Below are 54,860 nucleotides of genomic sequence, written 5' to 3' on the forward strand. Positions count from 1 at the left end.
GTGGTCAACGTGACCAATCGTGCCGATGTTGCAATGCGGTTTACTACGGTCAAACTTTTCCTTTGCCATGAGGTGGCGCCCCTTCATGTTGCGGCCCGCAAATGCGCAGCCTTGTTAATCTGAGCGCGCACATATGGCCTTCTGGCAGAGAAATCAACCCGCGAATTCAGCCCTGCGGCGGTTCGGAGAACCAGCCTGCGCGCGTGTGCTGGCGCACAAGCCAGAGTTCTATCATCTTGGCGGCGTTTTTGCTGAGGTTTTCAAGCTGTTCCTCCGCCGATTGGGTCAGCCCCGAGCCGATCACCTGCGCGCCGGAGAGCTGTTCAAAAACCACAATCTGATGTGCCGTGTCGTTCAGCTTCTCACCGGCCGCATCATCCCAAACCGTGATCTTGAGCACCAACGCCGATTTGGGGCTCGCCACAAGCGGAATGCCCGGCTGCGCCAGCACATAGCCCTCAAGGCTGACACCGAAATGATAGAGCTTCTCGCCCTCATAGCGCCCAAAGCGCTCCGCGATCCGGCTTTCAACCGCCGCGATCCACTCCGCCTTTGATTTCTCGCGGCTGAGCGGTCCTTTTTCAAACTTGGGGGCAACCACGATGTTGTGGCCCAGCCGGAAATCGCCCAAAGGCGGCGCCGGTTGCCCCAGATCGTCAGGGTTCGCGCAGCCCGCCAGCAGGCCCAAAGCCGCAAGTATAAAGAATCGGCGCATCATGGCAGCTCTCCCCCAGAAACCTGCCCCGAGGTATACCAGCGCCGCCCCGCTTGCAATTGCCCCGCCCGCTCCGTGCCCCTATATCAGGCAGACCACCGGAGGAATGCCCATGCCTGCCACACCGCTGCCCGTTGCCGTTGCGCTTGCCCGCGAGCCTTGGGGCATGTTGCGCAGCCTCACCGAAGCGCGCCGCAATGTGCTCTCCATCATCCCTGACATTGCCACAAAGCAACCCATTGTTTCGGGCAAGACAGGCATCCGCTGGCACATGCTGATGGACCCTGACGCGATCCGCCGTGTGCTGCTCGAAGCGCTTGAGAGCTACCCCAAATCCGATGTCACCAAAAACCTGCTCCGCCCGGCCATCGGCGAAAGCCTCTTTATCGCTGAGGGCGCGCATTGGCGCTGGCAGCGCCGCGCCGCAGCACCCGTGTTTTCGCACCGCAACGTCACCGGCCTCGCCCCCGTGATGAGCGCCGCCGCCGAGGCGAGCCTTGCCCGCGTTGAGGCCGCCGGCAAACGCGCGACAGATATCTACGCCGAGATGGTGCGCGCCACCTTTGACATCACCGCCAAGGTCACGCTTTCGGGCGGCAACAGCTTCTCGTCCCACGAGGTCCACCGCGCGATTGACAGCTACATCGCTGCGGCGGGCAAGGTCTCGCTGTTTGATATCCTCGGCCTGCCCATGTGGGTCCCGCGCCCCTCGCGCGTCATGGCGGGCAGCTCGCTCAGGCAGATGAAAGCCATCGCCGATGATGCGGTCAATGCCCGCCGCGCCGCCGGGGCTCATGAGGTGCCCGATCTGCTCGATTTGCTGCTGGAGGGCGAAGACCCAGAAACAGGCCGCGCCATGAGCACCGCCGAGCTGCGCGACAACCTGCTCACCTTCATTGTCGCAGGCCATGAAACCACAGCGCTCACGCTCGCTTGGGCCTTCTACCTCTGCGCCTTTGACCAAAAGGTGCAGGACAAGGCCCGCACCGAGGCGCAAACGGCTCTGCAAGGCCGCACCGCCACGGCGGAAGATCTGCCCAATCTGCCCTATTGCCGGATGATCATCGACGAGGCCCTGCGCCTCTATCCGCCCGCCTCCATTGTCTCGCGCACCGCCCAGGCGCCCGACACGCTCGCAGGCCGCGAAGTGCAGAAGGGCGACACGGTGATGATCCCGATCTACGCCTTGCACCGCAACGCTTTGCTCTGGGACGAGCCTGACGCCTTCCGCCCCGAGCGCTTCGCCGAAAAGCCCGCGCGCTATGCCTACCTGCCTTTTGGCGATGGGCCGCGCATCTGCATCGGCGCGAGCTTTGCGCTGCAAGAGGCGGTTATCATCCTGGCCACCCTGCTCGCCAAGCGCAAGTTCACACCCGTGGCTGGCAAAACGCCAAATCCCGTGATGATCCTCACGCTGCGCCCCGAAGGCGGTGTCTGGCTCACGTCAGAGCCGGTTTAGCCCGCGCCGCCACGCCTTCCATGGCCACCTGCAAGTCATGCACCAGCGTCTTGGCCATGGAGCGAAAGCCCATGATCTGCCAGCTCTGAGCCTCAATGCGCGTGATCGAGCAGGCCATGTGAAAGACCTCTGTGCGCGCCGTCGCCCCCACAGGGAAGGCCACATCGCGCATATCCAAAGGCGCCAGCCGCGCCAGCACATCGCGCGCGCCCGCGCCCTCCAGCACCACGCAAGACCAGGCATCAGACTGATCGGTCAGCGCCGCATGGGCGGCCAGCTTGGCCGAGGCCGCAGCGCCCACAAGCACCGCCTGCTTGCGGCCAAACCAGATCAGCCGCGCCGCGCCGCTCGCGGAGGTTTCCCCCGCCTGAGGCCAGCCCAGCCCATGTGCGGCCTCAAGCGCCTCAGTCAGTTGGGCCTCGCGCCCCATGTAAGGCGCAATCAACGTGAGCGCGGCCATCTCGGCCTCGCGCAATGTCACGCCGCCAATATCAAGCGGCAAAAGCCCCGTGGCGGGTGAAAGTGGTTTCAGCTCAATCACGGCTGCGCTCCCCTTCTGGATCAAGGAATACCGGATGGCAGACCTCGCATGTCGTGGCCACACCGCGCACATGGTCCACCATCTGCACGGTCTCGCCATGGCGCGCACGCCCCCCGCGCAAAAAGCCAAGGCCCAGATATGTCCCCAGCGTGGGCGAGAAGCCAACCGAGGTGATATAGCCCTGATTGCTCTGGCGCACCGGCTCGGCCCCGGCATTGTAAAGATGCGCGCCCGCCATAAGCTGTTTCACCGCGCCCAGAGGCTTCAGGCCCACAAGCATCTCGCGGTCCTCCTCCAGCAAGCCCGCGCGCTGCGCCGCCGCCTTGCCGATAAAGTCTTTCTTCTTGCTCAGCATCCCCTGCATCCCGATGTCAAACGCGGTGACACGGCCGTGGATCTCGGCATGGGTGATAAAGCCCTTCTCGATGCGCAGCACATTGAGCGCTTCCATGCCATACACGCCGCCGCCCAGCGCTTCGGCGCGGGCCTTGAGCGTGGCAAAGAGGCTCTCGCCATAGCGCGCCGGCACAGCCACCTCATAGGCATGTTCGCCCGAGAAGCTGATGCGGAAGAGACGCCCGTCTACGCCGCCCAGCTTCACCGGGCCACAGGCCATGAAGGGCCAGCTCTCGCCGTCAATCGGGCTGTCGAGCACCTCGTTGAGAAGCGCGCGCGCCTTCGGCCCCGCCACGGCAAACTGCGCCCATTGCTCCGTGACAGAGGCAAAGCGCATGTCCATGTCTGGCCGCAGGCCTTGGCTCACAAACTCCATGTGCTTCATCACTTCGCCCGCCGCCGCCGTGGTGGTGGTCATCACGAAATGGTCGTCAGCGAGGCGCGCGGTCGTGCCGTCATCCATCACATGCCCGTCCTCGCGCAGCATGAGGCCATAGCGCACGCGGCCCACCTTCAGGGTGGAGAACATATTGGTATAGAGAAAGTCGAGAAACGCGCCCGCATCCTTGCCCTTGATGTCGATCTTGCCGAGCGTGGACACATCGCAAATGCCCACGGCTTGGCGCACATATCCCACCTCGCGATCACAGGACTGCCGCCACGTCGTCTCGCCCTTGGCGGGGAAATAGGAGGGGCGATACCACAGCCCCGCCTCGATCTGCGGCGCATTCGCCGCCACAGTGAGCCTGTGGGAGGTGGTAAAGCGCTCGGGCGCAAAGCCCTTGTCCGCCGCCCCCGCCGCCATCGCGGCAATCGCCACAGGCGTAAAGGGCGGGCGGTAAGTCGTCGTGCCGGTTTCAGGAATGCCGCGCCCCGTGGCATCCGCCAGCACAGCCAGCGCCTGCACGTTGGAGTTCTTGCCCTGATCGGTCGCCATGCCTTGCGTGGTGTAGCGCTTCATATGCTCCACAGAGCGGAAGTTCTCGACAGCGGCCTGTTTGACATCTTTCACAGTCACATCGTTCTGGAAATCAAGCCAGGCGCGGCCCTTGCCCGCCACAGCCCAGAGCGGCGCAATCCTGTAGGGGCGGTTCTCCGCGCTTGGCAGCTTGGGCGCTTTCGCCTCAAGCCCCAGCGCCTCGCAGGCCGCCTGCGCAGCGCCCACGCCTTCGCCAAGGCAGGCCGCCGTTGAAAACGCGCCGTTGCACGCCCCCGCAGCCATGAGCCCCGGCACCATGCCCACCTTGGGCACAAAGGCAGCAATCTCCTCGCGCCACTCGGGCCGCCCGTTCATATGGCAGGTGAGGTGCAGCGTCGGGTTCCAACCGCCAGACATGCCAAGGCAGTCCACCAGCACCTTCTCAACCCCGGAGGCGCGCGCAATGCTCACCGCTTCAAGCTGCTTGCGCCCATCCGTGCCACAAACCTGCGCACCCGCATAAAACGGCACATCCAGCGCACAGGTTGCCTCCGCGCGGCTGTCAATCAGCGCCGCGATATGCACCCCCGCTGCCAGCAGGTCAGCCGCCACATCATGGATGCTGTCGTTGTTGCCAAACAGCGCAATCTTCTGCCCCGGCGCCACATTCCAACGGTTCACATAAGCGCGCAAAGCACTCGCCATCATCACACCGGGGCGGTCGTTGTTCTGAAAGGCCACAGGCCGCTCCAGAGCGCCCGCCGCCAGCACCGTGCGCTTGGCCGCAATGCGCCAGAAACACTCCTTGGGCAGGCCTTTGGCCAGCGGGCGGTGATGCGCCACACGCTCCAGCGCACCATATGTGCCGCCGTCATAGGCCCCCGTCACCGAGGTGCGCGTCATGAGGCGCACGTTGTCCATGCCCGCGAGCTTTTCGGCCATCGCCGCCGCCCAGTCGCGCGCAGGTATGCCGTCAATCTCGCCGCTTTCGCTCAGAAGCCGCCCGCCCAGCGCGCTGTCTTCTTCGGCAAGGAGCACATCGGCCCCCGCCTCAGCCGCCGTCAAAGCGGCCATAAGCCCCGTGGGGCCAGAGCCGATCACCAGCACATCACAATGCGCAAAGGCGCGCTCGTATTTGTCCTCTATCGGCGCGCCCGAAATCGCCCCAAGCCCCGCCGCGCGGCGAATGACAGGCTCGTAGAGCTTTTCCCAAAAGGCCTTGGGCCACATAAACGTCTTGTAATAAAACCCCGCCCCCAGGAACGGCGCACCAAGGTCGTTCACGGCCATCACATCAAAATCAAGGCTGGGCCAGCGGTTCTGGCTCACGGCCTCCAGCCCCTCGTAGATTTCCTGCACCGTGGCGCGCACGTTCGGGTCCTGGCTGCTGCCCTTGCCCACGGTCACCAAAGCGTTGGGCTCCTCAGAGCCCGCCGTCAGAACCCCACGGGGCCGGTGATATTTGAACGAACGCGCCATGAGCGTCACACCATTGGCCAGCAGGGCCGAGGCGAGCGTGTCGCCCTCAAAGCCCTCATAATCCCGCCCGTCAAAGCAAAAGCGCACCCGTTTGTTGCGGTTGATCAGCCCCTTGCCTGCAAGTCTCATGGCTTGGCTCCCTTCACATCTTCCGCGAGCCGGACCGCGCCAAATTCATGCGTCACCGTGTTGCGCTCGGCCACCAGCCAGCTGGCGCAGCCCATATCGTGAAACCACAGCTCCTGCGTCAGGCCGGCGGGGTTGTCGCGGTTGTGCAAATAGTCGTCCCACGCCGCCACGCCCGCATCTTCCGCAGGGCGCTCCAGCGCAAGGGCATGACCCTTGTAGCTGAATTCGCGGCTGTCTCTCTCGCCACACAGGGGGCAGGCTATACGCATTGTCTTTCCTTATCCTTCAGTGCAGGTTGTGCTGGCTGCCACGGTGCTCTTCGTCCATCAGCCCGCGCCCGGTTTCAAACCGGTCCAACCGGTGGTGCTTGGCCACCTCATGGGGCTGGCCTGTGGCCATCAGATGGGCCATGCAATAGCCCGAAGCCGGCACCGCCTTGAAGCCGCCATAACACCAGCCCGCATTCACAAAGAACCCCTCGATATGGGTCTTGTCGATGATAAAGCTGCCATCGGGCGTCATGTCCATGATCCCGCCCCAGGAGCGCAAGACCTTGGCCTTGCCGATCTGCGGCAAAAGGCACATTGCCGCCTCCATCACATGCTCGGCTGTCGGCAGGTTGCCGCGCTGCGCATAGGAGGCGTAGAAATCCAGATCGCCGCCAAAAACAAGCCCGCCCTTGTCGGACTGGCTCATATACATATGCCCCATGCCGAAGGTCACGACATGGTCGATACAGGGCTTCAGCCCCTCGCTCACAAAGGCCTGCAAGATATGGCTCTCGATCGGCAGGCGCATCCCCGCCATCGCCGCCACCTGGCTTGAGCGCCCGGCCACAACCATACCCACTTTCTTGGCCCTGATCGCGCCGCGCGTGGTCTGCACGCCCTGCACCACACCATTTTCGATGTCGATCCCGGTGACTTCGCAGTTCTGGATCAGATCCACCCCGCGCTGGTCGGCCCCGCGCGCAAAGCCCCAGGCCACAGCATCATGGCGCGCCGTACCGCCGCGCTTGTGGTATAGCCCGCCATATATGGGAAAGCGGATGTTGTCGTGGTTGAGGTTGGGCAGAAGCGCGCGCACCGATGTTTTATCAAGTAAAATGGCGTCATCGCCCTGGCTGATCATCATATTGGCGCGCTTTGCCGCCGCATCGCGCTGCCCGTCTGAGTGAAACAGGTTGATGATCCCACGCTGGCTCATCATGGCGTTGTAGTTCAAATCCTGCTCCAGCCCCTCCCAGAGCTTGAGCGAATGGGAATAAAACTGCGAGTTGCCTTCAAGGCTGTAATTGGCCCGCACAATCGTGGTGTTGCGGCCAATATTTCCGCTGCCGATATAGCCCTTTTCAAGCACGGCAATGTTGGTCATGCCGTGGTTCTTGGCAAGGTAATAAGCGGTTGAAAGCCCGTGCCCGCCACCGCCGATGATGATCGCATCATACGCGGGCTTTGGGGCCGGGTCGCGCCAATGCGGTGTCCAGCCCTTGTTGCCCGTCAGGCCCTCTTTGAGAATTTTCAGCGCGGAAAAGCGCATGTGTCCCCCTTTGCCTTGCGGCACAACCCCCAGCGCCGCGCGCTGTTCAATTGGGGTTGAGCCTATCAAGCCACACGCAAAGGGAAAGGCCCCTTTTCGACATAGACTGTCCCACAGGCGACTGGGGTTTTGAATTTTTGGTGAATGACATTCAATCCGGCTGAAACGGCGGGTGAGCGGATCAAGCTGCCTTTGGCGCAAAGGCCAACACCAGCCCTCGGGGGGGGCGCCCCAGGGAAATGACAGAGCGCTTTTTGCTTGCCAAACACATCCTCAGAACGCACGGCGCGCATAGCCCAGCCAAATCACCTGCCACGCAAAGGATGGTCGGGACGCTTCGCGGCCATTACCCGGCCTGAGGCTGCAAACAAATGTCCCACAAACTCCGTAGGGTGCGCATTCACTGCGCACCTAAATCAACCTGCCTACGCATTCACTGCGCACCCCAACCAACCTGCGCATTCACTGCACACCAACCACGCAAACACCCCGTAGGGTGCGCATTCACTGCGCACCCCAACCTGCTCAAAAATACAGCCCTCAGAGCCCCTTCGCGCGGTAGCTTGAGGCCACTTTGGTGATCGCCACCAGATAGGCCGCCATGCGCAAATCAGGCACATCATCGCGCGCGTGCCAGACCTCGCGCATACTCTGATAGGCCGTGCGCATGGTGTCATCCAGCCCCGAGCGCACCAGCTCCAGCTCGTCTGCACCGCGCAGGTAGCGGGCCTTGAAGTCCGGCGTCATCGACCAAGCATCGCCCAGGTGGCGGCTCAGCCGCTCCAGCTCACTCACGATCAGCTCGTGGCGCGCCTCTTCCTGGCGGCGGCCCATGCGGCCAAAGCGGATGTGGCTCAGGTTTTTCACCCACTCAAAGTAAGACACCGTCACACCGCCCGCGTTTGCATACATATCGGGGATGATCACACAGCCCTTCTTGCGCAAAATCTCGTCCGCCCCCGCCGTGACAGGGCCGTTGGCGGCCTCGATGATCAGCGGCGCCTTGATCCGCTCGGCGTTGGTGAGGTTGATCACCCCTTCCAGCGCCGCCGGAATCAGGATGTCGCAATCTTCCTCCAGCACAACGGCACCCTCTGCTGCGTGGGTCGCATCCGGAAAGCCGCTCACGCCACCGTGCTTCACAATCCAGCCGCGCACCGCGTCCACATCCAGCCCCTTGGGGTTAAACAAAGCGCCGTCGCGCTCGATGATGCCGGTGATCAGCGCACCGTCCTCGTCGCCAAGGAACTTCGCCGCGTGATAGCCCACATTGCCCAGCCCCTGCACGATGATGCGCTTGCCCTCAAGCGTGCCTTCCATGCCGGCCTTTTTCACATCTTCCGGGTGGCGGAAGAACTCGCGCAGCGCATATTGCACGCCCCGCCCCGTGGCCTCCGTGCGGCCCTGAATGCCGCCCGCGTTGATAGGTTTGCCCGTCACACAGGCGGCGGCGTTGATATCGGTGGTGTTCATGCGGCGGTACTGGTCGGCAATCCAGGCCATCTCGCGCTCGCCTGTGCCCATGTCGGGCGCCGGCACGTTCTGGCTCGGGTGGATCAGGTCGCGCTTGGCCAGCTCATAGGCAAAGCGGCGGGTGATCAGCTCCAGCTCGTGCTCGTCATACTGGCGCGGATCAATGCACAGCCCGCCCTTGGAGCCGCCAAAGGGCGCTTCCACGAGTGCGCATTTATAAGTCATCAAGGCCGCCAGCGCCTCAACCTCGTCCTGGTTCACACCCAGCGCATAGCGGATACCGCCCTTCACAGGCTCCATATGTTCGCTGTGCACCGAGCGATAGCCGGTAAATGTCTGGATCTGGCCGCGCAGCCGCACCCCAAAGCGCACCGTATATGTGGCGTTGCACACGCGGATCTTCTCCTCAAGGCCCGGCGGCAGGTCCATCACAGCAACCGCACGGTTGAACATCAGATCGACGCTTTCGCGAAAGCTCGGCTCATTGGCAGTGGCGTTCATCTTCTTTCTCTCTCCCTGTCAGCTCTGAGGCCGCGGAGTGGCGACTCAGCTGTGCTGTGAATATTTGTCGCACCTATTGCCCTGCGAACCAACCGCGTTTCACTCAAACTACGCCGCAGGGGTTAACAAATCGCCAGCAAACCCGGCCTTGCGCGGCCTGGCCCCCTAAAATTTAACTCAAATTCGCGGAATTGGTGACAGCCCGGAAACGGTCCTGCCTTGCCGGGCTGATAGGTGCCAATCGCGGGTATTTTTCACAAAATTGACAGAATTTGCGCCTCAATTCCGCCACAGAGAGGCTCCAGAAGAAGCTCCGGGCCAGTGTAACGCAAGCTGGTGAAGCTGCCTCTCGCTGCAGGGGCTCATGAAAGAGACAAAATGGACCTGACAGCCGTGATAACCCGCTCTGGCCGTGGCAAACGGCCCGCCGCCCTTGCCGCTCTGGGGCGCTTTGCCCGAGATGAGTCGGGGGTGATCGTGGCCTTTTCCATCTATTTCATGCTGATGATCCTCTTCGTGGGGGCGCTGGGCGTCGATGTGATGCGCTATGAATCAGAGCGCTCGCGGCTCCAGCATGTGCTCGATCAGGCCGTGCTCGCCGCCGCCGACCTGGATCAGACAAACCCGCCCGCCCAGGTGGTGGCCGACTATTTCGTCAAGTCAAACCTGCCCAACGCCGATCTGCTGGACACCGCGGTGCAGCAAGGCCCCAATTTCCGGGTGGTCTCTGCCAGCGCCCGCGCCACTGTGCCCACCCAGCTGAGCCATATGCTGGGGGTTGAAAACATGAGCGCCCCGGCCCGCGCCACCGCAGAAGAGCGCTTTGACAGCATGGAAATTTCCCTCGTGCTTGACATCTCAGGCTCCATGGAAGGCAACCGGCTTGACAGCCTGCGCCCCGCCGCCGTCAGCTTTGTGGATGCCGTGATCGGGATCTCTGAAACCGTCTCCGTGTCGCTGGTGCCCTACTCCAACCAGGTCGCGCTCAGCCCGGAGCTGATGGGCCAGTTCAACACCTCCGATCCGCATGACTACTCCTATTGCCTCAATTTTGAGGAAGCCGATTTCAACACGACGGCCATGACACCCGCCAGCGCCGGCAGCCGGGTCTATGAACAGGTCAAACATTTTGACGCCACCCCGCTGATCGTGGAAGATCCACACCCCGAGGGCCTGCGCGACACCCATGGCGCGCGCCCGAGCTGCTCCAACAGAGCCGCCTCGCAAATCTTGCCGCTCAGCCGTGACAGAACTGCCCTTTACGGCCAGATCAACGCGCTGGAGCGCGCCAGCACAACCAGCATCGACATGGGTGTCAAATGGGGCGCGGCGCTGCTCGACCCCAGCTTGCAACCCGCCGTCACCAACCTCATCGCCAGCAACACAATCGATCCGGGCTTTGCCGGCCGCCCCGTCGCCTTTGGCACCGGCAGCAACATGAAACTCATGGTGGTGATGAGCGACGGCCAGAACACCACCCAATACCGGCTGCGCGACCCGTTCCGCAGCGGCCTGTCCGATGTGTTTTACAACGCCAGCACAGACCGCTACGCCGTGCTGCACAACGGCAGCTATTACAGCCAGACCGCCAGTGGCGACCACGCCATTCCGGCCAGCGGCGCAAGCGCCACCCTGCCCACAGGCTTCACCCGCCTGAGCTTTGAGCGCCTCTTTGCCACCGCCAGCCTCAACTGGATCAACGACTACCTCTATGCCAACCTGGGCAATTACGATTGGTCCGCAAGCCCGCGCAGCTCGGTGGGCGGCAACCGCAAAGACAGCCAGCTGGACGCGATCTGCACCGCCGCCAAAAACCAGGGTGTGATCATCTACACCATCGGCTTTCAGGCCCCGATTGCCGGCCTTGAGGCGCTGCGGGCCTGCGCCTCTACGGAGAGCCATTTCTTTGATGTGCGCGGCCTGGACATCGAGGCGGCCTTCGCCGCCATCGCCCAATCCATCACCCAACTCAAGCTCACCCAATGAAACCACGCGCCCCCCTGTGGCTGCGCTGGCAGCACGATGAAAACGGCAGCGCGACAGTCGAATTCGCGATCCTGTTCCCGTTCTTCATCTTCATGTTCTGCGCCGCCGTCGAACTGGGGATGATCACCTTCAACCACTCCATGCTGGAACGTGGCCTTGACCTTGCGGTGCGCGATGTGCGCCTGACAACCGGTGCCAATTTCCAGCATGATGACATCAAGATCATGACCTGCAACTACGCCGGCTTCCTGAGCAATTGCGACACCCAGCTGCACCTTGAAATGCAGCCCCTGGACATGCGCAATTTCACCCCCCCGCGCGACACCGCGCGCTGCACCGACATCGCCGAACTGGTCAACCCGCTGACAGAGTTTCGCAACGGCCAGCAAAACCAGCTGATGATGCTGCGGGCCTGCTATGTGTTTCAGCCCATATTTCCTTTCACGGGCCTGGGCCGCCACCTCGATTGGGATGGCAATGGCAATGCCTGGATGATCGCCACATCTGCCTTTGTGCAGGAGCCGCTCTGATGGTCGGGCGCTGGCTTCTCGCGCGCCTGCGCACCCTGTGGGAGGACACGGGCGGCTCGGTTTCTGTCGAGTTCATCATCATGGCGCCGATTGTCTTTTGGGCCTACGCCTCCATGTTCTCGTGGTTTGATGCCTACCGCCAAGTGGGCGTCCATGAAAAAGCCGCCTTCACCATTGCCGATATGATCAGCCGCGAGACCACCCCGCTGGACGCCGCCTATATTGATGCGGCTCAGGACATGGTGCAATTTCTCACCCGCACAGCCGAGCCCCCCGAGCTGCGGGTCTCGGTGCTCCACTATTCCACCCAAACCGAAACCTACAATCTGGATTGGTCCGAGAGCCGCGGCGCCCTGCCGCCCCTGCGCGCCGCCGATGTGCGCAACTGGCACAACCGGCTGCCGCTGCTGGTCAATGGCGAACGCCTCATTCTGGTGGAAACCCAAATTACCTACACGCCGCCCTTTCTCTGGGGGCTGATGGAGCGCAATGAGCTGGGCACATTCGTCTTTGCGCGGCCCCGCTTTGCGCCCCAACTCTGCTGGGAAAGTTGCTGAGCCGCCAGAGCCGCAGCACCCTAGAGCTGGTCCAACCCCAGATGGCGCTCAATCGCCTCGGCCAGCGGCTTGACCTGCGCACTGCTCGCCGCGCCGCCAAAGGCTGCGCGCCGTCCGGCCCGCCACCACAGCCCCATGCGCCAACAGGGCGTCACCTCGCGGCGCAGCTGCACCGAGAACCCGTTGGAAGGGCGCAGGCTGAAATGCCCCCGCTCGATGCTTTCAACGTCGGCAAGATCCAGAACCAGCTCGCCCGCGCTGTCTTCCAGCCGCGTGCCGATCAGGCGCAAATGCCGCCCCGTATCGCGCCACAGCTTCTGGGCGCTGCCCAGCAAGAGTGCGGCCAACCCCCAAAGGGCCGCCTGCAAGAGCCAGCCATGCGGCGGCGTGTTGAGCGCCGTGCTCACCAGAAGCGCGCCCGAAAGCGCCACCATCCCGGCCCCGAAAAAACGCCGGAACGGGCTGACCTTCACCTCCACCAGCGGTGTCTGCGCGTGCATTGCGTCTCTCCTTGGCTGTCTGCGCTGCCACCTAGCCCCAGCGGGGCAGCCCTGACAAGCCCCGCGCTGCGCACGCCGCGTTAACCTGGCTGCGCCACCTTTTGGGCTCTTGGGGCGGTGCACGCTTTGTGCACGCCCTGTGCACGCATATCACCCCCCGGTTTTGCGCAGTTTTCAGATCCTTAAGCAGGCAAACCGCAGGCTTTACCCTCTCTTAACCGTCACCTCTGCGCCGCGTTCCTCGGGCTCGTCATCCACCATCTCCGCCGGAAAACCCGGTGCTGTGACATCCAGCCCCGTGGCCTCCTCTAGGCGTTTGATAATATTGGGAGAAAGCTCTCTGGGGCCAAAACGGCTGATGCCATCCTGAAAGATGCTGATCAGCAAGGGGTTCAGCTCCAGCGGCACGCCCGCACGGTCGGCCACCTCCTGAAACAGCCCGATATCCTTGGCCACAAGGTCCATCGTGAAGGAAATATCCCGGCTGCCATTCAAAATAACCTGCCCCTCCGTCTCATGCACAAAGCTCGTCCCCGAGGAAATCGCCATCGCCTCATAGGCCACGCCAAGGTCCATGCCTGCGCCTTTGGCCACCGTCAGAGCCTCGGCCACAGAAACAAGGTTTGCGGTCGCCAGAAAATTGGTCAAGACCTTCAAAACACTGGCCGATCCCAGATCCCCCGTGTGCAACACACGCCGCCCCATAATTGTGAGCAGCGGCAAAATCCGCTCGAATGTGGCGCGCTCACAGCCTGCAAAAATTGAGATATTGCCGGTGTCCGCACGGTGGCAACCGCCCGAAACAGGGCAGTCCACAGCGGCCCCGCCCCGCGCGATCACCTCAGCACCGATCCGCTTCACCTCGGCCTCGTCGGTGGTGCTCATTTCCATCCAGATTTTGCCTGGCCCAACCTCGGGCAACATCTCTTGCAGCACCGCCGCGCTGGCCGCCGGGCTTGGCAGGCAGGTGATAACCGAATCACACTCCCGCATCATCTGGGCCGGCGAGCCTCCGGCAAGCGCCCCGGCCGCAACCTTTGCCTTAACAAAGTCTTCATTCAAATCATGCACCCTGAGCTCAACCCCGTTTCGCAGCAGGCTACCTGACAGTTTTCCACCCACATTCCCGAGGCCGATAAAACCAACTTTCATAAATCTCTCCCTGTTTTTTGCTATGCTCGCGCTGGCGGCCTGCCTATTCTGGCCCAGAAGCGACACTTGCGCCCCAAATACCCGTCAATTGTAGCCGGCCTGCATTTGGCGGTTCGCCGGCGCATGTTTCAACGGGCTGGCGCTCCGGGCGGCTTGCCCTCTTTGTGAACGATCTGTGCGAACCACTTGCGCCAACCATCTGTGCAATAATGCACATATCCCTGCGCAAAGCGCAGAATTGCCCGCATCCGCACCGCGCGATAGGCTTTGTTACAGGATCCAAAAGGAGTCGTCCCATGTCCATCCGCCCCATTCTCGAAAAACGTAAGGCCCAGCCCACGATGGAGGGCGCAGGCGTGCATCTGCACCGCGCCTTCGGCTTTCACGATCCCTCAGAGCTCGACCCGTTTCTGCTGTTTGACGACTTTCGCAACGATGTGCCGGCCCATTTTGAAAAGGGCTTCCCCTGGCACCCCCACCGCGGCATTGAGACCATCACCTATGTGCTCGAAGGCGAGGTCGATCATGCCGACAGCCTCGGCAACACCGGCAGCCTCGGCGCGGGTGATGTGCAATGGATGACAGCCGGCTCGGGCATCATGCATCAGGAAATGCCACGCGCCAACACCGCAGGCCAGATGCACGGTTTCCAGCTCTGGGCCAATCTGCCGCGCGACCTCAAGATGACCACCCCGCGCTATCAGGATGTCGAGGCCAAGGAGATCCCCGAAATCATCGAGGATGACGGCACCCGCGTGCGCGTGGTCACAGGAGAGTTCTGGGGCAAGCGAGGCCCCGTCGACGGAATCGCCGCAGACCCGCAATATCTCGATGTGTCCATCCCCGCCGGCGTCAAGAAAACACTTCCCGTTGACACCTACCGCCGCGCTTTCGCCTATGTGTTCCAGGGCTCCGGTGCCTTCGCTGATGCCAGCGCCCCCTCCGGTGTGCTGCTCGAAAAAGAGGTGATGGGCGAAGAGGTCAATATCCGGGATATGTCAGGCAACCGCACACTCATCCGCTTTGGCACCGGCGATGAAATCACCGTTCAGGCCGGGGAAGATGGCATCCGCTTCCTGCTGGTGTCAGGAGCCCCCCTGCAAGAGCCCGTCGCCTGGCATGGCCCGATCGTGATGAACACCCGCGCAGAAATCCAGCAAGCCATGTCTGATCTGCGCAACGGCACCTTCATCAAACCCGCGCACTAGTGCTCAGGCACTTTCTTATTGCGTCAAATATCCAGACGATCCCGCGCAGCAAGTGCGCTCTATCGGTCTTCGCCTGTGCCTTGCAAAGTGCTTGGGGGAGCGCGAGGGGGCAAAGCCCCCTCGCCCGCCGCGGTTTGGCGCAGCCAAAACGCAACCTCTAAAGCCCCGCCAGCCATCCCGGCAAATGCCCGATATCCGGCAAAACCACATCGGCCAGGGGCGCAAGATCCGCCTCCCCCGCCAGCCCCGTCAGAACCGCAACGCTGCGCATTCCAGCGGCCCGCGCCGCGTGCAAATCATGGGTGCTATCGCCCACCATGACACAGGCCTGCGGGGCCAGGCCCACAGCCTTGCAAAAGCCCAAAAGCTGCCCGGCCTCCGGCTTGCCCCCAAAGCCGCTGTCATAGCCCGCCACAAAATCAAACAGCTCCAGAACCCCCGCACTCTGCAAATGCGCTCGCGCCGGGGCCTCGGCATCATTGGTCGCCACACCCAGCTTCAGGCCCCGCGCCCGCAGCCCGCCAAGCAAGGGCCCAAGCGGCACAGCCTGCGCTTGCGGGGCTTTGGCAGCTTCCGCATTGAGCACCGCAACAAGCGCGGCTTTGTCCCACTCCGGCAGGCTCGGCGCGAGGGCCTGCGCAATCTCGCTGGGCATCCCGGCAATGACAATCGACTCTGGCAAAAAGCTCTGGGTCTCATAAGAAAAGCCCACGGCTGCGGCCATGGCCCGCGCATGGGCCTCATCGCGCGCCAACCGCTGCAAGAAGGCCATGGCCCAGGCTTCCCAGGTGCTGGCAAAGTCAAACAATGTGCCGTCCTTGTCAAAAACAACGGCCTGAATCGGTATCATGTCCAATGCACCAGCTCCCCGCCCGGAAGGGCTGCCCGCGCCCGCATGGGCTGATCATAAGCAAGCCCGCAGGCGTCGCAAAAGCCAACCACCCAAGCGTCATCCATCAGCAGAAAGTCCAGCACCGAGGCCAGAAAAGCCGTCGTGCCCGCCTGCGCTTTCAAATCGGCCAGCGACGCGCCGCTGGCCCCGAGAAAAACCGGCAGCAAGTCTTCGTTTGCGGCCAGCCATGTGAGCGCTTTAAGGCCGATCTCCTCGGCGCGATCAAAAGAAACTGTCATTTTTTACAGGCCTAGAAAGGTTTTCTTAACCACTTTTGCGAAATGATAAACAAAACCGCAAGCTCAAAGGGAACTGTAACCGCCCATGCCCCGTAAAGTCCTCATCATTGACGACATAGCGACCAACCGGATCGTGCTCAACGTCAAGTTGTCAGCGGCGGGTTATCAGGTGGCGCAGGTGGCCTCGCTGCGCGAGGGGCTGGCCATGGTGCGCCAGGAGCGGCCCGATATCGTGCTGGCCACCGCGCGCCCTGACAAAATGAGCGCACTGGAGTTCATGCAGCGTTACACCGCCGATCCCAAGCTCTCGCGCATTCCCGTGATCATGCTCATGGAGGCCTATGACAAGGCCACGCGGCTGGTGTTGCTCAAGGCCGGTGCCACCGATGTCATGCCCAACCCGATCGAACGCAGCGCCCTGCTCGCGCGGTTCCGCTCAATCCTGCGCCGCAACGACAGCCTCGAAGATGCACGGCTGGCCAAGCAGATGTCACAGTCTTTTGGCTTTGGCGAAAGCGCGCCGGGCTACAACGCCCCGCTGCAAACCGCCATCCAAACCGCAATTCTCACGCCCAATTCCACCCGTGCCAAGGCCTGGCTCGCCAGCTTGCCGGCCTTGCCCAACACCGTGTTCAGCGCCAGCAGCGAAGCCGAGATCCTCAAAGAACACAGCGAGAGCGCACCGGATGTCGTCGCGGTTGAGGTCTCTGCCGAGGCTCCCGAAGACGGGCTCTGCCTGCTCGCCGATCTGCGCGCGCACCCCAAAACCCGCCACGCCGGCCTGATCGCGGTGATCGCCGCGCCCAATCCGTTACTTTATTCCAATGCCCTTGACAGGGGGGCCGATGATATCCTGCCCTACGGCTATTGTCCGGAGGAACTTGCGCTGCGCATTGCCACGCTTGCCGCGCGCAAACGCAGCCAGGATCACCGTCGCGCCCATATGCACGAGGGCTTGCGCGCCGCCGTGACAGACCCTCTGACAGGGCTCCACAACCGCCGCTTTGCCCTGCCCAAACTTGAGCAGATCCTCGCCGAAGCGGCCGTGGCCGGGCAGAGCTGTGCCATCATGGCGCTTGATGTGGACCACTTCAAACGCATCAATGATGAGCTTGGCCACACCGCAGGAGATGCGGCGCTGGTGGCGCTTGCGGGTGTGTTGCAACAAAATATCCGCAGCAAAGACCTTGTGGCCCGGATCGGTGGCGAGGAGTTTCTCGTTCTGATGCCCAAAACATCCAGCGCAGCCGCCCAACGGATCGCAACGCGCCTGTGCAGCGTCATCGCCCGGCACCCGTTCCACCTTGCCAGCCACATCCCCGCCCAGCACCTCACGGTCAGCATAGGGGTGGCCACACAAGAGCCCCGCCTTGCACCGGGCAGCGCAGGTCAGGCCGAGGCGCTTGGCCAGGCCTTGCTCGAACAAGCCGACAGCGCGCTCTACCGCTCCAAGCGTCATGGCCGCAATCAGGTGACCATGAGCGCGCGCAGCGCCGCCTGACAGAGCTGCCCCCAAACACCCCCAACACCCCCTGCGCCGCGCCAAGCAGCACCCAGGGTGCTGGGGGGTTGGTGCGCACGCCATGCGCGTTTTGGGCAGCAGGCCTCAGTCGGCCGCGCGCTCCGGCTTACGCGGCAGAGACCGGCGCATCAGGGCCTCTTGCAGCCGGTCGGCAAGGGCCAGCCGCGCCGGAGCCTCCATGGCCACAAGCCGCTTTGCCAGAGCCGCATCCGCCGCCGCACGGGTGGCACTCATATGAGCCGATTTCGCAGCCAGCGCCCCCGTGAGGGCCTCTGCCTCAAAAGGCGTTGCCCGCAGGGCAGCGACAACCTCTTGCAGCGCCTCTGTTTGGGCCGCGCGGAAAGCCCGCCGCCCGCCGCCCTGCGCTTCCTTGACCGCTGTGCCAATCGCTCGGCGGTCTTGCGGGGCCAGGGCGCGCAACAGAAGGTCGGCCCGCCCATGGGCCAGATCAGGCCGCCCGCCGTGGCTCATCACAGCGCCCAGCACAAGGCCGGCCACCGCAAGGTTGAGCGCCAGCGAAACGATCAGCACCACCTTCACGCTGCGCCGCGTCCGCGGCCTTGGTGTGCTCTGAGACATCTGCATCAATTCTCTCCCAAATCTGCCAGATAGGCGTAATCCTCGCCCAGCCCGTCCAATACAGCCGCGCTGCCAAAGCCCTGTGCGGCAAGGGTTTCTCCCAGCCCCAACACGGGCGTCATCCCCAGCCACAGCCCAAAGGCCGAGGCCGTGGCAAGCCCGCCCAGCCCGGCCCAGCCTCCGATCATCTCAAACAGGCCGCCTAGCCGCACCTGGGCGCGCCGCTGGGGCCGCTCAGGCCAGGCCCTGCGCGCCTCTGGCACAGCCGCAGCGGCAAACCCCGCCTGCACCTGCGCCGCATCGCTCAGCACCCGCTGCAAAAGCGCCGCATCCGGCAAGGGGGCCGTGTCTTTCGCAGTGGCAAACAACGCCTCAAGCGCGGCCTCCTGTGTGCGGTTCTGCTCAGTCATCTTGATACCCCAATTCTTCCTTGCGCGCGCCAAGCGCGGCTTTCAATCCCCGTTTGCCCCGCGCGGTCAGGCTTTCCACCGCATCCACAGTCAGATCCATGATCTGCGCGATCTGCGGGTTTGAAAGCCCCTCGATATGGCGCAAAACCACGGCTTGGCGTTGTCGCTCCGGAAGCCCGTCAAGCGCGCCCTGAAGCGCGTCCACACGGGCGCTGTCCTGAAGCCGGTCTGCCACGCTCGGCGCCATATCCGCCGGCTCGGCAACCGCGTCCAGCGCCACCGTGCGCCGCTTGCGCAGCCTGTCCAGACAGGCGTTGGCCACCACACGGTAGAGCCACGTCGTCACTTTGGCCTCTCCGGCGCGCCACTGCGGCGCTACCTGCCAGAGCTTGAGCATTGTCTCTTGCGCCACATCCTGCGCCTCGCCGGGCTCGCCCAAAAGACGGTAGGCATGAGCCAGCACAACCGGCGTCAAACGGGCCGTCAAGAGCTGCGCCGCCTGCGCATCGCCTTTGGCAAAGCGCAACAACAGCGCCTCATCGCCCAGCTCTCTTTGCTCATCCAACGGCATACCTCTCATCCCACTGCCCTAGCCCGCCTCTGGCCATCTGGCAAGCGCGCGCCACCCACCATGGGCCGCGCGCGCCTCTGATGTCAGTCGCGGGTTTTGCCTTCACCGCGCATCTTGCCCATTTTGTGCATTTTGCGCATTTTGCGCATCTCATCCTGACTCAAGAACCCGTCCTTGTCGGCGTCCAGCTCTGCAAACATCTCGGCCTGGCGCGCAGTGTCAAGCATCTCCGCTTGGCTCAGCGCCCCGTCCTTGTCAGTGTCGCGGCGTTTGAGCATCTTCTCAAAGCGCTTTTGCGCGCGCGTGCTTGCAGCGGCAGCCGCTTCCTCGGCGGTGATCTTGCCATCGCCATTGGTGTCACCCTGCTCAAAGCGTTTCAGCGGTGCCGCCTGAAGCTCCTCAAGGCTGAGCTTGCCATCCTTGTTCAAATCCAGCTGCTCAAGGCGCATTTTGCCACGCTCGCCCCCATGGCCCTCGCCCCCCTTATGGCCACCAAAGGCATAGGCGCTGCCCCCGGCCATACTCGCCACAACAAGCCCTGCAACAATAAAAGTCCGTTTCATCTTTAATCTCCTGTTTTGCGCCGCGGTCTCTGTCCTCGGCTTACGGGGCTGATACGCAGCGCCGCGCAGCTTCCGTCGCTGCGGGTTCAAAAATTCGACACCAGGATTTGCGACATCCCGCCGCAAGGACACTATGGCCCCTTTCTTCTTGCGCGCCGGAGCCGCAGTCTGGGTCAAACCTCTCTGACGGACACCCCATGCCCCAAACCACCCAGCTCCTTGAGCCAGATCTTTCCCCATCCGACTCCCCCCAGACAGCCCAGACCACTCCGCCGGTGCGGGCCGTGAAACCGGCCCTGCGCAAAGGCTGGCGGCGCAAATGCCCCAACTGCGGCACAGGCCCCCTGCTCAAAGGCTATCTCAAGGTCCATTCCGAATGCGCGGTCTGTGGGGAGGATTTCACGCCCCACAGGGCCGACGATGGCCCCGCCTATCTCACCATTCTGGTGGTCGGCCATGTGATGATTCCCGCCCTGCATATCGCCTTTGTGCAGTATCGCCCCGAACCGCTTGTGCTGTTCACAATCTTCGCTCTTGGCTCCACCGCACTCACCCTATACCTTCTTCCCAGACTGAAAGGCGCGGTGATCGGCTTTCAATGGGCCCGCCGTATGCACGGCTTTGACAAGGCCGGTTGAACCGGGTGCAACACCACCGCGCCCCAAAGAGGGCCAGATGACACCGAAAACACCCCCCGCCACAACAGACAAAAGTGCTCTGCGCAACGCCGCCACGGTGATCGCGCTGCGCGACCGCTTCACAACCCCCAAGGTGCTCATGGGCCAGCGCGGCGCAGGGGCCGCCTTCATGCCCAACAAATTCGTCTTCCCCGGCGGTGCGCTGGATGAGGCCGATTTCGCCGTGCCCCTGGCCGGGGGCTTTGATCCGCTCTGCGCCAGCCGTCTCGCCGAGGGCTGCGCGCCCGGGCTCACAAACGCTTTGGGCGTCGCCGCCATCCGCGAGCTCTGGGAGGAAACCGGCCTTGTTCTGGGCACCGAGGGCCGCTGGCCCGGCCCTGTGCCGCAAGACTGGGCCGAGTTTGCCGCCGCCGGCTACCTGCCTTCGGCCCAGCCGCTCCAATTTGTCTTTCGCGCCGTCACCCCCCCGGGCCGCCCGCGCCGCTTTGATGCGCGCTTCTTTCTGGTCGATGCCGATGAGATCGCCTCTGATCTCGATGATTTCTCCCGCGCCGAAGACGAGCTCTCCCACCTGCAATGGATTCCCCTTCAGGAGGTGCGCGGCTTTGATCTGCCCTTCATCACCGAGGTGGTGCTGGCCGAAATCGCCCACCGCGCCCATGATCCAGAGCCGCCCCAAAACGTGCCCTTCTTTCACAACGGCGCCGAGGAAAGCCTCTTTTTGCGCCTCGGCGGCCGCGGCCCGCTCACCGGCAAAGAAATCGCCAACGACTGACGCCAAACCAATCCGCTCTTTCTTATTGCTGTAAATATCCCAGGGGGTCTGGGGGACTGGTCCCCCAGCTAAACCTGTGGTCTGGGGGACCGCTCCCCCAGTTAAACCTGTGGTCTGGGGAGCCGCTCCCCCAGTTAAACCTGTGGTCTGGGGAGCCGCTCCCCCAGCGGGTCGGATTGCGCGCAGCGCAATGCGATCCCCCTCAATACAGCCAGACCAGCGCCAGAACAGACACCGTGATCAGCCCCATGCCAATCCACTCGCGCCGCGTGATCACCTCGCCAAAAAACCACACCGAAGCGAAGATCGAGAAGATCACTTCAACCTGCCCCACCGCAAAGACATAGGCCGCATTCATCATGGCAAAGGCCGTAAACCAGCAGATCGAGCCGCCCATCCCCGCCAGCCCCATCCAGACCGAGGTGCGCCAGGAGGCCAGCACACGGCCAATCTCCCCCGCTTCGCGCCCATAAAGCCATGCGCCCAGCGCCAGCGTCTGGAAGATCGTCACACAGGGCATCGTCACCAGCGCGCGCATCAGCGCGTCATCCGCCGCGACCGCGAGCGTCGCGCCGCGATAGGCCACCGCCGAGACAGCAAAGAAAACACCCGACAACAGCCCAAGCCCCGCCGCGCGGTTCATCGCACGGCGCAAAAGCCCGCCTGTGCCCTCGGGGATGTCGCTGAGCACCAGAACGCCCAGCAGCCCCAGCCCGATCGCGCCCAGCCCGCCGGGCGAAACCCGGTCGCCCAGCACAACAAAGCCCACAAAGGCCGTCAACATCACCTCGGTTTTCTTGAAGGTGATCCCCACGGCAAAGTTGCGCGCGGCAAAGATCGCCACGACACACCATGTCGCCAAAATCTGCGCCAGCCCGCCTGCCAGCACATAGGCCCAAAAGCCGGTGCCGATCTCGGGCACAGCCTGCCCGCGCCAGAGCAGATAGCCCGCCGCCAGCAGCGTCACGAAAGGCGCTGTGAACAGAAACCGCGCCAGCGTGGCCCCGCCCGCCGAAAGCACGCCCATGCTCAGGGTCTTTTGCAACATAAAGCGCAGCGTCTGAAACGCCGCCGCCATCACGGAAAGGAAAATCCAGCTCATGCGCCTGTCTACGCGCGGCCCTCATCCTTTGGCCAGAGCGGATGTGGCACAGGGTCTTTCGCACGCCAGAGATACTTGCCGAAAATCTCGCGATACGAGCGGTAATAATAGCCGTCATTCTTGCCCAGAAACGCCGCCCGCTCCGCCCGAAACAACGCCGGCAAGCGATACCAGGGCACACCGGGGCGCTCGTGATGCACTACATGGTAATTGTTGTTGAGAAACAGAAGCGCCAGCAGCCCACGGTCTTCCACAATCACCGTGCGCCCCTGTGTGGCCTCATGGGCACGGTGCTCCAGATAGGTCCGTATCTTGAGCACCCCAAGCGCGGCATATGTGGCCAGACAGAAGGCCCAGAGCGGCATCATATCCGCCGCCAGCACCGCCCAGATCACCGGCGCCGCCGCCGGAATATGCACAAGCCAAGCCCGCAAAGCCGCCCTGTCGCCTCCGCGTATGGCGCGCCAATCCTCGCGCATGAAGAACACCTGCCCCACAAGCGGGCCAACCAGCATCCGCCCGAACAACGTGTTGTTAAAGTTAAGCACCGCCCGCCCCCAAGCCGGCATCCGCACCCAGACAGCCGGATCGCGGTAGTTGCTTTCGGGGTCATCATAGGGGTCGGTCAGGTTTTCGTCGCGGTGGTGAATGAGGTGCAAATCGCGAAACCGCCCGTAAGGGATAACCAGCGAGAGCTGCGGAAAGACCAGCGCCTCGTTGAGCCAGCGCAGGCGCGTCGGATGCCCGTGCAGCGCCTCATGGCAGAGGGAGGAATGCTGCACCGCCGCCAGCGCCACGCAGATCATGCCCAATGGCAGCCAAAGCGCCGCCGCCCAGCTCACACCCAGCGCCCAAAGCCCGTATGTGGCCACCAAAAGCGCCAGCGTGGGCCACTCCACCTTTGCAACCGTCATGGGTGAACACGCCCCCAGCTGATCCTGGCCCAGAGCCGCTCATAGCCAAAATACATGGCAAAGCCGAGACAGGTGTTCACCAGCGCAATTGCCCCGCCTGTTGCGAAAGAGCCAGTCGCCACAAAGCCAACAAGGCTCATCACGGCAAAGCCCAGAAGGTTCCATAAAACGGCTTTGGTAAAGGTGCGGCGTCGGCTGTCCACAATGGCTCCGGAGGTTCAAGAAAGGTGGCCTCAGAGCTAGCGCCAAAACGCGCCGCTGCGCAGTCCGAATATGATTAACATTTCTCTCTATATGTGATATTTATCACCACATGCAGAATAAAATAGACAAACGCCTCCGCGCGGCTCAGTTTCGCCTGCGCCTCGCCAGCGCCATGGCCGAGGCTGGCCAGAGCCAAACCGCCCTCGCCCGCCAGATCGGCGTCGACCGCTCCACCATTTCCCAGCTGCTCTCAGGCTCGGGCGCGCGCCTGCCCAATGCGCAAGTGGTGGGCGAATGCGCCGCTGCCCTTGGCGTCTCGGCCGATTGGCTGCTCTCGCTCTCTGACCGGCCCGAAACCGCCGCCACGCTTCTGGCCAATGCGCTCACCCTCACAGAAGCGCCGCGCGCCATGATTGATGAGCAAATCTTTGAGTGGCACAAGGAAGCGGCGGGTTACAAAATCCGCCATGTCCCCGCCGCCCTGCCCGATATGCTCAAAACCCGCGAGCTGCTCAACTGGGAATATGCCCCCCATCTTGGCCGCACCGCCGAGCAGGCCATCGGCGCGATGCAAGACCGCCTCGCCTTCATCCGCGAAGCCCCGTCTGACTACGAAATCGCCCTGCCGCTCTATGAAATCGCCAGTTTTGTGCATGGTGAAGGCTACTATCGTGGCCTGCCCACAGATGTGCGTCAGGCCCAGATTGCCCGCTTCAAGGAGCTGCACAGCCAGCTCTACCCGCGCCTGCGGATTTACCTCTTTGATGCCCGCCGGTTGTTCTCTGCCCCGATCACAGTCTTCGGCCCGCTCCTCGCCGCGCTCTATGTGGGCCGCGACTATCTCACCTTCCGTGATCGCGCGCGCGTCGCTGCCCTCACCCAGCATTTTGATGCCCTGGTGGTTGAGGCCCGGATCACAGCCCGCGATTTCCCCGATCACCTTGACAGCCTCGCCGCAGAGCTTCCCTAACCCCGGCCCTAACCCCGGCGTCTTCCCATTGAGACTATCCCGCCGTGTCGGATTTTCGCGCCGCGAAAATGCGATATCAAACCTTCGGGTCAGGGTTCTCCGTGTGCCCGTCCACAGCAATCACCTGCCCGCTCACAAGCCGCGCCGCATCCGAGCCCAAAAAAACCGCCATATTGGCAATGTCTTCGGCCGTGACAAAGCTGCGCATCGAGGTGCCGGCGGCGTAGCCCTGATACACCTCATCGCGCGTCATGCCCTTGGCGCGGGCCTCGCGCGCCAGCACGCCCTCCATGCGGTCGCCCTCTACCGCGCCGGGGCAGATCGCATTGGCGCGAATGCCATAGGGCCCCAGCTCCATTGCAAGGGTTTTCATCAGGCCAATCACCGCCCATTTCGCCGCCGCATAGGGCGCGCGGAAGGGGTAGCCATATTGCCCCGCCGTCGAGGACGTCAGGATGATCGCGCCATGTTCTTCCGCCTTCATCATCGGTGCCGCATACTTCGCCGCCAGAAACGCGCCTTCAAGGTTCACGCTCACGCATCTGCGCCAGTCCGCCAGCGCAATATCCTCCACAGCCGCCGTCGGCCCGGCAATGCCCGCATTGGCGCAGAGCACATCCACCCCGCCCCAGCGCGCTTTCACCTCGGCAAAAAAATCGGCCATGGCCGCCTCGTCAGAGGCGTCCACATCCGCAGCCCCCCAGCTTGCAGGCAGGCGCGCCAGCGCCTTTTTGTCCACATCACTCACCCAGACCTGCGCCCCCTTGGCCGCAAAGGCCTCCGCCATCGCCCGTCCGATGCCCGAGGCCCCTGCAGTGATCAGAACCCGCGCACTCACCGCGGGTCTCCAATCGCACGGCCCAACCCTTCAGGGGCCGCCAGCGCGGCATGAGCCGTGGCCACCTTCACCAGCGCCGCCTCCACATGCGCCGCAGGCGGGGCCGCGCGGCGCGTGGCAAGGTCCACATGCAAAAGCATATGCTCGCCCGTCGCCAAAAGCCGCTCGCCCTCGCGCATACTGTGGAAAAGATGCATCTTCTTGCCCTCCCCCAGAACAACCTGCGTGTGCACGGTGATCTTCGCGCCGGCATGGACCTCGTCAATGTGGCGGATATGGGTTTCGGCGGTAAAGTAGCTGCCGCCACTCGCAATATACGCCGCATCACAGCCGATCTGCGCCATAAAGCGGTCGGTTGAGTCGGCAAAAGCCTGCAAATAGCGGCTCTCGGTCATATGGCCGTTGTAGTCGAGCCAGTCGAGCGGCACCACACGGTGCAGCGTCAGCACAGGCTGGCTCAGGTCGGCGATCTCGTCGATATGCGCGGCAATCCCCGCGCCCGCGCGCAGGCTCTTGTCATGGGCGTTTTGCAGCGCGCCTGCGCCCCAGTCGTTCGCGCCCAGCGCACGCATCATCCCCACAAGGTTGTCATCGCGAATGCGCTCCAGCTCGCGGATGCTGTGCATTCCGCTCTGCGCATCGGACTGGTCGGCAATCGCGTCAATCAGCTCGTCGGTCAGCTCCGGCACATCCATGAGCTTGGTCCAGGGCCAGCTCAGGCAAGGGCCGAACTGCGCAATAAAATGGCGCATCCCCGCCTCGCCACCGGCCACGCGGTAGGTCTCAAACAGGCCCATCTGCGCCCAGCGAATGCCAAAGCCGTAGCGGATCGCATTGTCGATCTCTTCGGTGGTGGCAATCCCGTCTTTCACCAGCCAAAGCGCCTCGCGCCAGACAGCCTCAAGGAAGCGATCCGCAATATGCGCATCAATCTCCTTCTTCAGATGCAAGGGATACATCCCGATGCCCGAAATAACCTCCTTGGCCGTCGCGATAATGCCTGTAGCATTGGCCTCGGTCGTGACCAGCTCGACAAGCGGCAAAAGATAAACCGGGTTGAACGGATGCGTCACCACGATCTGCGCGGCAAGTGACATGCCCTCCTGCAACTCGCTCGGCTTATAACCCGATGTGGAAGAGCCGATCACGGCCTCCGCCCCCACACAACCGGCCAGTTGGCCATAGACCTTGTGTTTGATGTCAAGCCGCTCCGGCACGCTTTCCTGCACCCAAGCCGCGCCGTCGCAAGCCTCGGCCAGATCGGTGTGAAAGCTCAAGCGCCCTTCCTCGGGCAGCGCCATATTACCAAGGCCGGGCAGGCTGCGGCGCGCATTGGCGAGCACTTCGCCAATCTTGCGCTCGGCCTCCGGGTCAGGATCAAACACCCGCACATCCCAGCCATTGAGCAAAAACCGCGCGGCCCAGCCGCCACCAATCACACCACCGCCAATGATAGCCGCCCGTTTCATCATCTTTGTCGTTCCTTTTGTGTTAGTCGATACAGATCGTGGCCACAGAGCCGTTTGCCAAAACCTCGTGGCAGCCAAAAAACGGCGTGACAGGCGCGCAGCTTTGCGTCTTGGCCAGACACAGCCCCGCGCAATCGCTGTTACTGGTGCACGCCTTGCCCGCGTCCGGCTGCGGGCGCGCGCATTGCGGCCCCGCCAGCCCGAAAACAACAGTGCCGCCACCGGCCTCACAGGCCGCAGAGTCAAGCGCTGCGCCGCGCGGGCTGGTGTTTGGCGCGCCCCCTGCACCTGTCGTCTCAAGCTGGCAAGCCGCCAGCGCCAAGACAGCAAACAGGCCCAGCGCGCCGTGGCGCAAAACCGCTGTCATCCTTTCGGCGCCTGTTTGGTCAGGTTGAGCTTTTCGCGCACGGCCTCAGGGCCGATCACTTTCGCCCCCATGTTTTCAATGATGCTCACCGCGCGCTCAACAAGCTGATAGTTCTCTGCCAGAACGCCCTTGTCGAGCCAGAGGTTGTCTTCCAGCCCCACCCGCACATTGCCCCCGGCCAGCACAGCGGCGGCCACATAAGCCATCTGGTCGCGCCCCAGCGAGAAGGCCGACCAGCTCCAGCTGTCGGGCACATTGTTCACCATCGCCATGAAGGTGTTGAGATCATTCGGCGCGCCCCAAGGCACGCCCATGCAGAGCTGCACCAGCGCATCCGGCGCAAGCACGCCATCTGCAACAAGCTGCTTGGCATACCAGAGATGGCCGGTGTCAAACGCCTCGATCTCTGGCTTCACGCCCAGCTCGGTCATCATCCGCCCCATCGCGGTGAGCATCCCGGGCGTGTTGGTCATCACATAATCAGCCTCGGCAAAGTTCATCGTGCCGCAATCCAGCGTGCAGATCTCGGGCAGGCACTCGGCCACATGGGCCACGCGCTCGGTTGCGCCCACCATGTCGGTTCCGGCAACCGTCGGCAGCGGGCTTTCCACGCCACCAAACACCATGTCGCCGCCCATGCCGGCGGTGAGATTGAGCACCACATCCGTGTCCGCCTCGCGAATGCGGTCTGTCACCTCGCGGTAGAGCTTGAGGTCACGGCTCGGCGCGCCTGTTTCCGGGTCGCGCACATGGCAATGCACCACAGCTGCGCCGGCCTTGGCGGCGGCAATCGCGCTCTCGGCGATTTGTTTGGGGCTGCGCGGCACATGCGGGCTGCGGTCTTGGGTGCCGCCCGAGCCTGTGACGGCGCAGGTGATAAAGACCTCTTTGTTCATAGTCAGTGGCATAAGCGAATCCCTCCAATTGGGTGAGTTTGCGAAAACTATCTGCGCTCTTGTCGCCTGCCTTTTGATCTTTTACGAATATTTCATGTCTATATCCGAAAAAATCGCGCCAAAGCCGCTGCACACGGCCATTCTCACAGTCAGTGACAGCAACACGCTCAGCTTTGCCGCTGCGGTTGATCCGCTGCGCGCCGCCAACCGCCGGGCCGGGCGGGCGCTGTTTCACTGGCACTTTGTCACCGCCACAGAGGCCCCGGCCCGGCTCACCTCCGGCGTTGAGGTCCACGGCACGCCGCTGGCGCGGTTGGAGAGCTGTGATTTGCTCATTCTGGTGGCCGGTTTCAACCTTGAGGCCCACGCCACGCCGGCGCTTCTGGCGGCCCTGCGCCGTGTCGCGCCGCGCGCAGGCCAGATCGCGGCAATTGATGGCGCAAGCTGGCTTCTGGCCCGCGCCGGGCTGCTCAACGGCCACAGCGCCACAGCCCATTGGGAAGATCTGCCCGGCTTCGCAACGCGCTTTGAGGCTGTGGAAACCCTTGCCCACCGCTTCGTTCTGTCCGGCAAATTCGCCACAGCCGGTGCCGCCCTGCCGGGCCTTGATATGATGCTGCGGCTGATCGAGGAGCGGTTTGGCGCAAGGCTCGCCCAGGAGGTTGCCGGGGCTTTTCTGCACGATCCCTCTCTGCCCGCAGAGCTGCCGCAAAACCCCACGAGCCGCCAAAAGCTGGCGCGCCACCATCCTGCCGTGGCCCGGGCCCTCTCGCTCATGCAGGCCAATATCGAAACGCCCCTCACAATCGCGCGGCTCGCAGCCGAGCTCTCGCTCTCGCCGCGGGTTTTGGAGCTGCGGTTTCAGGCCGCGCTCGGGCAAAGCCCGAAAGCCACCTACCTCACCCTGCGGCTGTCCGAGGCCCATCGCCTCGCGCTGGACACGGCGCTGCCCGTGCAGGACATCGCGCTGGCGACGGGCTTTGCCTCGCAAGCCAGCTTCGCGCGCGCCTTTCGCGCCGCGCACGGCCGCTCAGTGAGCGCCCTGCGCAGCACCGCTCAGTAAGGCATCGGGTGCAGCTTGTGCGCCGCATCAATCGCGCGCAGCACCTCTTTGGAAAGGCTGACATCTGCCGCACCCAGCGCATGTTCCAGCTGGCCCAGCGTGGTTGCCCCAAAAATCGAGCTGCCCATAAAGGGCCGCGTCAGCACCCAGGCCAGCGCCATCTGCACAGGGTCCAGCCCGTGCGTCTCGGCAATCGCCAGGTAAGCCGCCACAGCGTCCAGCACCCGCGCGCTCTTGCGCCCGCCCATCTCCGGCACAAGGCTCATGCGCGAGGCTTCAGGCACTTGCCCGCCCTGATATTTGCCGCTCAGAAAACCCGCCGCAAGCGGCGAAAAGGCCAGCAGGCCCACATCTTCATTCACGCTCATCTCGGCCATATCGGTATCATAAAGGCGGCACAGCAGCGAATATTCGTTCTGCACAGAGGCCACCCTCGGTCCGCCCACGCGCTCCGCGGCCGCAAGCCACTGGCATGTTCCCCAAGCGCTCTCGTTTGAAAGGCCAAAGGCGCGGATCGTGCCGCGCGCCACCTCGCGCTGCAACGCGCCCAGCGTGTCTTCCATATGGGCCATGGTCTCGGCACGGTCCTGCCCGCTGGGGTCATAGGTCCAGTTCTGGCGAAACATATAAGAGCCCCGATTGGGCCAGTGAAACTGGTATAGATCAATCACATCGGTCTTGAGCCGCTTCAAGCTGCCCTCAACCGCTTCAGGGATCGTCTGAGCCGAAATCGGCGCACCATCGCGCACATTCTTATAGCCCGCGCCCGAATGTTTGGTGGCCAGAACAACCTCACCCCGGCGCCCCGTCCGTTCAAACCAGTCCCCCAGAATGCGCTCCGCATCGCCCTGGGTTTCCTTGCTCAGGGGGTTCACAGGATACATCTCTGCGCAGTCCCAGAAATTCACCCCATGCGCCAGCGCCATATCCATCTGCGCATGGGCCTCGGCGGCGCCCGTCTGCGTGCCAAAGGTCATCGTGCCAAGGCACATCTCGCTCACAAAAATACCCGTGCGGCCCAACTCGCGCTGTTTCATATCGCTGTCCTTTGCGTTGATTGAGCGCAGTCTGCCCGTCTGGCAGGGGATGTCAAATGGCCAGCCAAGGGCGCGCCCCGCAGTGTCCCCTCAGTGCGCCCCGCAGTGTCCCCTCAGTGTCCGCCGTCCAGAATACCGGTCTGCACATCATAATCCACCGCCAGCGCATAATCGGGGTCATCGTCGCTATCAACCATAAGGTGCCCCGCCTTGGTCAAAAGCCTGTGGCAGTCGCGGCTCAGGTGGCGCAGCTTGATCTGCTTGCCCGCCGCCTCGTATTTCGCCGCCACAGCCTCGATCGCCTGCAAGGCCGATTGATCCACAACCCGGCTGTCCTTGAAGTCCACGATCACAAGATCAGGGTCGCCGGCCACGTCAAACAGCTCCGCAAACCCGTCTGCCGAGCCAAAGAAGAGCGGCCCCTGAATCTCATAGACTTTCGCCCCCTCATCCGTGGTCGACTCGCGCGTCACAGCATGAATGCGCGTGGCATTGTTCCACGCATAGGCCAGCGCCGAAACGATCACCCCCACAACAACCGCAATCGCAAGGTCATAGGCCACCGTCACAATCGTCACGAGGATGGTGACAAAGGCATCCGTCAGCGGCACGCGCCGCAAAATGGTGAGCGAGTTCCACGCAAATGTGCCGATCACCACCATGAACATCACCCCCACAAGCGCGGCCAGCGGGATCTGCTCAATAAGCGGCGAGGCAAAGAGAATAAACACCAGCAGGAACAAGGCCGCCGCAATACCGGCAATCCGCGTGCGCCCACCCGATTTCACGTTGATCATGCTCTGCCCGATCATCGCACAGCCGCCCATGCCACCGAAAAAGCCGGTCACAACATTGGCCGCGCCCTGCGCCAGACATTCCTGCGAAGCCCCGCCACGCTTGCCGGTGATCTCGCCCACAAGGTTGAGCGTGAGCAGGCTCTCGATCAGGCCAATCGCCGCCAGAATAACCGCATAGGGCAGGATAATCTCGAAGGTCTCCCAGCTCAGCGGAACAGTCGGAATGTGAAAGCTCGGCAAGCCGCCCTTGATGGAGGCCAGATCGCCCACGCGCGGCACATCAAGCCCCAGCGCAATCACAAGCACCGCGACAATCCCGATGCCCGCAAGCGGCGCGGGGACAAACCGTGTCACCTTGGGCATCACCCAGATGATCGCCATGGTCAGCGCCACAAGCGAAAGCATCATCATCAGCGGCGTCCCAGAAAGCCACTCGCCCCCGCTCATGCCGTGGCCCGTGTTCACAACCGTGCCCGGCACTTTGAACTGCGTCATCTGCGCGAGGAAAATCACAATCGCCAGCCCGTTCACAAAGCCCAGCATCACTGGATGCGGCACAAGGCGGATGAACTTGCCCCAATGCATCGCCCCCGCAATGAGCTGCAAGATCCCCATGAGCACGACGGTCGCAAAGAGATATTCCACCCCGTGCTGCGCCACGAGCGCCACCATCACAACCGCCAAGGCCCCCGTCGCCCCCGAGATCATCCCGGGCCGCCCGCCGAAAACAGCGGTGATCAGCCCGACAAGAAACGCCGCATAAAGCCCGACAAGCGGGTGCACCCCAGCGACAAAGGCAAAGGCCACCGCCTCGGGCACAAGCGCAAGCGCCACCGTCAGCCCCGCCAGCAGCTCGATCCTGATCCGCCCCACGCTAAAGGGCTCGTCCGGCATCAGCCTCAGGTCGGGCATGGCAAGGCGGTTGGCAAAAGCTGCCATCAGGGCGCGTTTCATATCTTCGGTCCTACTCGGGTGGTTCCGTTTCGCATTCAGCCCTGCGCCCTAACCCGCTCCGCGCCAAATGGCCACCCCCGAAGCACGCGCAGCCCTTGCCCCGTTGCAGCGCTGCACAGGGTTTTTCTCAAAAACAGGGCCAAAAGGTTAACAAGTCGCCGATTCCCAAAAGGTGTTTCAGGCGGTGCACGCTTTGTGCACGGGTTGTGCACGCTTATCACCCCCCTGATTCTGCGGCTTCACAAGCCGGTTAACGCAGCGCGCGCCGCCTTGCCTTCGGCGCTGGCTCAGGCCACAAATGAGGCTGGAAAAGACAGGGAGAACACCATGAGCGAGACAATCATCGGCGTCATCGGCGGATCAGGCATCTACGAGATCGACGGGCTGCAAAACCCTGTCTGGCAAGAGGTTGAAACCCCTTGGGGCAAGCCCTCCGATGCGGTTCTGACAGGCAGCCTTGAGGGGGTCAAAATGGCCTTTCTCCCCCGCCACGGCCGCGGCCATGTGCACACGCCAAGCAGCGTGCCCTACCGCGCCAATATCGACGCCTTAAAGCGTCTCGGTGTGACGGATGTGATCTCCGTTTCCGCCTGCGGAAGCTTCCGTGAAGAAATGGCCCCGGGCGATTTTGTCATTGTAGATCAATTCATTGACCGCACCTTCGCGCGGGAGAAATCCTTTTTCGGCACAGGCTGCGTGGCGCATGTTTCGGTCGCGCATCCCACCTGCGCCCGCCTTGGCGCGGCCTGCCTTGAGGCCGCTCGGGACGCGGGCATCACCGTCCATCAGGGCGGCACCTACCTCGCCATGGAAGGCCCGCAATTCTCCACGCTGGCGGAGAGCCGCATGTATCGCGAAAGCTGGGGCGCCGATGTCATCGGCATGACCAATATGCCCGAAGCAAAGCTCGCCCGCGAGGCCGAGCTCTGCTATGCTTCCGTCGCCATGATCACCGATTACGACAGCTGGCATCCTGAGCACGGCGAAGTCGATGTGACTGAAATCATTAAAACTTTGATGGGCAACGCCGAGAAAGGCCGCGCTCTGGTCAGCCGCCTCCCCGCCCTACTCGGAGCCGCCCGCGCGCCCTGCCCGCACGGCTGCGACCGCGCTTTGGACTATGCCATTCTCACAGCCCCCGAGGCCCGCGATCCGGCCCTTCTCGCCAAGCTTGACGCCGTCGCCGGCCGCGTGTTGTGATCGGCGCGCGCAGCCCTGTTACCCTTTGTTAAGAAAGCCCTGTAACCATGACACCCGACACCTGGCTCGCCTTCGTCCTCGCCTCCTCGGTGCTCCTGATGATCCCCGGCCCGACGATCCTGCTGGTGATGAGCTACGCCATCTCCAAGGGCCGCTCGGTGGCGCTGGCTTCTGCCGCTGGCGTCGCTCTGGGCGATCTGCTCGCCATGACAGCCTCGCTCGCGGGCCTTGGTGCGCTGGTTCTCGCCTCGGCCACGGCGTTTTCGGTGCTCAAATGGGTCGGCGCGGCCTATTTGGTCTACCTTGGGGTAAAGCTTCTGCGCTCCGCCCGCGAAGACAGCCTCGCGCTGCCCGAAGCGGCACAAAGCGTCACGCCGGGTGGCGTTTTCGCCCATGCCGCCGCCGTCACCGCGCTCAACCCAAAGAGCATCGCGTTTTTCATCGCCTTCGTGCCGCAGTTCATCCGCCCCGAGGCCGCCATCCTACCGCAAATGGCGCTGCTCATCGCGACATTCGTGAGCCTTGCAACCCTCAACGCACTGGCCTATGCGCTCCTCGCAGACCGTCTGCGCAGCCTCATCGCAAAGCCCAAAGCCCTTGCCTGGATGACCCGCACAGGCGGCGCAACCCTTGTCGCCATGGGCCTGCTCACCGCCACACTCAAACGCGCAACCCCCTGAGGAGTCACATGAAAACCGTTAAAGACTATATCCGCACCATCGTTGACTTCCCCCACGAGGGTATCCTCTTTCGCGATGTGACAACGCTCTTTGCCGACCCGCGCGGCTTTCGCATGGCGATTGACCAGATGTTGCACCCCTATGCAGGCATGCAGATCGACAAGGTGGTCGGCCTTGAGGCGCGTGGCTTCATCCTTGGCGGCGCAATCGCGCATCAGCTCTCCGTCGGCTTCGTGCCGATCCGCAAGAAAGGCAAGCTGCCCGGCGCGGTGATTTCGGAAGACTATACGCTCGAATACGGCGAGGCGATTGTGGAAATCCACGATGACGCCATTCAGGCCGGCGAGAAGATCCTCGTGGTCGATGACCTCTTGGCCACAGGCGGCACAGCCGAAGCCGGCATCAAGCTCATTGAGCGTTTGGGGGGCGAAATCATCAGCTGCGCTTTTGTGATCGACCTGCCCGATCTCGGCGGGCGCAAGCGCCTCGAGGCCATGGGCATGGACGTGATGGCGCTCTGCGCGTTTGAGGGGCTGTAAAGCGCCTGTCAGCCTCCGGCGGCAGAGCCGCCTACGGTCAAACCACCAATCATGACTGTGGGTTGGCCCACGCCCACAGGCACCCACTGCCCGGCCTTGCCGCAGTTGCCCATGCCAGGGTCAAGCGCCATGTCATTGCCCAGCGCGCGGATATTCTTGAGCGCAGTCGCCCCGTCGCCGATCAGCGTGGCGCCCTTCACAGGCTCCATCACCTTGCCGTTTCTCACACGGTAAGCCTCGGTGCAGGAAAAGACGAACTTGCCGTTGGTAATATCCACCTGCCCGCCGCCAAAGCCCACGGCCCAGATGCCATCCTTGAGGTCGGCCACAATATCGGCAGGGTCAGCCGCGCCGCCCAGCATATAGGTGTTGGTCATCCGCGGCATCGGTATGTGCTGAAAGCTCTCGCGCCGCCCGTTGCCTGTGGGCTCCACACCCATGAGGCGCGCATTCTGGCGGTCCTGCATATAGCCAACCAGAACACCGTCCTCAATCAGCACATTCTTCCCGCTTGGCGTGCCTTCATCATCAATCGTGATCGAGCCGCGCCGCTCGGGGATCGTTCCGTCATCCAGCACCGTCACGCCCTTGGCGGCAATCTGCTGCCCCATCAGCCCCGCAAAGGCCGAGCTGCCCTTGCGGTTGAAATCGCCCTCAAGCCCGTGGCCTATGGCCTCGTGCAGCAAAATACCGGGCCAGCCCGGCCCCAGCACAATATCAAGCTGCCCCGCAGGGGCGGGCACAGCCTCAAGGTTCACCAATGCCACGCGCAGCGCCTCGCGCGCCTTGGCCTGCCAGCTTGCAGGCTCCAGAAGGCTGGTGAGCGCAATCCGCCCGCCGCCGCCCGCAGAGCCGCTTTCGCGCCGCCCGTCCTGCTCCACGATCACCCCGACATTGAGCCGCACCATCGGGCGCACATCGGCCAGCCGCTGGCCATCGACCCGCAGGATCTCGACCTCCTGATAACTCGCCGAAACCGAGGCCGTCACCTGCACCACCCTTTTGTCCAGCGCCCGCGCATAGGCGTCGATCTCTTTCAAAATATCAAGTTTGGCCGCAAACCCGGCGCTCTCGATCGGGTCAAGCGCTTCGTAAAGCCGCGTGTTCGTGCCTTTTGGCCCAGCGGCCATCGTGCCGCCGCCCTCGCCAACGGCAAGCCGCGCGGTTTCCACAGCGCGGCGCACAGCTGTCTCGCTGATCTCGGTGGAATGGGCATATCCCGCCACCTCTCCCCGCACAGCGCGCAAACCAAAACCTTGAGATGTATCAAAACTGGCTGTTTTGACGCGCCCGTCATCCAAGACCAGTGATTCCGACTTGGCGCGCTCCAGAAAAAGCTCGCCATCCTCGGCCCCGGCACAGGCTTCTTTCAGCATTTCAAGGGCTTTGCCCTCGTCCAACTCGGTCTCAAAAGGGCGGAAAGGCGCGTTGCTCATGGGTTTTCCTGTCTTTGGCGGGGCGTATTTTCTTGATCTAAATCAAAAAAGCGTCTCTTTGACGCAAGCTGCAATATTGTCTCTGAGCTCAGAATATGGTTTCTGAAGCTCCAAGACGCAATGGGCCGAGACGTGAGTCTCTGGTTCCTTTTGCTTTACGACAAAACAGACATACTCAACCGATCAGGGTGAACCATGCGAATTCTTTCTTCTCTTCTGGCTCTTATGACTGCCATTTTTGCCCTTCCAGCCATGGCGCAAGACGCTGTTGAGCGGGTTGGCAAACCTGTCGATGGCGCATTGAATTTCCAGCCCGCAGCCACAGAGCTTGCGCGCGATATTTTCTGGCTCGACACCGCCATCAACTGGATCATTTTTGCAATCTGCCTTCTGGTGATCGGCCTCGTGGCCTGGATCATCCTGCGCCACAACCGCAAGGCCAACCCTGTTCCCGCCACCTTCACCCACAACACCCCCATCGAGGTGATGTGGACGCTGGTGCCCGTTCTGATCCTTGTGTTCATCGGGGCGTTCTCGCTGCCGGTTCTGTTCAAGCAACAGATCATCCCTGAAGGCGAAGTGAACATCAAAGTGACCGGCTACCAATGGTATTGGGGCTATGAATACACCGACGAAGAGTTCGAATTCGAGAGCTTCATGGTCGCGCGCGATGAGCTGGCAGACTATGGCTATTCCGATGACGAATACCTCCTCGCCACCGACACGCGCATTGTTGTGCCGGTTGACAAGGTTGTCGTGATGACCGTCACAGGCGCCGATGTCATCCACTCCTGGACGATCCCTGCCTTCGGCGTGAAACAAGACGCCGTGCCAGGCCGCCTCGCGCAACTCTGGTTCAAGGCCGAGAAAGAAGGCCTCTACTTTGGCCAGTGCTCCGAGCTCTGCGGCAAGGACCACGCCTATATGCCCATCACCGTCGAAGTGGTGAGCCAAGAGGCCTATGACGCCTGGCTCGTGGGCGCCAAAGAAGAATATGCCGGCATCACAGCCCCCGTTGCTGTGGCCTCTGCCGATTGATCTTTTGGCCGGGGCGGTGCGCCGCCCCGAGTTTCCCCCTCACCTGATCCTTGAGAGAGACGATGAGCGACACCTCTATCAACACACACATAGACACGGGCGACGCGGGCTTTGGCGATTATTTCGCCCTGCTCAAACCGCGCGTGATGTCGCTTGTTGTGTTCACCGCGCTGGTGGGTCTGTTGGCCGCGCCCGTGCCGGTGCATCCGCTGTTGGCCTTTGCCGCGATCCTTTTTATCGCGATTGGCGGGGGGGCCTCCGGCGCGCTGAACATGTGGTATGATGCCGACATCGACCGCATCATGCGCCGCACCCAGAGCCGCCCCATTCCCGCCGGCAAAATCTCCGAGAGCGAAACCTTCGCCTTCGGTATGTTTCTCTCGGTGTTTTCTGTTGTCATGCTCGGGCTGGCCGCCAACCTCGTTGCCGCGGGCCTGCTGGCCTTCACCATCTTCTTTTACGTCGTGATCTACACCATGTGGCTCAAACGCTGGACCCCGCAGAACATTGTGATCGGCGGCGCGGCCGGCGCTTTCCCTCCGATGATCGGCTGGGCCGTGGCCACAGGCGGCATCAGCGTAGAGAGCGTGCTGATGTTCACCCTGATCTTCATGTGGACCCCACCACACTTCTGGGCGCTGGCGCTGTTTATGAAATCCGATTACCGCGATGCTGGCGTGCCGATGCTCAACGTGACCCATGGCCGCCGCGTGACCCGCGCCCACATCCTTGTCTACACCCTGCTTCTGGCCCCGATCGCTGTGGGGATCGGCTTTACCAGCATTGGTGGGCCGCTCTACCTGATCAGCGCCTTGGTGCTCAACGCCGTCTTCCTCAAAGGCGCATGGGACATCTGGCGCCGCCCCGAGGCCACCGCCGAAGCCGACAACTACAAGACGGAGCGGCGGTTTTTCACCGTTTCGCTGATTTACCTTTTTGCACATTTTGTTGCAATTCTGCTTGAAAAGGGCCTTGCGCCCTATGGCTTTGGAGGCTGGACATGAGCACGGCACCGCGCGTTGAACATGAAATCCACGGCCGCCGCAAAAGCCGCAACGTGGGCCTGGGCCTTGTGTTGGGCAGCTTTGTTATTCTCATCATGGGCATGACCTATGTGAAACTCACCGCGCAAAACGCGGCAATGGCCGAAGAACGGGCCCAAACAGACGCGGCCAACGCTGCCGCAACCGGGACAGCCACATCAACTTCTTCACAGGAGACAAGTGACTGATGGCATTGAACGGCAAAAACAAGACACTGGCGCAAACCGTGGGCGTCGTTTTGGTGATGGGTGCGCTCGCCTGGGCCTCTGTGCCCTTTTATGATTGGTTCTGCCGGGTCACCGGCTTTGGCGGCGTGACAAACACCGCCGATGCAGGCTCCGATGTCATTCTGGATCAAACCATCAAGATCCGCTTTGACGCCTCGATCGAGCGGGACTTCCCCTGGAGCTTCAAGCCCATGCAACGCGAGATGGAAATGCGGATCGGCGAAACGGGCCTGGCCTTTTATGAGGCCTATAACCCCACAGATCTGCCCGTGGCCGGCTCTGCATCTTACAATGTAACACCCTATGAAGCCGGCAGCTTCTTCACCAAGATTGATTGCTTCTGCTTTGAAGAGCAGGTGCTTCAACCGGGTGAGCGGGTGCAAATGCCTGTCACCTTCTTCGTTGACCCGGAAATCGTGACAGACCGCGAAGGCCAGTATGTCCATACGATCACACTGGGCTACACATTCTACGAAATTGACCTGCCAGAAGCGCAAGCCGCACTGGACACAGGTGATAAAACCAACCTTAACTAATCACAAACAGCCTCCGGCGAGGGACATCATGGCGCACGAAAAAAATCACGATTATCACATCCTACCCCCATCAGCATGGCCGCTTCTGGGCTCCTTGGCTTGCTTTGTCTTGCTGTTCGGCGCGGTGCTTTATTTCCACGACATCACCTCTTTCGTGATGATCGCCGGGTTCCTCTTCACCTTTTATGTCATGTATGGCTGGTGGTCCGAAGTTGTCCACGAAAGCAACACAGGCGATCATACGCCCGTTGTGCAAATCGGCCTGCGCTACGGCGTGGTGCTCTTCATCATGTCCGAAGTCATGTTTTTCGCGGCCTGGTTCTGGAGCTTCTTCAAACACGCGTTCTACCCGATGGGCCCGGAAAGCCCGATGGTTGACGGCCAGTTCCCCCCTGCCGGCATCGAAACATTCGACCCCTGGCACCTGCCGCTGATCAACACGCTGATCCTGCTCTGCTCAGGCGCGGCGGCAACTTGGGCGCACCACGCAATGGCCCATGAAAACAACCGCGAAGACATGAAATGGGGGCTGATCATCGCCGTTGTCCTCGGGGTAATCTTCACTGGCTTTCAGGCCTATGAATACAGCCACGCCGCCTTTGGCTTTGCTGGCAACATCTATGGCGCCAACTTCTTCATGGCCACCGGCTTTCACGGCTTCCATGTTGTGATCGGCACCATCTTCTTGGCCATCTGCCTGTTCCGCCTGCAAGCGGGTCACTTCACACCCGAGCGCCATGTCGGCTTTGAAGCTGCCGCCTGGTATTGGCACTTTGTGGATGTGGTCTGGCTCTTCCTCTTTGCGGCGGTCTACGTCTGGGGCCAGTAAGCCTGCCTCGTAAGTTTCCACAGCAGCGCCCCGCTCTTTTGCGGGGCGCTTTGCGTTTGCGCCCTTGCGCGCGCCCCCTCTCTCGCCCTACTGCTCGGACATGAAAAAAAACTGGCCCTTCCTCCTGCTTTCCCTGCTCGTGCTTGGCGCGCTGATCAGCCTTGGCAACTGGCAAGTTGCCCGCATGGCCGAGAAAAGCGCCTATCTCGCCGCGATTGACGCCCGCCTTGAGGCCGCACCCGTGGCTGTGCCCGCCAAGCCCGATCCGGTGGCCGACCAGTTCCTCACCGTCGCAGCACAAGGCGTGCTCACAGGCCCCGAGGTGCGCGTGCTTGTCTCCACCCGCGATCAGGGCGCCGGTTACCGGATCATTCAAGCCTTTGAAACAGAGGGTCGCCGGCTGCTTGTGGATCGCGGCTATATCCGCGTCGCCGCAAAAGACACGCCCCGCCCGGCGGGGGCAGCCACTGTGGTTGGCAATCTGCACTGGCCCGACGAGCGCGACAGCTACACACCGGACAATGACCTGGCCGCAAACATATGGTATGCCCGCGAGGTCCCGGCGCTGGCCGCAGCCCTTCAGACCGAGCCGGTGCTCATCATCACCCGCAGGGTGACACCCAACAGCCCCGCGCTCAAACCCTTGCCACTTGACACCAGCACAATCCCGAACAACCACCTCGAATACATCATCACTTGGTATGGATTGGCCGCTGTTTGGGTGCTAATGAGCGCCTACTTTCTCAAACGCCGAAACGCGAAAGCGACGCCATGAAATATATTTCCACCCGCGGCCAAGCGCCAGAACTCACCTTTGAAGAGGCCATGCTCACCGGCCTTGCGCGCGATGGCGGGCTGTATCTGCCCAAAGACATCCCGACCCTGACGCAAGCCGAGATCGCCGCCCTTGCCGGGCGGTCCTATGAAGAGGCCGCTTTCGCCATCATGCGCCCCTTTATCGGCGAGACATTTTCTGACGCGCAGTTCAAAGAGCTTATCGCCCGCGCCTATGCGGGCTTTGGCCATGCCGCCCGCGCGCCGCTGGTGCAGCTGGGCAGCGGGCATTTCCTGCTCGAGCTGTTCCACGGCCCGACGCTGGCTTTCAAAGACTTCGCCATGCAGATCATCGGTCAGATGTTTCAGGCCGCCCTCAGCCGCTCGGGCAAGCGGATCACAATCGTCGGCGCAACGTCTGGCGACACAGGCTCCGCCGCCATCGAGGCGTTTCGCGGGCTGTCCAATGTCGATGTGTTTATTCTTTATCCCCACGGCCGCGTCTCCGAGGTGCAGCGCCGCCAGATGACAACGCCGAGCGAGAGCAATGTCCACGCCCTCGCTGTGACAGGTGACTTTGATGACTGTCAGGCGCGTGTGAAAGACATGTTCAACGACTTCGCCTTCCGCGATGGTGTGTCGCTTGCGGGGGTTAACTCGATCAACTGGGGCCGTGTGCTCGCGCAGGTGGTCTATTACTTTTCCTCCGCCGTGGCGCTCGGCGCGCCGCACCGCAAGGTGAGCTTCACTGTGCCCACAGGCAACTTCGGCGATATTTTCGCAGGCTATATCGCCAAGCGCATGGGCCTGCCGATTGATCGCCTCGTTGTCGCCACCAACCAGAACGACATCCTGCACCGTTGCCTCTGCACAGCCGAATACCGCCCCGATGGGGTCACCCCCTCAATCAGCCCCTCGATGGACATTCAGGTCAGCTCCAATTTCGAGCGCGCGCTGTTTGAGGCCTATGGCCGCGACGCCGCCCCGGTGGCGCAGCTCATGGCCGAGCTGAAGCAGTCGGGCTTCTCCGTCAGCCAGGGCGCGCTGCAAGCCCTGCGCGAAAGCTATGACAGCGGCAACTGCTCCGAGAGCGAGACCAGCGAAACCATAACCCGCACTCTGGCGGCAACGGGCGAGCTCCTTTGCCCGCATTCCGCCATCGGCGTCAAAGTGGCCGAAGAGCACCTTGCGCCCGATACGCCGATGATCACCCTGGCCACGGCGCACCCGGCCAAATTCCCCGATGCGGTGGAAGCCGCCACAGGCATCCGCCCGCCGCTGCCGCCCCGGATGAGCGATCTGTTTGAGCGCGAAGAGCGCGTCACCCGCGTCGAGAATGATCTCGCCGCCCTGCAAACCCTTATCAAAGAACGGATCGCGCATTGAGCATCCAGACCCACACTCTCAAAAACGGCTTTCGCATCGTCACCGAGCATATGCCGGGGCTTCAGTCGGCCTCGGTCGGCATCTGGATCACCGCAGGTGCGCGCCACGAGAGCGCGCCGCAAAACGGGATCGCGCATTTTCTGGAGCATATGGCCTTCAAAGGCACCAAGACCCGCTCAGCTCTCGACATTGCCGAAGCCATCGAAAATGTCGGCGGCTATATCAACGCCTACACCAGCCGCGAGACAACTGCCTATTACGCCCGCGTGCTGGCAGGCGATGTGCCCCTCGCGGTGGATGTGATCGGCGATATTCTGGTGAACCCGGTGTTTGATCCGCGCGAAATCGAGGTGGAGCGCGGGGTGATCCTGCAAGAGATCGGCCAGGCACTGGATACACCGGATGATGTGATCTTTGACTGGCTGCAAGAAGAGGCCTACCCCGAGCAGGCCCTCGGGCGCACCATCCTTGGGCCGGCCGAGCGCGTGCGCGCCTTCTCGCGCGACAACCTCAAGGAATTTGTTGCGCAATATTATGGCCCCCAAAACATGATCCTCGCCGCCGCAGGCGCTGTAGATCATGATGTGCTGGTGCAACAGGCCGAGGCGCTCTTTGCCGCCCTGCCGCAGGGCACGGCGCAAAGCGAAACGCCCGCGCAGTTCGCGGGCGGAGAGCGGCGCGTTGTGAAAGACCTTGAGCAAGCCCATCTTGCAATGGGCTTTGAAGGCCCTGCTTATCGGGATGATGCCATCTTCACCGCACAGATCTACGCCTCCGCCCTTGGCGGTGGCATGTCCTCGCGCCTGTTTCAGGAAATCCGCGAGAAGCGCGGCCTCTGCTACACAATCTTTGCCTCCGCCGGGGCCCATGCCGATACAGGCATGATGACAATCTACGCCGGCACCTCCGGTGAGCAGGTCGGCGAGCTGGCGGAAATCACGCTCGCGGAAATGGCCCGCGCCGCCGAAGATATGTCCCAAGCCGAGGTCGACCGCGCCCGCGCGCAGATGAAGGCCGGTATGCTCATGGGGCTCGAAGGCCCGTCAAACCGCGCCGAGCGCCTCGCCCGCATGACCCAGATCTGGGGCCGCGTGCCCGCCTTGGAGGAGGTCGTGCAGAAGATCGACGCCGTGACAGCCCAAGGCGTGCGCGATTTTGGCGCAGAAATGGCCACCTCGGCCAAAACCGCGCTTGCGCTTTATGGCCCCGTGGCCGATGCGCCCGAGCTGGGCAGCTTGTTGCAAAAACGGGCCGCCTAACATGCTGATGCGGGCGCGCAAGAAACTCAGGATAGAGACCGAGCGTCTCACCCTGCGCGCGCCCCAGCATTCCGACTTTCACAGCTGGGCCAGCCTCCGGCGCGCCTCCGAAGCGTTCCTCACGCCCTGGGAGCCGAGCTGGAGCAGTGATCACCTCTCGCGGCGCGCCTTCACCAACCGGGTCTACTGGGCCCAACGCTCGCTGGCGGGCGACACCGCAGTGCCCCTCTTTCTGATCCGCCGTGCCGATGCCCAGCTGCTCGGCGCCATCACCCTTGACACCATCCGCCGTGGCCCTGCCCAGGCCGCCACCGTGGGCTATTGGACAGGCGAGGCCTTCGCCCGTCAGGGCTATATGCAAGAGGCCATCCGCGCGGTCGTCCATCACGGGTTCACCGCCATGGATCTCTCCCGCATAGAAGCCGCCTGCCTGCCGGAAAATGCGGCCTCGCGCGGCCTGCTGGAGCGCTCCGGCTTCAAATATGAGGGCGTCGCGCAGAGCTATCTGCAAATCAACGGGCGCTGGCGCAACCATGTGCTCTATGCGGCCCTGCGGATGGACCGCCGTGGCAAAACAGATATAGGCTAAGGCCATGCTCACGCCGCTCACGCCCGATCTTCTTGATGCTCTCGCCAGCAAGCTGCCCCAAGGCACGCTGCGCGCGGTGGCGCCGCGCTACCTTGAAGAGCCGCGCGCCAAATGGCAGGGCGTCGCCGCCGCTGTCGCCGCGCCGCAATCGGTGGCTGAGGTCAGCATCATTGTCGCCTTTGCCGCTGCGCATCGCGTCGCACTTCTGCCCTATGGCGGGGGCACAGGGCTTGTGGGTGGACAGCTCACGGCCGAGGGCGCACCGCTCCTGCTCTCGCTGGAGCGCATGAACCGGGTGCGCGAGGTGCTGCCCTCCGAGAATGCCATCGTGGTCGAGGCTGGCTGCACCCTTCAGGCGGTGCAAGACGCAGCCCTTGCCGCAGAGCGCCTGTTTCCGCTCTCCATCGGCTCCAAAGGCACAGCCCAGATCGGCGGCAACCTTGCCACCAATGCCGGTGGCATCAATGTGCTGCGCTACGGCAATGCCCGCGATCTGGCGCTTGGCCTTGAGGCTGTTCTGCCCGATGGCCGCGTCTGGAACGGCCTCACCCGCCTGCGCAAGGACAACACCGGCTATGACCTGCGCAACCTGCTCATCGGCTCCGAAGGCACGCTGGGCGTGATCACCGCTGCGGCGCTCAAGCTCTTTGCCCGCCCCGCCCAAACCGGCACTGCGCTCTTTGCCGTGCAAAGCCCCGCCGCCGCCCTGAGCCTGCTTGCCCACCTGCGCGCCATCGCCGGAGAAACCGTCAGCGCCTTTGAGCTGCTGCACCGTCAGGGGCTGGAGTTTGTGGCCGAGAAGCTGCCCGATCTGCGCCAGCCCTGGCCCCAGCCGCCCGAATGGATGGTGCTCACCGAGCTGGGCCTTGCGCGCGGCCCCACACCGCAAGCGCTCTTTGAAGAGCTGTTTGAAACCGCGCTGCAAGAGGGGCTCGCCAGCGACGGCATCATCGCCCAGAGCGAGGCGCAGTCCGCCGCGCTCTGGAGCCTGCGCGAGGCCATCCCGATTGCCAACAAAGCCGTTGGCAGCCTGTCCAGCCATGACATTTCGCTGCCGTTGGGAGACGTCGCTGGTTTTATTCCCGAGGCCAATGCCGCGCTCGCCGCCCATGGCGATTATCGCATCAACTGTTTTGGACATCTCGGCGACGGCAATCTGCATTACAACGTCTTTCCCGCCGCAGGCCGCAACCGGGCCTCTTACGGGGCGGCCGCAGAAGAGGTGCAAAGCCTGGTCCATGAGCTGGTGGTCCGGATGGGCGGCAGCTTCTCGGCCGAGCACGGGCTGGGCCGGCTGAAAACCGCAGATCTTGAACGCTATGCAGACCCGGCCAAGCTCACGGCCATGCGCGCCATCAAATCCGCGCTCGATCCGCAAGGAATTATGAACCCCGGCGCCGTTCTGCGCCAAAAAGGCTGAAGTGATTCAGAAGCTGTTAACCAACAAAGGGTAATGATGATTCTGTAAGAGAACGGAGTCGCAATGTCTGAAGGTTTACATCCTTCCACTCACCCCCCACTCCCACCCACCACGGAAGATGATCAGGTGTTGTGGCTTCGTCTCTTACGCTCCCGCCGTGTTGGCATTTCCACCTTTTTCCGCCTTCTGAGCGAGACCGGCAGCGCCGCCGCCGCGCTCAAGGCTCTGCCCGAGACCGCCCGCGCCGCGGGCCTTGAAAACTACCAGCCCTGCTCTGAAGCCGCCGCCCGCGCCGAACTGGCCCGCGGGGCCGCCGCCGGGGCGCAGTTGCTGTGCTATGGCACGCCCCAATACCCGCAGGCGCTTTATGATCTGTCCGATCCGCCGCCGCTGCTCTGGGTGCGCGGCAATCCGGCGCTGTTTCAGCGCCCCGCCATCGGCATGGTGGGCGCGCGCAATGCCTCTTCTCTGGGCGGGCGCACCGCCCGGATGCTGGCAGGCGAGCTCTCCAAAGAAGGCCATATCATCGTATCAGGCCTTGCCCGCGGGATTGACACCTCGGCGCATCTCGCCAGCCTTGAGGGCGGCACCATCGCCGTGCTCGCAGGCGGGGTGGATGTGATCTACCCGTCCGAAAACGCCCACCTGGCCCATGACATTGCCCAAAAGGGCCTGTTGATCAGCGAGCAACCCATGGGGCTGGCCCCGCAGGCGCGGCATTTTCCGCGCCGCAACCGGCTCATCTCCGGCCTCGCACAGGCGCTTGTGGTGATAGAGGCCGCCGCCAAATCAGGCAGCCTCATCACCGCGCGCAACGCGCTTGATCAGGGCCGCGAGGTGCTTGCGGTGCCCGGCCACCCCTTTGATGCCCGCGCCTCGGGCTGCAATATGCTGATCCGCGACGGCGCCACACTCATCCGCGCCACCGGCGATGTGCTTGAGGCGCTTGCGCCCCTTGCCCCTGCCGCGCCGGCTCCACAAGCCGAGCTTGGGCTTGAGCTGCCAGCAGCCGCACCCCAAAAGCGCAGCCTTGCCGAAACAGCGGCGCTGCACCAGCAGATCCTGTCGCGCCTTGGCCCTTCGCCTTTGCCCGAAGACCAGCTCATCCGCGATCTGGATCAGCCCGCCGCCCGGGTGGCCCCCGCGCTTGTGGAGCTGGAACTTGATGGCAAGATCAGCCGCGCGCCCGGCGGAATGCTGTCAAAAGAGCTGGAAAACCAACCGCAATAAACCACCTGTCTCAGCAATTTAGGTGCAAGTCACAATCACCGCATTGACATTCCCTCCCCTCTGGCCACATTTTGCGCGGCCATTGCTGATGCACATTTGAGAGGAAGTTTATGCCCGTTGTTGTTGTCGAATCTCCGGCCAAGGCCAAAACGATCAATAAATATCTGGGCTCCGATTACACCGTGCTGGCCTCTTATGGCCATGTGCGCGACCTGCCTCCCAAAGACGGCTCGGTGAACACCGACCAAGACTTTGAGATGACATGGGAGGTCGGCGTTGACAGCCGCAAACACGTCAAGGCCATCGCCGACGCGCTCAAGGATGATCCCAATCTGATCCTTGCAACCGACCCCGACCGCGAGGGAGAGGCAATCAGCTGGCATCTGGAAGAGGCGTTGCGCAAGCGCAAGGCGCTCAAGAAAGACACCCCCGTCAGCCGCGTTGTCTTCAACGCCATCACCAAGGCCGCCGTCACCGAGGCCATGCAAAACCCCCGCGAAATCGACGCGCCGCTGGTGGAGGCATACCTCGCCCGCCGCGCGCTTGATTATCTCGTGGGCTTCAATCTCTCTCCCGTGCTCTGGCGCAAACTGCCCGGCGCGCGCTCTGCCGGGCGGGTGCAGTCGGTCTGCCTGCGCCTCATTGTCGAGCGCGAAATGGAGATCGAAGCCTTCAACCCGCAGGAATACTGGACGGTCAAGGCCATGCTCAGCACACCGCGCGGGCAGGCCTATGAGGCCCGTCTCACCGTGCTCGCCGGCAAGAAGCTCGAAAAATTCGACATCGTGAACGCAACACAGGCCGAGCTCGCCGTGCAGGCAATCACCAGCCGCGAGCTGTCCATCACCTCGGTCGAGGCCAAGCCCGCCGCGCGCAACCCTGCCGCACCGTTCATGACCTCCACGCTCCAGCAAGAGGCCTCCCGCAAGTTCGGCATGGGCGCGCGCGCCTGCATGAGCACCGCCCAGCGCCTCTATGAAGCGGGCCACATCACCTATATGCGAACCGACGGGATCGACATGGCGCCCGAGGCGGTTTCAGAGGCCCGCAGCGCCATCGCCGCGCGCTTTGGCGAAAACTATGTGCCCAAAGAAGCGCGCATCTACAAGAACAAGGCCAAAAACGCCCAAGAGGCGCATGAATGTATCCGCCCCACAAACCTTGCCGCCGATGCCGCTTCGCTCGGGCTGCGCGACGCCGACCAGGCCAAGCTCTATGATCTGATCTGGAAGCGCACGCTGGCCTGCCAGATGGAAAGCGCCCGTATGGAGCGCACCACCGTCGAGATCGGCTCGCAAGACGGCCAAGTCGGCCTGCGCGCGACTGGTCAGGTGGTTTTGTTTGACGGTTTCATGGCCGTTTATGAAGAGGGCCGCGATGATGCGGTTGTGGATGACGATGACAAGCGCCTGCCGCAGATCTCTCAGGGCGAGCCTGCCGCGAAAAAATCGGTGACACCGGAGCAGCACTTTACACAGCCGCCCCCCCGCTACACCGAGGCCACGCTGGTGAAGCGCATGGAAGAGCTGGGGATCGGCCGCCCCTCGACCTACGCCTCTGTCATCACCACGATCCAGGACCGTGAATATGTCCGCAAAGAGCAGAACCGCCTCTTCCCCGAAGACAAAGGCCGCATTGTCACGATCTTTCTGCTGAATTTCTTCCGCAAATATGTCGGCTATGAGTTCACTTCCAGCCTCGAAGACGAGCTTGATGATGTCTCTGCTGGCAACCGCGATTACAAGGCGGTGCTCTCGCGCTTCTGGCGCGATTTCTCCGCCGCCATCGCCGAAACCAGCGAGCTGCGCATCTCCGAGGTGCTCGATGTGCTCGATGAGGCGCTTGCACCCCAGCTCTATCCGCCGCGCGAAGACGGAACTGACCCACGCATCTGCCCCAAATGCGGCAACGGCCAGCTGCACCTAAAATCCTCGCGCACTGGCGGCTTTGTCGGCTGTGGCAACTACCCCGAATGCACCTACACCCGCCCCATCGCGGGTGAGGGCGCCGATGGCGACGAGCGCGTGCTCGGCGAGGATGCGGGGGACGAGATCTGGCTCAAGTCGGGCCGCTTTGGCCCCTATGTTCAGCGCGGTGAGCCCACGCCCGAAAACAAGAAACCGCCCCGCGCCTCTCTGCCCAAAGGCTGGGACAAAGACGCGATGGACCTTGAAAAGGCCCTCACGCTTCTTTCCCTGCCCCGCCAGATCGGCGAACACCCGGAAGGTGGGATGATCACAACCAATTTCGGCCGCTTCGGCCCCTATGTGATGCACCAGCTCCCCGAGGACGCCAAACCGACCTATGCCAACCTCAAAGACCCCAATGATGTCTTCGAGCTGGGTATGAACCGTGCCGTGGAGCTTCTGGCCGAAAAGCGCGCCAACCCGGGCCGTGGCCGCTCGGCGGCGGCCAAGCCGCTCAAGGAGCTGGGCGAGCATCCCGAGCATGGCGGCGCTGTCAATGTCATGGAAGGCCGCTATGGCCCCTATGTCAAATGGGAGAAGGTCAACGCGACCCTGCCCAAAGACACACAGCCCGAGGAGCTGACCATGGCGCAGGCCGTGGAGCTGATCGACGCCAAGGCCGCCAAGGGCGGCAAGAAAAAAGCCGCCCCCAAAAAAACCGCTGCCAAAAAGCCTGCTGCTAAGAAAAAGGCCGCCCCCAAGAAAACAGCGGCCAAGAAAGCCTGACAGACGCGGCAGGGGGCTAAGTAGAAACCCTGCCGCGATTGACTCTGAAGCACGCGCGCGCCACAACTCGGCCAACGCTTTCACTTCAGGAGTTTCCCATGAAAAAAGTCTACGGATCAGCCTCCGAGGCGCTGGACGGCCTTCTCTTTGACGGCATGTTCATCGCCTCCGGCGGCTTCGGTCTTTGCGGTATCCCCGAGCTGCTTTTGCAGGCCATCAAAGAGGCCGGCACGAAAGACCTCACCTTCGCCTCCAACAACGCGGGCGTGGATGATTTCGGCATTGGCATCTTGCTGCAAACCAAGCAGGTCAAGAAAATGATCAGCTCCTATGTGGGTGAAAACGCCGAGTTCATGCGCCAGTATCTTTCCGGCGAGCTTGAGCTTGAGTTCAACCCGCAAGGCACTCTGGCCGAGCGTATGCGCGCCGGCGGCGCGGGCATTCCGGGCTTTTTCACCAAAACAGGTGTCGGAACCGTGATTGCCGAGGGCAAGGAGCACAAAAACTTCGTCGGCCCGGACGGCAAGGAAGACACCTACATCATGGAAAAAGGCATCTTCGCCGATCTGGCCGTGGTCAAAGCGTGGAAAGCCGACACGACAGGCAACGCCATCTTCCGCAAGACTGCGCGCAACTTCAACCCGCCCGCCGCCATGTGTGGCAAGGTCTGCGTGCTGGAAGTTGAAGAGATCGTGGAGCCGGGCCAGCTTGATCCGGACAACATCCACCTGCCCGGCATCTATGTGCATCGCATCATTCAGGGTGAGCACGAAAAACGCATTGAACAACGCACAGTAAGGAGCGCCTGATATGCCTTGGGATCGCAATCAAATGGCGGCACGCGCCGCGCAAGAGCTTCAGGACGGCTGGTATGTCAACCTCGGCATCGGCATTCCGACACTGGTCAGCAACTACATCCCCGAGGGGATGACCGTCACGCTGCAATCAGAAAACGGCATGCTCGGCATGGGCCCTTTCCCCATCGAGGGCGAGGAAGACGCCGATCTGATCAACGCGGGCAAGCAGACCATCACAGAGCTGCCCCACACCTCCTATTTTGACAGCGCCACAAGCTTCGGCATGATCCGCGGCGGCAAGATCGCCATGGCCATCCTTGGCGCAATGGAAGTTGCCGAAAACGGCGATCTGGCCAACTGGATGATCCCCGGCAAGCTTGTCAAAGGGATGGGCGGCGCGATGGACCTTGTGGCAGGTGTTGGCCGCGTGGTTGTGGTCATGGATCACACCAACAAGCACGGCGAGAGCAAAGTGCTCAAGGAATGCACCCTGCCGCTCACAGGCAAGGGCGTCGTGGATCGTATCATCTCCAACCTCGGGGTGCTCGATGTGGTCGACGGCGGGCTCAAGATTGTCGAGCTGGCCGAGGGTGTCACCGAAGAAGAGATGCGCGCCGCAACCCAGGCCACCCTGGTCTGAGCCAAAGCAATCACAGCTTTTCAGCGGGCCTTTCCTGTGGGAGGCCCGCTTTTTCATTTCAATTTCATACCAGCGCCTTATGGCGCAGGCCTGACCCTATTGAAACCGGAAGACACAGCCATCACTGGCCAGTTCGGGCGGCGTGAGGCACAGGCCCCGGGCCGTCTTGAACGCGGCCAGAACCTTGGGCACATAGGCCCGGGTCTCGGCATAGGGCGGCACACCCGCTGCGCGCAGCACCGCGTTTTCCCCCGCATTATAGCCCGCCAGCGCCAAAATGGGGTCGCCCTCAAAGCGTTTCATCAGAAAATCAAGATAGGCCACACCGCCGGCAATATTCTGGGCCGGATCAAAAACATCCTGCACCCCAAAACGCGCCGCCGTGGCCGGCATGAGCTGCATCAACCCCTGCGCGCCCGCCGCGCTCTGGGCCTCGACTTTACCGCCAGATTCCACCGCAATCACCGCCAGAACCAGCGCCGGAGACACCGCCGTGCCCACCGTGGCGCGCAAAATATCCACGCCCCGCGCCGCCACGATCTGTTGCAAACTGTCCAGACGCGGGCTTTGCACCGCCCCCCCCGGCGGGCCATTGCCCAGCCGCAAAAGCGCCGGGCCAAGCCGTCCGGGGCCACTGGCGGCAAGCTCTGGTGAAATGTCCTGCCAAAACCAGCCATAGGCAGCCGGCTCTTGTTGCGGCTCAGGCCCCTGAGGTGTTGGCGGCGGGGTCTCTCCACGCTGGCGCGCCATATCCTGCGGCGCAATCTGGATGGTGATGCGTTTCTTGGTGCCCGCTTTGGGCGGCGTCACACTCTTGAAGGCAGAGCCTGTCCCGCGGCCTGTGGCTTCTGCCGCAAGCTCGGCAGCCCAAAACACCGCCACAAGACTCATCATAAATAGCGCGCGCATGGTGCGGCCTGCTCTGCCTGTTCAACTGCGCTGACTATCGCAGACCCGGTAAAAATGGGCCAGCCTTGAAGCGCTTGCGGCCCAAATCAGGCCAAAGCAACGCCCAATCCGGCCCCGGCACCCGGCCCTATGTAAAAAAATTTAATAAAAATTTCACGCAATTCAACCACTTAAGTCAGGCGACAGGGGTTAAAGGCAAAAGAACAAAAAATGCTCAATTCGCGCCCAATTCCTGCCTTTTTCCGCTGGCTATATTTGCACATCCCGAGACGGTGATGCGCTGAAGAGAGAGACAGCCCATCGAAACACTGGAGCGGTGACATCAAACCTAATGATCCTTTGGAGGGATACACTATGATCAAATTTTTCAAACATTTCAGCCAGGACGAATCTGGCGCCGTCACGGTGGACTGGGTTGTTCTGACAGCTGCGGTTGTTGGCCTTGCCGTTGCTGCCTACGGGTCAATCCGCACAGGCGCCATGGATCTCACATCGCGCACAAACACCTATATGGACACCCGCACACCGGGCGGCTTCCGCTAAGAACCACCACACCGATCAGGGCCGCTCCCCCACCCCGGGGGCGGCCCTTTTTTTGTTTCAGCCCCCAGCTGCGAAGAGATTTCATGAAATTCTCCATTCATTTTCGAAAAATTTTCCACAAGCGTTTCCGAGAGACGATTGGGGGAAATGTCAGGGCATTTGCCAGAAAAGATGCGGGGGCTGTCACAGTAGACTGGGTGGTTCTGAGCGCCGCTGTGGTCGGGCTTCTGGCCGCCGGTTACGGCTATTTGCGCAGTGGCACCCTTGACCTTGCCGATGGCACCGAGAGCTATCTTGGCGCCACTGGCCCGCGCGACTTCTGATCTGCCCAAGGGCTTTTGGCAGCCCGTGGGGCACAGGGCCACAGGCCCCCTTTCACGCGAATGCCCCGCCACCACCATGATCTCGCCATATTCACCGCTTATTAAGGCTTTTGATGCGCAGCGCTTGCACCTGCGCCAGAACAAAGTTTGAGGAACATATCATGCGCGCCGTTTTCGGATTGGTTCTTGTCATTGGCCTCGGTCTTGCCGGCTTTGCCGTTTATCTGGCCAAGGGCTATATCGAAGGCTACCAACATGCGCTCGCAGAAGAACGCTCCAAGGGCGGCTCCATAGAAACCGTCGAGATTTTCGTGTCCCGCAAATCGGTCACCTACGGCGAGCAGCTCGCCGCAGAAGATGTGCGCCTGGTGCACTGGCCCGTCGCCTCTTTGCCCGAGGGGGTGTATACGGTCCCCGAAGAGCTTTTTCCCGAGGGCTTTGACAAGCCCCGCTCTGTGCTGCGCTCCATCGAGGCCGGCGAGGCCATCCTAGAGGTCAAGCTGACCAAACCGGGCGAGGCCGCCGGGCTCACCTCCTTGCTCAAACCGGGCGAGCGCGCCTTTACAATCGAGGTCAATGTGTCCTCGGGCGTATCCGGTTTCTTGCGGCCCGGCCATAAGGTTGATGTCTATTGGACCGGCAATATCAAGAGCCAGGGCGAGAGCACGGATGTCACCAAGCTGATCCAGTCCAGCCTGCCCCTGATTGCCATTGACCAATCCGCAAATGAAGAGGTCGAAAGTTCCGGGATCGCCCGCACCGTCACAGTCTCGGCCTCGCCCCAACAGGTGGCCGCGCTGGCCCAGGCCCAATCCACAGGCCAGCTTTCGCTCTCGCTTGTCGGCTCAGGCGACACCCATATCAGCGAAGCCATTGAAGTGGACCAGAACAGCCTGCTTGGCATTGTCAAAGTGCAAGCACCGGTCGAAGCCGCCCCCGAGGAGGTCTGCAAAATCCGCACCCGCCGCGGCGCCGAAGTGGTGGAAATCGAGATCCCCTGCACCAATTGAGCGCTGAGCGCCCACAAAGCCACCGGGCTGCGCTTTTGCGCGGCCCTGTTTTTTGTGGCGGCCCGGCCCTCTGTGGCGGCCCAGGGGCAATCTGTTGCAGCTTATCAACACAAACAGCCGCTGCGAAACCTTTGATTCTTGCAATAAAATTCAATCTGACGCATTGTCACGGCAATAAAGGGCGAAAAGCCCGTAATGGTAATGTGATCAGAGAGGCAGGTCACAATGATGTTGAGCAAATCCTTCAAGGCCGCCGCCGCATGTCTTGCGTTGGCGTTGTCGTCCGTTCCCCACACGGCTATTTCCGAGTCGCTGCGCGTTGTCAAACGTGGCACATCCAGCACCCTTGACGTGCCGATGAACCGCGCCGTGGTGGTCGAAAGCGAACAACCCTTTGCAGAACTTTCAATCGCAAACCCCGCGATTGCAGATATCTCTTCGCTGTCTGACCGCACCATTTATGTGCTGGGCAAATCGCCGGGCCTCACAACCCTGACAATCCTTGACGCCAATGGCCGCCTGATCACCAATGTTGATGTGCGCGTCGCGGCCGATATTTCCGAATTTAAAGAGCGCCTGCGCCAGGTCTTGCCGGGCGAGAAAATCGAAGTGCGCACCGCCAATGATGGGATCTTGCTGTCCGGCACCGTCTCCTCGACGGCCCGTTTGCAACGCGCCCTCGATCTGGCCGAGCGCTACGCGCCCGAGCGGGTCTCCAACCTGATGGTTGTCGGCGGCATCCAGCAGGTCATGCTCAAGGTGCGCTTTGCCGAAATGCAGCGCTCGGTGTCAAAGTCGCTCAGCGCCTCGCTGGCGCTCAACGGGTCTGCCGCGAGCGGCAACCTCGGCCTCAATGGCGGCACCAACAGCACCAACAATTCCGGCGCCATCACCTCAACGCTCGGCGGCGCCGTGCCGGCTGTCAATGACAACAACGCCGCCTTGCTCTTTGGCTTCAACGCCGGCTCTGTCGAGGTCGGCGTTCTGCTCGAAGCCCTTGAAACAAAAGGGGTTGTGCGCACATTGGCCGAGCCCAACCTCACCGCGCTTTCCGGCCAGGAAGCCAAGTTTCTCGCCGGTGGAGAATACCCCATTCCCGTATCCCAAGAGGGGGGCACCGTATCGGTGGATTACAAACCCTTCGGCGTGGAGCTCAATTTCATCCCCCGGGTCGTGGATGGCGATCTGATCAATCTTGAGCTGGAGGCGGCTGTCTCCTCGCTGGACCCCACCAACGGGGTGACCTTCAACAACTTCTCCATCGACGCGTTCAAACGCCGCGAAACCAAAACAACGGTCGAGCTGCGGGATGGCGAAAGCTTCGCCATCGCCGGGCTGCTGCAAGATGATTTCATCGACACCGCAGGTCAGGTGCCTTGGCTGGGTGATCTGCCGGTGCTGGGCGCGCTGTTTCGCAGCGCCGACTACCAGCGCTCCCAATCTGAGCTGGTGATCATCATCACCGCCCATCTTGTCACCCCGACACGGGGCGAGGCTCTGGCCCTGCCCACCGACCGGGTGCGCCCACCCTCCGAGAAAGACCTGTTCTTGCACGGCCGCGTTGCGGCCACGGGCCAAGAGCAGGGCGGCGTTGTCGACGAGGTTGCCAAACAAGACTTCAACGGCTCTTATGGGTATGTGATGGAGTAAGAGTATGGTGAGGTTTACGAGTATGAAGAACGCGCGCAAGAGTTTCACCATGTTTCTGGCCTGCACAGCCCTCACAGCCTGCGCCAGCAGCCCTGATATGATGCGCTTTGAAAGCGAGGCCGGCCTTCTGCTGCGCGGTGCCGATTTTGGCAACGCCACGCGCAACAACACCCAGATCATGTCCGGTGAAAAATCATATGCCATTGATCTGGCCAACCGCTTTGC

At 62.4% G+C, this 54,860-nt stretch carries 57 protein-coding genes and 1 pseudogene (1 of these 58 running past the window's edge); 32 read left to right on the forward strand and 26 right to left on the reverse strand.

Going from position 1 to position 54,860, the window contains the following annotated elements; all coding sequences use genetic code 11:
* Together Q0478_RS01070 and Q0478_RS01075 are read right to left on the reverse strand one after the other, a co-directional pair.
* Positions 1-69, reverse strand: a pseudogene (locus Q0478_RS01070) (elongation factor Tu); the annotation flags it as partial.
* A 97-nt stretch (positions 70-166) separates the two neighbouring features.
* Complete coding sequence (locus Q0478_RS01075; protein ID WP_298675215.1) at positions 167-718, reverse strand: hypothetical protein; 552 nt, start codon at positions 716-718, stop codon at positions 167-169.
* Between the two features lie 109 nt (positions 719-827).
* Between Q0478_RS01075 and Q0478_RS01080 the strand changes: the two genes are divergently transcribed.
* Positions 828-2,174, forward strand: coding sequence for a cytochrome P450 (locus tag Q0478_RS01080; protein ID WP_298675217.1), 1,347 nt, complete (start codon positions 828-830; stop codon positions 2,172-2,174).
* Here the strand turns inward: Q0478_RS01080 and Q0478_RS01085 are convergent.
* From Q0478_RS01085 to Q0478_RS01105, 5 genes are all read right to left on the reverse strand, one after another.
* On the reverse strand, positions 2,155-2,715 hold the full coding sequence (locus Q0478_RS01085; protein ID WP_298675219.1) for a sarcosine oxidase subunit gamma: 561 nt from the start codon (positions 2,713-2,715) through the stop codon (positions 2,155-2,157). The two genes, Q0478_RS01080 and Q0478_RS01085, sit on opposite strands and share 20 nt — an antisense overlap.
* Positions 2,708-5,638 carry a sarcosine oxidase subunit alpha family protein gene (locus tag Q0478_RS01090; protein WP_298675222.1) on the reverse strand — a complete coding sequence of 977 codons (2,931 nt, stop codon included), beginning with the start codon at positions 5,636-5,638 and terminating at the stop codon, positions 2,708-2,710. Before Q0478_RS01090 ends, Q0478_RS01085 begins: the two co-directional genes overlap by 8 nt.
* A complete protein-coding gene (locus Q0478_RS01095; protein ID WP_298675225.1) occupies positions 5,635-5,907 on the reverse strand; it encodes a sarcosine oxidase subunit delta in 273 nt (90 codons plus the stop codon). Before Q0478_RS01095 ends, Q0478_RS01090 begins: the two co-directional genes overlap by 4 nt.
* A 16-nt stretch (positions 5,908-5,923) precedes the next feature.
* Positions 5,924-7,177 carry a sarcosine oxidase subunit beta family protein gene (locus Q0478_RS01100; protein ID WP_298675228.1) on the reverse strand — a complete coding sequence of 418 codons (1,254 nt, stop codon included), beginning with the start codon at positions 7,175-7,177 and terminating at the stop codon, positions 5,924-5,926.
* 540 nt (positions 7,178-7,717) lie between these two features.
* Positions 7,718-9,151, reverse strand: coding sequence for a Glu/Leu/Phe/Val dehydrogenase (locus Q0478_RS01105; protein ID WP_298675231.1), 1,434 nt, complete (start codon positions 9,149-9,151; stop codon positions 7,718-7,720).
* A 378-nt stretch (positions 9,152-9,529) separates the two neighbouring features.
* Here Q0478_RS01105 and Q0478_RS01110 point away from each other — a divergent pair, with 378 nt between their 5' ends.
* From Q0478_RS01110 to Q0478_RS01120, 3 genes are read left to right on the forward strand one after another with little or no spacing between them, the layout of a single operon-like run.
* On the forward strand, positions 9,530-11,137 hold the full coding sequence (locus tag Q0478_RS01110) for a TadE/TadG family type IV pilus assembly protein (RefSeq protein ID WP_298675234.1): 1,608 nt from the start codon (positions 9,530-9,532) through the stop codon (positions 11,135-11,137).
* A complete protein-coding gene (locus tag Q0478_RS01115; protein WP_298675236.1) occupies positions 11,134-11,667 on the forward strand; it encodes a TadE/TadG family type IV pilus assembly protein in 534 nt (177 codons plus the stop codon). Before Q0478_RS01110 ends, Q0478_RS01115 begins: the two co-directional genes overlap by 4 nt.
* Entirely contained in the window at positions 11,667-12,224 is a 558-nt protein-coding gene (locus Q0478_RS01120) for a hypothetical protein (RefSeq protein WP_298675239.1), read from the forward strand. The genes Q0478_RS01115 and Q0478_RS01120 overlap by 1 nt, the downstream gene beginning before the upstream one ends.
* 20 nt (positions 12,225-12,244) lie before the next feature.
* On the opposite strand, the gene Q0478_RS01125 is transcribed toward Q0478_RS01120, so the two are convergent.
* Both Q0478_RS01125 and Q0478_RS01130 read right to left on the reverse strand, forming a co-directional pair.
* Positions 12,245-12,724 (reverse strand): hypothetical protein, encoded by a 480-nt coding sequence (locus Q0478_RS01125; protein WP_298675240.1) that lies wholly within the window; start codon positions 12,722-12,724, stop codon positions 12,245-12,247.
* A 204-nt stretch (positions 12,725-12,928) separates the two neighbouring features.
* Positions 12,929-13,876: an NAD(P)-dependent oxidoreductase gene (locus Q0478_RS01130; RefSeq protein ID WP_298675243.1), complete on the reverse strand. Its 948-nt coding sequence runs from the start codon at positions 13,874-13,876 to the stop codon at positions 12,929-12,931.
* Between the two features lie 296 nt (positions 13,877-14,172).
* Between Q0478_RS01130 and Q0478_RS01135 the strand changes: the two genes are divergently transcribed.
* Positions 14,173-15,084 carry a pirin family protein gene (locus Q0478_RS01135; RefSeq protein ID WP_298675245.1) on the forward strand — a complete coding sequence of 304 codons (912 nt, stop codon included), beginning with the start codon at positions 14,173-14,175 and terminating at the stop codon, positions 15,082-15,084.
* Between the two features lie 157 nt (positions 15,085-15,241).
* Here Q0478_RS01135 and Q0478_RS01140 read toward each other — a convergent pair whose 3' ends face one another.
* Complete coding sequence (locus Q0478_RS01140; protein WP_298675247.1) at positions 15,242-15,934, reverse strand: HAD family hydrolase; 693 nt, start codon at positions 15,932-15,934, stop codon at positions 15,242-15,244.
* The gene (locus tag Q0478_RS01145) at positions 15,931-16,215 is read right to left on the reverse strand and encodes a DUF3572 domain-containing protein (protein ID WP_298675250.1); all 285 of its coding nucleotides are present in this window, start codon (positions 16,213-16,215) and stop codon (positions 15,931-15,933) included. Before Q0478_RS01145 ends, Q0478_RS01140 begins: the two co-directional genes overlap by 4 nt.
* Positions 16,216-16,300: 85 nt before the next feature.
* Between Q0478_RS01145 and Q0478_RS01150 the strand changes: the two genes are divergently transcribed.
* Complete coding sequence (locus Q0478_RS01150; protein ID WP_298675253.1) at positions 16,301-17,716, forward strand: diguanylate cyclase; 1,416 nt, start codon at positions 16,301-16,303, stop codon at positions 17,714-17,716.
* Positions 17,717-17,821: 105 nt separating this feature from the next.
* Here the strand turns inward: Q0478_RS01150 and Q0478_RS01155 are convergent, their stop codons facing one another.
* The 4 genes from Q0478_RS01155 to Q0478_RS01170 form a co-directional block, all read right to left on the reverse strand.
* Positions 17,822-18,322, reverse strand: coding sequence for a periplasmic heavy metal sensor (locus Q0478_RS01155; protein WP_298675256.1), 501 nt, complete (start codon positions 18,320-18,322; stop codon positions 17,822-17,824).
* Complete coding sequence (locus Q0478_RS01160; protein ID WP_298675258.1) at positions 18,322-18,726, reverse strand: hypothetical protein; 405 nt, start codon at positions 18,724-18,726, stop codon at positions 18,322-18,324. Before Q0478_RS01160 ends, Q0478_RS01155 begins: the two co-directional genes overlap by 1 nt.
* Complete coding sequence (locus Q0478_RS01165; RefSeq protein WP_298675259.1) at positions 18,719-19,306, reverse strand: RNA polymerase sigma factor; 588 nt, start codon at positions 19,304-19,306, stop codon at positions 18,719-18,721. Before Q0478_RS01165 ends, Q0478_RS01160 begins: the two co-directional genes overlap by 8 nt.
* Before the next feature lie 74 nt (positions 19,307-19,380).
* Positions 19,381-19,860, reverse strand: coding sequence for a calcium-binding protein (locus tag Q0478_RS01170; protein ID WP_298675262.1), 480 nt, complete (start codon positions 19,858-19,860; stop codon positions 19,381-19,383).
* A 197-nt stretch (positions 19,861-20,057) separates the two neighbouring features.
* Here Q0478_RS01170 and Q0478_RS01175 point away from each other — a divergent pair, with 197 nt between their 5' ends.
* Both Q0478_RS01175 and Q0478_RS01180 read left to right on the forward strand, forming a co-directional pair.
* Positions 20,058-20,498, forward strand: coding sequence for a DUF983 domain-containing protein (locus Q0478_RS01175; protein WP_298675264.1), 441 nt, complete (start codon positions 20,058-20,060; stop codon positions 20,496-20,498).
* Between the two features lie 37 nt (positions 20,499-20,535).
* A complete protein-coding gene (locus Q0478_RS01180) occupies positions 20,536-21,273 on the forward strand; it encodes an NUDIX hydrolase (protein ID WP_298675267.1) in 738 nt (245 codons plus the stop codon).
* 202 nt (positions 21,274-21,475) lie between these two features.
* On the opposite strand, the gene Q0478_RS01185 is transcribed toward Q0478_RS01180, so the two are convergent.
* Genes Q0478_RS01185 through Q0478_RS01195 form a run of 3 tightly spaced genes read right to left on the reverse strand, consistent with a single transcriptional unit; the run spans position 21,476 to position 23,492 of the window.
* Positions 21,476-22,375, reverse strand: coding sequence for a DMT family transporter (locus tag Q0478_RS01185; protein ID WP_298675269.1), 900 nt, complete (start codon positions 22,373-22,375; stop codon positions 21,476-21,478).
* Positions 22,376-22,383: 8 nt separating this feature from the next.
* Positions 22,384-23,289 (reverse strand): fatty acid desaturase, encoded by a 906-nt coding sequence (locus Q0478_RS01190; RefSeq protein WP_298675272.1) that lies wholly within the window; start codon positions 23,287-23,289, stop codon positions 22,384-22,386.
* Complete coding sequence (locus tag Q0478_RS01195) at positions 23,286-23,492, reverse strand: DUF2061 domain-containing protein (RefSeq protein ID WP_298675274.1); 207 nt, start codon at positions 23,490-23,492, stop codon at positions 23,286-23,288. The genes Q0478_RS01190 and Q0478_RS01195 overlap by 4 nt, the downstream gene beginning before the upstream one ends.
* A gap of 110 nt (positions 23,493-23,602) precedes the next feature.
* Here Q0478_RS01195 and Q0478_RS01200 point away from each other — a divergent pair, with 110 nt between their 5' ends.
* Positions 23,603-24,463 carry a helix-turn-helix transcriptional regulator gene (locus tag Q0478_RS01200; RefSeq protein ID WP_298675277.1) on the forward strand — a complete coding sequence of 287 codons (861 nt, stop codon included), beginning with the start codon at positions 23,603-23,605 and terminating at the stop codon, positions 24,461-24,463.
* Positions 24,464-24,539: 76 nt separating this feature from the next.
* Here Q0478_RS01200 and Q0478_RS01205 read toward each other — a convergent pair whose 3' ends face one another.
* Genes Q0478_RS01205 through Q0478_RS01220 form a run of 4 tightly spaced genes read right to left on the reverse strand, consistent with a single transcriptional unit; the run spans position 24,540 to position 28,045 of the window.
* A complete protein-coding gene (locus tag Q0478_RS01205; RefSeq protein WP_298675280.1) occupies positions 24,540-25,301 on the reverse strand; it encodes an SDR family oxidoreductase in 762 nt (253 codons plus the stop codon).
* A complete protein-coding gene (locus Q0478_RS01210) occupies positions 25,298-26,773 on the reverse strand; it encodes a carnitine 3-dehydrogenase (RefSeq protein ID WP_298675282.1) in 1,476 nt (491 codons plus the stop codon). The genes Q0478_RS01205 and Q0478_RS01210 overlap by 4 nt, the downstream gene beginning before the upstream one ends.
* Before the next feature lie 19 nt (positions 26,774-26,792).
* Positions 26,793-27,137, reverse strand: a complete 345-nt coding sequence (locus Q0478_RS01215; RefSeq protein ID WP_298675285.1) for a hypothetical protein — start codon at positions 27,135-27,137, stop codon at positions 26,793-26,795.
* Positions 27,134-28,045, reverse strand: a complete 912-nt coding sequence (locus tag Q0478_RS01220; protein ID WP_298675288.1) for a 3-keto-5-aminohexanoate cleavage protein — start codon at positions 28,043-28,045, stop codon at positions 27,134-27,136. The genes Q0478_RS01215 and Q0478_RS01220 overlap by 4 nt, the downstream gene beginning before the upstream one ends.
* A gap of 82 nt (positions 28,046-28,127) precedes the next feature.
* On the opposite strand from Q0478_RS01220, the gene Q0478_RS01225 reads away from it, so the two are divergent.
* Entirely contained in the window at positions 28,128-29,096 is a 969-nt protein-coding gene (locus Q0478_RS01225; RefSeq protein ID WP_298675291.1) for a GlxA family transcriptional regulator, read from the forward strand.
* Here Q0478_RS01225 and Q0478_RS01230 read toward each other — a convergent pair.
* Both Q0478_RS01230 and Q0478_RS01235 read right to left on the reverse strand, forming a co-directional pair.
* Positions 29,090-30,133 (reverse strand): aldo/keto reductase, encoded by a 1,044-nt coding sequence (locus Q0478_RS01230; protein WP_298675293.1) that lies wholly within the window; start codon positions 30,131-30,133, stop codon positions 29,090-29,092. The genes Q0478_RS01225 and Q0478_RS01230 overlap by 7 nt on opposite strands.
* Before the next feature lie 113 nt (positions 30,134-30,246).
* Positions 30,247-31,884 (reverse strand): SulP family inorganic anion transporter, encoded by a 1,638-nt coding sequence (locus Q0478_RS01235; protein ID WP_298675297.1) that lies wholly within the window; start codon positions 31,882-31,884, stop codon positions 30,247-30,249.
* A 327-nt stretch (positions 31,885-32,211) separates the two neighbouring features.
* Here Q0478_RS01235 and Q0478_RS01240 point away from each other — a divergent pair, with 327 nt between their 5' ends.
* Genes Q0478_RS01240 through Q0478_RS01250 form a run of 3 tightly spaced genes read left to right on the forward strand, consistent with a single transcriptional unit; the run spans position 32,212 to position 34,303 of the window.
* On the forward strand, positions 32,212-33,084 hold the full coding sequence (locus Q0478_RS01240) for an S-methyl-5'-thioadenosine phosphorylase (protein WP_298675300.1): 873 nt from the start codon (positions 32,212-32,214) through the stop codon (positions 33,082-33,084).
* Between the two features lie 47 nt (positions 33,085-33,131).
* Positions 33,132-33,764, forward strand: coding sequence for a LysE family translocator (locus Q0478_RS01245; RefSeq protein WP_298675302.1), 633 nt, complete (start codon positions 33,132-33,134; stop codon positions 33,762-33,764).
* Positions 33,765-33,772: 8 nt separating this feature from the next.
* Positions 33,773-34,303, forward strand: a complete 531-nt coding sequence (locus Q0478_RS01250; protein ID WP_298675305.1) for an adenine phosphoribosyltransferase — start codon at positions 33,773-33,775, stop codon at positions 34,301-34,303.
* 8 nt (positions 34,304-34,311) lie between these two features.
* Here Q0478_RS01250 and tldD read toward each other — a convergent pair whose 3' ends face one another.
* Complete coding sequence (gene tldD, locus Q0478_RS01255) at positions 34,312-35,739, reverse strand: metalloprotease TldD (RefSeq protein ID WP_298675308.1); 1,428 nt, start codon at positions 35,737-35,739, stop codon at positions 34,312-34,314.
* 195 nt (positions 35,740-35,934) lie between these two features.
* Between tldD and coxB the strand changes: the two genes are divergently transcribed.
* The 14 genes from coxB to Q0478_RS01325 all read left to right on the forward strand — a co-directional run bounded on the left by coxB (position 35,935) and on the right by Q0478_RS01325 (position 50,200).
* On the forward strand, positions 35,935-36,777 hold the full coding sequence (gene coxB, locus Q0478_RS01260; RefSeq protein WP_298675311.1) for a cytochrome c oxidase subunit II: 843 nt from the start codon (positions 35,935-35,937) through the stop codon (positions 36,775-36,777).
* A 62-nt stretch (positions 36,778-36,839) separates the two neighbouring features.
* Complete coding sequence (cyoE, locus tag Q0478_RS01265; protein ID WP_298675314.1) at positions 36,840-37,781, forward strand: heme o synthase; 942 nt, start codon at positions 36,840-36,842, stop codon at positions 37,779-37,781.
* Positions 37,778-38,008 (forward strand): cytochrome C oxidase assembly protein, encoded by a 231-nt coding sequence (locus tag Q0478_RS01270; protein WP_298675317.1) that lies wholly within the window; start codon positions 37,778-37,780, stop codon positions 38,006-38,008. Before cyoE ends, Q0478_RS01270 begins: the two co-directional genes overlap by 4 nt.
* Positions 38,008-38,583: a cytochrome c oxidase assembly protein gene (locus Q0478_RS01275; RefSeq protein WP_298675321.1), complete on the forward strand. Its 576-nt coding sequence runs from the start codon at positions 38,008-38,010 to the stop codon at positions 38,581-38,583. The genes Q0478_RS01270 and Q0478_RS01275 overlap by 1 nt, the downstream gene beginning before the upstream one ends.
* 28 nt (positions 38,584-38,611) lie before the next feature.
* Positions 38,612-39,412 carry a cytochrome c oxidase subunit 3 gene (locus tag Q0478_RS01280; RefSeq protein ID WP_298675324.1) on the forward strand — a complete coding sequence of 267 codons (801 nt, stop codon included), beginning with the start codon at positions 38,612-38,614 and terminating at the stop codon, positions 39,410-39,412.
* 100 nt (positions 39,413-39,512) lie between these two features.
* On the forward strand, positions 39,513-40,187 hold the full coding sequence (locus tag Q0478_RS01285; protein ID WP_298675327.1) for an SURF1 family protein: 675 nt from the start codon (positions 39,513-39,515) through the stop codon (positions 40,185-40,187).
* Entirely contained in the window at positions 40,184-41,572 is a 1,389-nt protein-coding gene (gene thrC, locus Q0478_RS01290) for a threonine synthase (protein ID WP_298675330.1), read from the forward strand. The genes Q0478_RS01285 and thrC overlap by 4 nt, the downstream gene beginning before the upstream one ends.
* Entirely contained in the window at positions 41,569-42,831 is a 1,263-nt protein-coding gene (locus Q0478_RS01295; RefSeq protein WP_298675332.1) for a pitrilysin family protein, read from the forward strand. The genes thrC and Q0478_RS01295 overlap by 4 nt, the downstream gene beginning before the upstream one ends.
* Before the next feature lie 4 nt (positions 42,832-42,835).
* A complete protein-coding gene (locus Q0478_RS01300) occupies positions 42,836-43,420 on the forward strand; it encodes a GNAT family protein (RefSeq protein WP_298675587.1) in 585 nt (194 codons plus the stop codon).
* 4 nt (positions 43,421-43,424) lie between these two features.
* On the forward strand, positions 43,425-44,840 hold the full coding sequence (locus tag Q0478_RS01305; protein WP_298675335.1) for an FAD-binding oxidoreductase: 1,416 nt from the start codon (positions 43,425-43,427) through the stop codon (positions 44,838-44,840).
* A 63-nt stretch (positions 44,841-44,903) separates the two neighbouring features.
* Positions 44,904-46,070, forward strand: a complete 1,167-nt coding sequence (gene dprA / locus Q0478_RS01310) for a DNA-processing protein DprA (RefSeq protein ID WP_298675338.1) — start codon at positions 44,904-44,906, stop codon at positions 46,068-46,070.
* A gap of 110 nt (positions 46,071-46,180) precedes the next feature.
* A complete protein-coding gene (gene topA / locus Q0478_RS01315) occupies positions 46,181-48,763 on the forward strand; it encodes a type I DNA topoisomerase (protein WP_298675341.1) in 2,583 nt (860 codons plus the stop codon).
* A gap of 98 nt (positions 48,764-48,861) precedes the next feature.
* Complete coding sequence (locus tag Q0478_RS01320; protein ID WP_298675343.1) at positions 48,862-49,572, forward strand: CoA transferase subunit A; 711 nt, start codon at positions 48,862-48,864, stop codon at positions 49,570-49,572.
* A gap of 1 nt (position 49,573) precedes the next feature.
* Positions 49,574-50,200: a 3-oxoacid CoA-transferase subunit B gene (locus Q0478_RS01325; RefSeq protein ID WP_298675346.1), complete on the forward strand. Its 627-nt coding sequence runs from the start codon at positions 49,574-49,576 to the stop codon at positions 50,198-50,200.
* Positions 50,201-50,296: 96 nt separating this feature from the next.
* On the opposite strand, the gene Q0478_RS01330 is transcribed toward Q0478_RS01325, so the two are convergent.
* Complete coding sequence (locus Q0478_RS01330; protein ID WP_298675348.1) at positions 50,297-51,109, reverse strand: lytic transglycosylase domain-containing protein; 813 nt, start codon at positions 51,107-51,109, stop codon at positions 50,297-50,299.
* A 354-nt stretch (positions 51,110-51,463) separates the two neighbouring features.
* Between Q0478_RS01330 and Q0478_RS01335 the strand changes: the two genes are divergently transcribed.
* From Q0478_RS01335 to Q0478_RS01355, 5 genes are all read left to right on the forward strand, one after another.
* Positions 51,464-51,652, forward strand: coding sequence for a hypothetical protein (locus tag Q0478_RS01335; RefSeq protein WP_298675351.1), 189 nt, complete (start codon positions 51,464-51,466; stop codon positions 51,650-51,652).
* Positions 51,653-51,735: 83 nt separating this feature from the next.
* The gene (locus Q0478_RS01340; RefSeq protein WP_298675354.1) at positions 51,736-51,975 is read left to right on the forward strand and encodes a hypothetical protein; all 240 of its coding nucleotides are present in this window, start codon (positions 51,736-51,738) and stop codon (positions 51,973-51,975) included.
* A gap of 161 nt (positions 51,976-52,136) precedes the next feature.
* Positions 52,137-52,985, forward strand: a complete 849-nt coding sequence (gene cpaB / locus Q0478_RS01345) for a Flp pilus assembly protein CpaB (RefSeq protein WP_298675357.1) — start codon at positions 52,137-52,139, stop codon at positions 52,983-52,985.
* Positions 52,986-53,210: 225 nt separating this feature from the next.
* Positions 53,211-54,635: a type II and III secretion system protein family protein gene (locus Q0478_RS01350; protein WP_298675360.1), complete on the forward strand. Its 1,425-nt coding sequence runs from the start codon at positions 53,211-53,213 to the stop codon at positions 54,633-54,635.
* A 49-nt stretch (positions 54,636-54,684) separates the two neighbouring features.
* A protein-coding gene (locus Q0478_RS01355; RefSeq protein ID WP_298675589.1) for an OmpA family protein crosses the window boundary here: on the forward strand, positions 54,685-54,860 show its start. Its footprint extends 463 nt past the window's final position; 176 of the gene's 639 nt are visible here — the first part of the coding sequence; it begins with the start codon at positions 54,685-54,687; the stop codon falls past the right edge of the window.

This window comes from uncultured Lentibacter sp., from assembly GCF_937123735.1.
GTDB lineage: Bacteria > Pseudomonadota > Alphaproteobacteria > Rhodobacterales > Rhodobacteraceae > Lentibacter.

Bases quoted from the DNA above. Each gene is read 5' to 3' on its own strand.
- Q0478_RS01215 (WP_298675285.1), bottom strand. From the start codon at position 27,137: ATGACAGCGGTTTTGCGCCACGGCGCGCTGGGCCTGTTTGCTGTCTTG.
- Q0478_RS01230 (WP_298675293.1), bottom strand. From the start codon at position 30,133: ATGAAACAGCGCGAGTTGGGCCGCACGGGTATTTTTGTGAGCGAGATG.
- Q0478_RS01135 (WP_298675245.1), top strand. From the start codon at position 14,173: ATGTCCATCCGCCCCATTCTCGAAAAACGTAAGGCCCAGCCCACGATG.
- Q0478_RS01140 (WP_298675247.1), bottom strand. From the start codon at position 15,934: ATGATACCGATTCAGGCCGTTGTTTTTGACAAGGACGGCACATTGTTT.
- Q0478_RS01325 (WP_298675346.1), top strand. From the start codon at position 49,574: ATGCCTTGGGATCGCAATCAAATGGCGGCACGCGCCGCGCAAGAGCTT.
- cyoE (WP_298675314.1), top strand. From the start codon at position 36,840: ATGAGCGACACCTCTATCAACACACACATAGACACGGGCGACGCGGGC.
- thrC (WP_298675330.1), top strand. From the start codon at position 40,184: ATGAAATATATTTCCACCCGCGGCCAAGCGCCAGAACTCACCTTTGAA.
- Q0478_RS01335 (WP_298675351.1), top strand. From the start codon at position 51,464: ATGATCAAATTTTTCAAACATTTCAGCCAGGACGAATCTGGCGCCGTC.
- Q0478_RS01285 (WP_298675327.1), top strand. From the start codon at position 39,513: ATGAAAAAAAACTGGCCCTTCCTCCTGCTTTCCCTGCTCGTGCTTGGC.
- Q0478_RS01190 (WP_298675272.1), bottom strand. From the start codon at position 23,289: ATGACGGTTGCAAAGGTGGAGTGGCCCACGCTGGCGCTTTTGGTGGCC.
- Q0478_RS01155 (WP_298675256.1), bottom strand. From the start codon at position 18,322: ATGCAGATGTCTCAGAGCACACCAAGGCCGCGGACGCGGCGCAGCGTG.
- coxB (WP_298675311.1), top strand. From the start codon at position 35,935: ATGCGAATTCTTTCTTCTCTTCTGGCTCTTATGACTGCCATTTTTGCC.
- Q0478_RS01350 (WP_298675360.1), top strand. From the start codon at position 53,211: ATGATGTTGAGCAAATCCTTCAAGGCCGCCGCCGCATGTCTTGCGTTG.
- Q0478_RS01130 (WP_298675243.1), bottom strand. From the start codon at position 13,876: ATGAAAGTTGGTTTTATCGGCCTCGGGAATGTGGGTGGAAAACTGTCA.
- Q0478_RS01075 (WP_298675215.1), bottom strand. From the start codon at position 718: ATGATGCGCCGATTCTTTATACTTGCGGCTTTGGGCCTGCTGGCGGGC.
- Q0478_RS01340 (WP_298675354.1), top strand. From the start codon at position 51,736: ATGAAATTCTCCATTCATTTTCGAAAAATTTTCCACAAGCGTTTCCGA.
- Q0478_RS01080 (WP_298675217.1), top strand. From the start codon at position 828: ATGCCTGCCACACCGCTGCCCGTTGCCGTTGCGCTTGCCCGCGAGCCT.
- Q0478_RS01305 (WP_298675335.1), top strand. From the start codon at position 43,425: ATGCTCACGCCGCTCACGCCCGATCTTCTTGATGCTCTCGCCAGCAAG.
- Q0478_RS01100 (WP_298675228.1), bottom strand. From the start codon at position 7,177: ATGCGCTTTTCCGCGCTGAAAATTCTCAAAGAGGGCCTGACGGGCAAC.
- Q0478_RS01145 (WP_298675250.1), bottom strand. From the start codon at position 16,215: ATGACAGTTTCTTTTGATCGCGCCGAGGAGATCGGCCTTAAAGCGCTC.
- Q0478_RS01115 (WP_298675236.1), top strand. From the start codon at position 11,134: ATGAAACCACGCGCCCCCCTGTGGCTGCGCTGGCAGCACGATGAAAAC.
- Q0478_RS01125 (WP_298675240.1), bottom strand. From the start codon at position 12,724: ATGCACGCGCAGACACCGCTGGTGGAGGTGAAGGTCAGCCCGTTCCGG.
- topA (WP_298675341.1), top strand. From the start codon at position 46,181: ATGCCCGTTGTTGTTGTCGAATCTCCGGCCAAGGCCAAAACGATCAAT.
- Q0478_RS01170 (WP_298675262.1), bottom strand. From the start codon at position 19,860: ATGAAACGGACTTTTATTGTTGCAGGGCTTGTTGTGGCGAGTATGGCC.
- Q0478_RS01105 (WP_298675231.1), bottom strand. From the start codon at position 9,151: ATGAACGCCACTGCCAATGAGCCGAGCTTTCGCGAAAGCGTCGATCTG.
- dprA (WP_298675338.1), top strand. From the start codon at position 44,904: ATGTCTGAAGGTTTACATCCTTCCACTCACCCCCCACTCCCACCCACC.
- tldD (WP_298675308.1), bottom strand. From the start codon at position 35,739: ATGAGCAACGCGCCTTTCCGCCCTTTTGAGACCGAGTTGGACGAGGGC.
- Q0478_RS01120 (WP_298675239.1), top strand. From the start codon at position 11,667: ATGGTCGGGCGCTGGCTTCTCGCGCGCCTGCGCACCCTGTGGGAGGAC.
- Q0478_RS01150 (WP_298675253.1), top strand. From the start codon at position 16,301: ATGCCCCGTAAAGTCCTCATCATTGACGACATAGCGACCAACCGGATC.
- Q0478_RS01270 (WP_298675317.1), top strand. From the start codon at position 37,778: ATGAGCACGGCACCGCGCGTTGAACATGAAATCCACGGCCGCCGCAAA.
- Q0478_RS01320 (WP_298675343.1), top strand. From the start codon at position 48,862: ATGAAAAAAGTCTACGGATCAGCCTCCGAGGCGCTGGACGGCCTTCTC.
- Q0478_RS01245 (WP_298675302.1), top strand. From the start codon at position 33,132: ATGACACCCGACACCTGGCTCGCCTTCGTCCTCGCCTCCTCGGTGCTC.
- Q0478_RS01210 (WP_298675282.1), bottom strand. From the start codon at position 26,773: ATGATGAAACGGGCGGCTATCATTGGCGGTGGTGTGATTGGTGGCGGC.
- Q0478_RS01200 (WP_298675277.1), top strand. From the start codon at position 23,603: ATGCAGAATAAAATAGACAAACGCCTCCGCGCGGCTCAGTTTCGCCTG.
- Q0478_RS01250 (WP_298675305.1), top strand. From the start codon at position 33,773: ATGAAAACCGTTAAAGACTATATCCGCACCATCGTTGACTTCCCCCAC.
- Q0478_RS01275 (WP_298675321.1), top strand. From the start codon at position 38,008: ATGGCATTGAACGGCAAAAACAAGACACTGGCGCAAACCGTGGGCGTC.
- Q0478_RS01240 (WP_298675300.1), top strand. From the start codon at position 32,212: ATGAGCGAGACAATCATCGGCGTCATCGGCGGATCAGGCATCTACGAG.
- Q0478_RS01225 (WP_298675291.1), top strand. From the start codon at position 28,128: ATGTCTATATCCGAAAAAATCGCGCCAAAGCCGCTGCACACGGCCATT.
- Q0478_RS01330 (WP_298675348.1), bottom strand. From the start codon at position 51,109: ATGCGCGCGCTATTTATGATGAGTCTTGTGGCGGTGTTTTGGGCTGCC.
- cpaB (WP_298675357.1), top strand. From the start codon at position 52,137: ATGCGCGCCGTTTTCGGATTGGTTCTTGTCATTGGCCTCGGTCTTGCC.
- Q0478_RS01095 (WP_298675225.1), bottom strand. From the start codon at position 5,907: ATGCGTATAGCCTGCCCCCTGTGTGGCGAGAGAGACAGCCGCGAATTC.
- Q0478_RS01175 (WP_298675264.1), top strand. From the start codon at position 20,058: ATGCCCCAAACCACCCAGCTCCTTGAGCCAGATCTTTCCCCATCCGAC.
- Q0478_RS01180 (WP_298675267.1), top strand. From the start codon at position 20,536: ATGACACCGAAAACACCCCCCGCCACAACAGACAAAAGTGCTCTGCGC.
- Q0478_RS01280 (WP_298675324.1), top strand. From the start codon at position 38,612: ATGGCGCACGAAAAAAATCACGATTATCACATCCTACCCCCATCAGCA.
- Q0478_RS01185 (WP_298675269.1), bottom strand. From the start codon at position 22,375: ATGAGCTGGATTTTCCTTTCCGTGATGGCGGCGGCGTTTCAGACGCTG.
- Q0478_RS01160 (WP_298675258.1), bottom strand. From the start codon at position 18,726: ATGACTGAGCAGAACCGCACACAGGAGGCCGCGCTTGAGGCGTTGTTT.
- Q0478_RS01090 (WP_298675222.1), bottom strand. From the start codon at position 5,638: ATGAGACTTGCAGGCAAGGGGCTGATCAACCGCAACAAACGGGTGCGC.
- Q0478_RS01165 (WP_298675259.1), bottom strand. From the start codon at position 19,306: ATGAGAGGTATGCCGTTGGATGAGCAAAGAGAGCTGGGCGATGAGGCG.
- Q0478_RS01235 (WP_298675297.1), bottom strand. From the start codon at position 31,884: ATGAAACGCGCCCTGATGGCAGCTTTTGCCAACCGCCTTGCCATGCCC.
- Q0478_RS01110 (WP_298675234.1), top strand. From the start codon at position 9,530: ATGGACCTGACAGCCGTGATAACCCGCTCTGGCCGTGGCAAACGGCCC.
- Q0478_RS01220 (WP_298675288.1), bottom strand. From the start codon at position 28,045: ATGCCACTGACTATGAACAAAGAGGTCTTTATCACCTGCGCCGTCACA.